Origin of the sequence: Pseudomonas sp. rhizo25, from assembly GCF_031931935.1 — a bacterium.
Taxonomy (GTDB): Bacteria; Pseudomonadota; Gammaproteobacteria; order Pseudomonadales; family Pseudomonadaceae; genus Aquipseudomonas; species Aquipseudomonas synxantha.
This window is the reverse complement of sequence record NZ_JAUJXA010000021.1, coordinates 1-57,671: the sequence shown is the minus strand read 5'-3', so window position 1 is coordinate 57,671 and position 57,671 is coordinate 1. Positions and strand designations below refer to the sequence as shown.

Annotated in this window: 45 protein-coding genes (1 of these 45 running past the window's edge); 29 read left to right on the top strand and 16 right to left on the bottom strand. The window is 61.3% G+C overall.

Going from position 1 to position 57,671, the window contains the following annotated elements; translation table 11 throughout:
* From QZR30_RS25880 to QZR30_RS25870, 3 genes are all read right to left on the bottom strand, one after another.
* Nucleotides 1-482, bottom strand: the 5' portion of a protein-coding gene (locus QZR30_RS25880) for an alpha/beta fold hydrolase (protein ID WP_274358349.1). 337 nt of this gene lie to the left of the window's left edge; only the first 482 of its 819 coding nucleotides appear in the window; it begins with the start codon at nt 480-482; the stop codon falls past the left edge of the window.
* Nucleotides 483-579: 97 nt separating this feature from the next.
* Entirely contained in the window at nt 580-1,971 is a 1,392-nt protein-coding gene (locus QZR30_RS25875) for an alginate export family protein (RefSeq protein WP_274358350.1), read from the bottom strand.
* Nucleotides 1,968-2,864 carry a VOC family protein gene (locus QZR30_RS25870; protein WP_311904540.1) on the bottom strand — a complete coding sequence of 299 codons (897 nt, stop codon included), beginning with the start codon at nt 2,862-2,864 and terminating at the stop codon, nt 1,968-1,970. The genes QZR30_RS25875 and QZR30_RS25870 overlap by 4 nt, the downstream gene beginning before the upstream one ends.
* 142 nt (nt 2,865-3,006) lie before the next feature.
* Between QZR30_RS25870 and QZR30_RS25865 the strand changes: the two genes are divergently transcribed.
* Nucleotides 3,007-4,074, top strand: a complete 1,068-nt coding sequence (locus QZR30_RS25865; protein ID WP_046072191.1) for an NAD(P)-dependent alcohol dehydrogenase — start codon at nt 3,007-3,009, stop codon at nt 4,072-4,074.
* 615 nt (nt 4,075-4,689) lie between these two features.
* On the opposite strand, the gene QZR30_RS25860 is transcribed toward QZR30_RS25865, so the two are convergent.
* On the bottom strand, nt 4,690-5,262 hold the full coding sequence (locus QZR30_RS25860; RefSeq protein ID WP_046072192.1) for a LuxR C-terminal-related transcriptional regulator: 573 nt from the start codon (nt 5,260-5,262) through the stop codon (nt 4,690-4,692).
* A gap of 129 nt (nt 5,263-5,391) precedes the next feature.
* Here QZR30_RS25860 and QZR30_RS25855 point away from each other — a divergent pair, with 129 nt between their 5' ends.
* From QZR30_RS25855 to QZR30_RS25820, 8 genes are all read left to right on the top strand, one after another.
* Nucleotides 5,392-6,570, top strand: a complete 1,179-nt coding sequence (locus QZR30_RS25855; RefSeq protein WP_043051716.1) for an acetyl-CoA acetyltransferase — start codon at nt 5,392-5,394, stop codon at nt 6,568-6,570.
* Between the two features lie 3 nt (nt 6,571-6,573).
* The gene (locus QZR30_RS25850) at nt 6,574-8,103 is read left to right on the top strand and encodes a class I adenylate-forming enzyme family protein (RefSeq protein ID WP_311904537.1); all 1,530 of its coding nucleotides are present in this window, start codon (nt 6,574-6,576) and stop codon (nt 8,101-8,103) included.
* Between the two features lie 33 nt (nt 8,104-8,136).
* A complete protein-coding gene (locus QZR30_RS25845; protein ID WP_046072194.1) occupies nt 8,137-9,456 on the top strand; it encodes an MFS transporter in 1,320 nt (439 codons plus the stop codon).
* A 171-nt stretch (nt 9,457-9,627) separates the two neighbouring features.
* Nucleotides 9,628-10,176 carry a histidine phosphatase family protein gene (locus QZR30_RS25840; protein WP_046072195.1) on the top strand — a complete coding sequence of 183 codons (549 nt, stop codon included), beginning with the start codon at nt 9,628-9,630 and terminating at the stop codon, nt 10,174-10,176.
* A 135-nt stretch (nt 10,177-10,311) separates the two neighbouring features.
* Nucleotides 10,312-11,799, top strand: a complete 1,488-nt coding sequence (locus tag QZR30_RS25835; protein WP_145916463.1) for a hypothetical protein — start codon at nt 10,312-10,314, stop codon at nt 11,797-11,799.
* On the top strand, nt 11,796-12,746 hold the full coding sequence (locus QZR30_RS25830; protein ID WP_311904536.1) for a hypothetical protein: 951 nt from the start codon (nt 11,796-11,798) through the stop codon (nt 12,744-12,746). The genes QZR30_RS25835 and QZR30_RS25830 overlap by 4 nt, the downstream gene beginning before the upstream one ends.
* Before the next feature lie 59 nt (nt 12,747-12,805).
* Nucleotides 12,806-13,561 (top strand): precorrin-6A synthase (deacetylating), encoded by a 756-nt coding sequence (gene cobF / locus QZR30_RS25825; protein WP_046072198.1) that lies wholly within the window; start codon nt 12,806-12,808, stop codon nt 13,559-13,561.
* Nucleotides 13,562-13,573: 12 nt separating this feature from the next.
* Nucleotides 13,574-14,293 (top strand): alpha/beta hydrolase, encoded by a 720-nt coding sequence (locus QZR30_RS25820; RefSeq protein WP_046072199.1) that lies wholly within the window; start codon nt 13,574-13,576, stop codon nt 14,291-14,293.
* Nucleotides 14,294-14,548: 255 nt separating this feature from the next.
* On the opposite strand, the gene QZR30_RS25815 is transcribed toward QZR30_RS25820, so the two are convergent.
* Together QZR30_RS25815 and QZR30_RS25810 are read right to left on the bottom strand one after the other, a co-directional pair.
* Nucleotides 14,549-15,103, bottom strand: coding sequence for a hypothetical protein (locus QZR30_RS25815; protein WP_068966981.1), 555 nt, complete (start codon nt 15,101-15,103; stop codon nt 14,549-14,551).
* A gap of 72 nt (nt 15,104-15,175) precedes the next feature.
* Nucleotides 15,176-16,984: a monovalent cation:proton antiporter-2 (CPA2) family protein gene (locus QZR30_RS25810; RefSeq protein WP_046072201.1), complete on the bottom strand. Its 1,809-nt coding sequence runs from the start codon at nt 16,982-16,984 to the stop codon at nt 15,176-15,178.
* Nucleotides 16,985-17,313: 329 nt separating this feature from the next.
* On the opposite strand from QZR30_RS25810, the gene QZR30_RS25805 reads away from it, so the two are divergent.
* The 5 genes from QZR30_RS25805 (at nt 17,314) to QZR30_RS25785 (ending at nt 32,509) form a co-directional block, all read left to right on the top strand.
* Nucleotides 17,314-28,446 (top strand): autotransporter-associated beta strand repeat-containing protein, encoded by an 11,133-nt coding sequence (locus tag QZR30_RS25805; RefSeq protein WP_311904534.1) that lies wholly within the window; start codon nt 17,314-17,316, stop codon nt 28,444-28,446.
* 188 nt (nt 28,447-28,634) lie between these two features.
* Entirely contained in the window at nt 28,635-29,000 is a 366-nt protein-coding gene (locus QZR30_RS25800; protein ID WP_046072202.1) for a type II toxin-antitoxin system RelE/ParE family toxin, read from the top strand.
* Nucleotides 28,993-29,298, top strand: coding sequence for an XRE family transcriptional regulator (locus QZR30_RS25795; protein ID WP_034120120.1), 306 nt, complete (start codon nt 28,993-28,995; stop codon nt 29,296-29,298). Before QZR30_RS25800 ends, QZR30_RS25795 begins: the two co-directional genes overlap by 8 nt.
* Nucleotides 29,299-29,593: 295 nt before the next feature.
* Entirely contained in the window at nt 29,594-31,147 is a 1,554-nt protein-coding gene (locus tag QZR30_RS25790; RefSeq protein WP_311904532.1) for a DUF726 domain-containing protein, read from the top strand.
* 42 nt (nt 31,148-31,189) lie between these two features.
* Complete coding sequence (locus tag QZR30_RS25785; protein WP_046072204.1) at nt 31,190-32,509, top strand: Nramp family divalent metal transporter; 1,320 nt, start codon at nt 31,190-31,192, stop codon at nt 32,507-32,509.
* A 27-nt stretch (nt 32,510-32,536) separates the two neighbouring features.
* On the opposite strand, the gene QZR30_RS25780 is transcribed toward QZR30_RS25785, so the two are convergent.
* The 3 genes from QZR30_RS25780 to QZR30_RS25770 form a co-directional block, all read right to left on the bottom strand.
* Nucleotides 32,537-32,914, bottom strand: a complete 378-nt coding sequence (locus QZR30_RS25780) for a type II toxin-antitoxin system VapC family toxin (RefSeq protein WP_043049514.1) — start codon at nt 32,912-32,914, stop codon at nt 32,537-32,539.
* The gene (locus QZR30_RS25775; RefSeq protein ID WP_173664484.1) at nt 32,911-33,270 is read right to left on the bottom strand and encodes a type II toxin-antitoxin system Phd/YefM family antitoxin; all 360 of its coding nucleotides are present in this window, start codon (nt 33,268-33,270) and stop codon (nt 32,911-32,913) included. Before QZR30_RS25775 ends, QZR30_RS25780 begins: the two co-directional genes overlap by 4 nt.
* A gap of 141 nt (nt 33,271-33,411) precedes the next feature.
* Nucleotides 33,412-34,344, bottom strand: coding sequence for a LysR family transcriptional regulator (locus tag QZR30_RS25770; protein ID WP_311904530.1), 933 nt, complete (start codon nt 34,342-34,344; stop codon nt 33,412-33,414).
* A gap of 117 nt (nt 34,345-34,461) precedes the next feature.
* On the opposite strand from QZR30_RS25770, the gene QZR30_RS25765 reads away from it, so the two are divergent.
* From QZR30_RS25765 to QZR30_RS25740, 6 genes are all read left to right on the top strand, one after another.
* Nucleotides 34,462-34,950 carry a DMT family transporter gene (locus QZR30_RS25765; protein ID WP_311904528.1) on the top strand — a complete coding sequence of 163 codons (489 nt, stop codon included), beginning with the start codon at nt 34,462-34,464 and terminating at the stop codon, nt 34,948-34,950.
* A gap of 4 nt (nt 34,951-34,954) precedes the next feature.
* Nucleotides 34,955-35,410 carry a DMT family transporter gene (locus QZR30_RS25760; RefSeq protein ID WP_043049517.1) on the top strand — a complete coding sequence of 152 codons (456 nt, stop codon included), beginning with the start codon at nt 34,955-34,957 and terminating at the stop codon, nt 35,408-35,410.
* A gap of 89 nt (nt 35,411-35,499) precedes the next feature.
* Nucleotides 35,500-35,670 (top strand): metallothionein, encoded by a 171-nt coding sequence (locus QZR30_RS25755; RefSeq protein ID WP_311904527.1) that lies wholly within the window; start codon nt 35,500-35,502, stop codon nt 35,668-35,670.
* Between the two features lie 116 nt (nt 35,671-35,786).
* On the top strand, nt 35,787-36,563 hold the full coding sequence (locus QZR30_RS25750) for an AraC family transcriptional regulator (protein WP_124400354.1): 777 nt from the start codon (nt 35,787-35,789) through the stop codon (nt 36,561-36,563).
* A 69-nt stretch (nt 36,564-36,632) separates the two neighbouring features.
* Nucleotides 36,633-36,806: a DUF1427 family protein gene (locus tag QZR30_RS25745; protein WP_080944757.1), complete on the top strand. Its 174-nt coding sequence runs from the start codon at nt 36,633-36,635 to the stop codon at nt 36,804-36,806.
* Nucleotides 36,807-36,834: 28 nt separating this feature from the next.
* Nucleotides 36,835-37,794, top strand: a complete 960-nt coding sequence (locus QZR30_RS25740; RefSeq protein WP_311904526.1) for a quinone oxidoreductase family protein — start codon at nt 36,835-36,837, stop codon at nt 37,792-37,794.
* 63 nt (nt 37,795-37,857) lie between these two features.
* Here QZR30_RS25740 and QZR30_RS25735 read toward each other — a convergent pair whose 3' ends face one another.
* From QZR30_RS25735 to QZR30_RS25725, 3 genes are all read right to left on the bottom strand, one after another.
* Nucleotides 37,858-38,889 carry a purine-nucleoside phosphorylase gene (locus QZR30_RS25735; protein ID WP_046072210.1) on the bottom strand — a complete coding sequence of 344 codons (1,032 nt, stop codon included), beginning with the start codon at nt 38,887-38,889 and terminating at the stop codon, nt 37,858-37,860.
* 14 nt (nt 38,890-38,903) lie between these two features.
* Entirely contained in the window at nt 38,904-39,854 is a 951-nt protein-coding gene (locus QZR30_RS25730; RefSeq protein WP_046072211.1) for a nucleoside-specific channel-forming protein Tsx, read from the bottom strand.
* 172 nt (nt 39,855-40,026) lie between these two features.
* Nucleotides 40,027-40,950, bottom strand: a complete 924-nt coding sequence (locus QZR30_RS25725; RefSeq protein ID WP_311904524.1) for an AraC family transcriptional regulator — start codon at nt 40,948-40,950, stop codon at nt 40,027-40,029.
* A 211-nt stretch (nt 40,951-41,161) separates the two neighbouring features.
* On the opposite strand from QZR30_RS25725, the gene QZR30_RS25720 reads away from it, so the two are divergent.
* Both QZR30_RS25720 and QZR30_RS25715 read left to right on the top strand, forming a co-directional pair.
* Nucleotides 41,162-42,478, top strand: coding sequence for an ABC transporter substrate-binding protein (locus tag QZR30_RS25720; RefSeq protein ID WP_046072213.1), 1,317 nt, complete (start codon nt 41,162-41,164; stop codon nt 42,476-42,478).
* Nucleotides 42,479-42,490: 12 nt separating this feature from the next.
* The gene (locus QZR30_RS25715; protein ID WP_046072214.1) at nt 42,491-43,264 is read left to right on the top strand and encodes an L-iditol 2-dehydrogenase; all 774 of its coding nucleotides are present in this window, start codon (nt 42,491-42,493) and stop codon (nt 43,262-43,264) included.
* Between the two features lie 39 nt (nt 43,265-43,303).
* Here the strand turns inward: QZR30_RS25715 and QZR30_RS25710 are convergent, their stop codons facing one another.
* Entirely contained in the window at nt 43,304-43,996 is a 693-nt protein-coding gene (locus tag QZR30_RS25710) for an NUDIX hydrolase (RefSeq protein ID WP_068966993.1), read from the bottom strand.
* 145 nt (nt 43,997-44,141) lie between these two features.
* Here QZR30_RS25710 and QZR30_RS25705 point away from each other — a divergent pair, with 145 nt between their 5' ends.
* The 5 genes from QZR30_RS25705 (at nt 44,142) to QZR30_RS25685 (ending at nt 48,929) form a co-directional block, all read left to right on the top strand.
* Nucleotides 44,142-44,789: a nicotinamidase gene (locus tag QZR30_RS25705; RefSeq protein ID WP_311904523.1), complete on the top strand. Its 648-nt coding sequence runs from the start codon at nt 44,142-44,144 to the stop codon at nt 44,787-44,789.
* Between the two features lie 11 nt (nt 44,790-44,800).
* Complete coding sequence (gene pncB / locus QZR30_RS25700) at nt 44,801-46,018, top strand: nicotinate phosphoribosyltransferase (protein ID WP_056846804.1); 1,218 nt, start codon at nt 44,801-44,803, stop codon at nt 46,016-46,018.
* A 1-nt stretch (nt 46,019) separates the two neighbouring features.
* The gene (gene nadE / locus QZR30_RS25695; protein ID WP_056846805.1) at nt 46,020-46,829 is read left to right on the top strand and encodes an ammonia-dependent NAD(+) synthetase; all 810 of its coding nucleotides are present in this window, start codon (nt 46,020-46,022) and stop codon (nt 46,827-46,829) included.
* Nucleotides 46,830-46,978: 149 nt separating this feature from the next.
* Nucleotides 46,979-47,551 carry a DUF2239 family protein gene (locus QZR30_RS25690; RefSeq protein WP_056846806.1) on the top strand — a complete coding sequence of 191 codons (573 nt, stop codon included), beginning with the start codon at nt 46,979-46,981 and terminating at the stop codon, nt 47,549-47,551.
* A gap of 22 nt (nt 47,552-47,573) precedes the next feature.
* Nucleotides 47,574-48,929, top strand: coding sequence for an MATE family efflux transporter (locus tag QZR30_RS25685; protein ID WP_311904522.1), 1,356 nt, complete (start codon nt 47,574-47,576; stop codon nt 48,927-48,929).
* Here the strand turns inward: QZR30_RS25685 and QZR30_RS25680 are convergent.
* Nucleotides 48,913-49,500, bottom strand: coding sequence for a TetR/AcrR family transcriptional regulator (locus QZR30_RS25680; protein ID WP_274358362.1), 588 nt, complete (start codon nt 49,498-49,500; stop codon nt 48,913-48,915). The genes QZR30_RS25685 and QZR30_RS25680 overlap by 17 nt on opposite strands.
* A 132-nt stretch (nt 49,501-49,632) precedes the next feature.
* Between QZR30_RS25680 and QZR30_RS25675 the strand changes: the two genes are divergently transcribed.
* Complete coding sequence (locus QZR30_RS25675; protein ID WP_311904521.1) at nt 49,633-50,805, top strand: MFS transporter; 1,173 nt, start codon at nt 49,633-49,635, stop codon at nt 50,803-50,805.
* On the opposite strand, the gene QZR30_RS25670 is transcribed toward QZR30_RS25675, so the two are convergent.
* Both QZR30_RS25670 and QZR30_RS25665 read right to left on the bottom strand, forming a co-directional pair.
* Nucleotides 50,806-51,171, bottom strand: coding sequence for a type II toxin-antitoxin system HicB family antitoxin (locus QZR30_RS25670; protein ID WP_046072223.1), 366 nt, complete (start codon nt 51,169-51,171; stop codon nt 50,806-50,808).
* A complete protein-coding gene (locus QZR30_RS25665; protein WP_311904520.1) occupies nt 51,168-51,419 on the bottom strand; it encodes a type II toxin-antitoxin system HicA family toxin in 252 nt (83 codons plus the stop codon). Before QZR30_RS25665 ends, QZR30_RS25670 begins: the two co-directional genes overlap by 4 nt.
* A gap of 210 nt (nt 51,420-51,629) precedes the next feature.
* Here QZR30_RS25665 and QZR30_RS25660 point away from each other — a divergent pair.
* A partial coding sequence (locus QZR30_RS25660) for a non-ribosomal peptide synthetase (RefSeq protein WP_311904519.1) occupies nt 51,630-57,671 on the top strand: 6,042 nt, incomplete at its 3' end.

The window sequence follows — 57,671 nt, the reverse complement described above, 5'->3', positions numbered from 1 at the left end:
GTGTTGAAATCGCTGATGAATTGCGCGCGATCTTTCAACAGGCCCGCCTTGATGCCATCGAATACGTCAGCGGGGACGCCCTGGGGGTAATCAGGCTTCTGACCAAAGATCGGCGTCACCGCCCCCAACAGCACCAGGCCGGCGACACGGGCACTGCCATGGCGGGCGATATAGCGCGCCACATCACCGCCACCCATGGAAAAGCCCACCATGGTCACGTCCTGCAGGTCCAGGTGTTCGATCAACTGGGCGATATCATCGGCGAAGGTGTCATAGTCATTACCGGTCCAGGGCTGGTCCGAGCGGCCGAAACCACGGCGGTCGAACGCGATGGTGCGAAAGCCGCGGCTGCTCAGGTATTCCATCTGGTATTCCCACATGTCGGCATCCAGCGGCCAGCCGTGGCTGAACAGCACGGGCTTGCCGCTGCCCCAGTCCTTGAAGTAGATCTGGGTACCGTCTTTGGCAACGAATGTGCTCATCTGAATCTCCTTGCTTGAGTGATAAGAGCAGTGAAAAATCCGCGTTACTATTGCCGTAAACCCAACCACAGGCTTGTACGGGTGTGCTTGCATGGGCTTACCAACTGAACTTGAGCTCCATGCCCAGGTAGCTGCTGTCGTGTCCGCCGGCATCGCGCAGGGTTTGGCCGACGGCATAGTGCACAGCTTCGACTGCGCCACTGAGGTTGGACGTAAAAGCGTAGTCGGTGCGCAGTTGACCGTAGGCGCCAGTCCAGCGTTCACCCTGGCCAGCGGTGCCGGCGACGGCCAGGTTCGGCTGGGTGTAGACCGCGTCCGCGGTGGTCTGCCGCCAGAGCAGGCCGATGGCGGTTTGCACGCTGAGCTTGGCGATGGGCTTGACGGTGATCGACGGCTTGACGTGGATCAGGTTGCTGTAGCCCGTATAACCGGCCAGGGAAAAATAGTAGCCATTGGGGAACAGCGGGTTGAAGGTGCCGACGCGACCGTCACCGCTCTTGCGGTCACCGGAGGCGACATCCAGTTGCAGGCCGATACGTGGTTTCCATGCCAGTGTGTCGAAGGTGTAGCCAGTGCGGCTGCCGCCCGCCCAGGCGCGGATGGTCTTGCTGCCCACCGAGCCCCTTTGCAGCATGGCTTCGATATCCCAGTCGAACCCTTGGGCCGCGCCACCCAGGCGTGCGTCGAGCAGCTGGCGGGTCTCGTCGCCGTCGGCGTCCTGATAGTGCGCGGCCCTGCGTTCGTAGACGCCGTAATAGGCTGACAGCTCATTGCTGCCGCCCACCAGACGCTCGACCCGCAGCATGTGAAAGCGCGCATCACGGTTGGATTTGTCATCGAAATGCCGGCCATCCTGGTACTGCACCGGTTGGCTGGCAATCCCGATAAAACGCCATTGTGGCGTTTCCCAATCGGCCCACAAAGCATCGAAGGACTGCCGCACATTCGGGCCGTCCCGTGACGAGATGAAGCGCTGCAAGTCGAAGGCAAAATCCTGGCGGCCAGCCCGTGCCTTGAACGTGCCGGCGCTGAAGGTCTTTACGTACTCGGCAAAGGCCAGGCGCAGGTCGACACGGTTCTGGTCGGCACCGCCGATCGTGGTCTTGTCATAAGCCCGCACATCCTCCAGCTGGGTGAACAGCCGCCAATGCTCGTCCAGGTGCAAGTCGGCATGCACCTGGAAACGCTGGATCAGGTAGCGGTCACGCTGCAAATCGCGCACGCCGAACCCGCTGGCGTCGTTCATCTCGAAGCGTTCGCGCAACGTCGCACCCAAAGACAGATAGGTGAACGGGTTGGCGGCGGACAGCGGGATGTACTTGAGGTTGTCCAATGGTTGCGTGCGCAGTGCCGGATCCTTGAGCACGGACCAGTCCTCCTGCCAACGATTGGCCTTGATCGCCGGACGGGTCGGTTGCGCGTCGGCGTGGGCGCTGCCGGCAAGCAGCGGCCACAGCACGGCCAGGCCCCAGCCTGTACGGCGAATCATTTTGCCGCGGTGAGCTGGTGGATTTCCGCGACGTAGCCGCCGGGGAATTCCACCAACGCGCTGCGACGGCGTTTGCTGTCGAAGCTCGGCACCAGCACTTTGGCCCCTGAGCCGGTGGCCTTGGCCAGCGTGGCGGTCAGGTCGGCCACCTGGTAACCGGTGGTTTCATGGCCAAAGGGGTAGGGCAGTTGGCCGTTGGTGACCAACACCGCCATGCGCCCAAATGGCGACTCGATGTCGACGCGTCGGTACATACCGCTGGCCTGGCCGACGTCGACCCCGGGCGCCTGCTTGTCATCGGCAATGACTTTGCCATGGGAGAAACCGACGAAGGCCTTGATAAAGCGGTCGGCACGGTCTGCGCTGAGGTACACGCGGTTTTCCGGCACCGTCTGGAAGGCGGCGTAATCCGGAGTCTTGGTGTGCCAGTAGAGTTGCATGTTCACGCCGCCTGGCCACTGCACCACGGCATCGCGACCGATGGGGTCGGGAAAGTCGCTGACGATCACCGCGGCACCGTTTTCCCGGGCGGCCTTGAGCGCTACGTCCATGTCCTTGACCAGGTAGCCATTGCGTTCCTGACCAAACGGATGGGGGATGGGCGTGGTGAAACCGAACAGCGACACCGTACCGGCCGGGGTCTGCAGCAATTGCGAGGTGGTGCTGCTTGGCACTGGCAGTACATTGACCACTACCTGGGGCGTACTCTTGCCGCCGAACGTGGCCAGGAAGCTCTGGGCAAAACGCTCCACATCCGCCGGTGCCACATACACATGGCTGGTGTCATATTGCGGCGCTACGGCGACCATCGGCGTAGCCGCCCAGGCGCTGCCCATCATGGCCCCAGCCAGCAACGTCACTGCCAGGGATACCGCCCTCACTTGCCTACTCATGCCTAGTCTCCAGCGCTGTCAAGAAAGTCAAAAGCTTAGGGGCTCAGGCAGTGACGCCGATTGTATGGGCGTGCTTGGTTGAACGGTTCAGCGTCTAAGCGGGTCAACTGCTTCTCAACGTCAGATCACACAGGTGAACGAAATGGCCAAGACTTACAGCTACGCCGCCCAGAACGCCAAGGACACCCTCAAGCCCTACACCTTCGAGCGCCGTGCGCCGGGGGCTGACGATGTACAGATCGACATTCTCTATTGCGGGGTATGCCACTCCGACCTGCACACCGTGCGCAACGAATGGCACAACACCCTTTACCCTTCGGTGCCCGGGCATGAAATTGTTGGCCGGGTGACGGCGGTGGGCGCCAATGTGAAAAAATTCAAGGTCGGCGACCTGGCCGGTGTCGGCTGCATGGTCGACAGCTGTCAGCAGTGCGCATCCTGCGCGGAGGGCGAGGAGCAGTACTGCGAGAACGGCTTTACCGGTACCTATAACGGCCCGGTGTTCGGCGGTGAAAACACTTTCGGCGGCTACTCGGACAATATCGTGGTCAAGGAGCAGTTCGTACTGCGCATCTCCCACGACGCCTCGAACCTGGCAGCCGTGGCGCCGTTGTTATGCGCGGGCATCACCACTTACTCGCCGCTGCACCACTGGAAGGTCGGCCCCGGCCAGAAAGTCGGTGTGGTCGGCCTTGGCGGGCTGGGCCACATGGCGGTCAAGATTGCCCACGCCATGGGCGCCCACGTGACGCTGTTCACCACCTCCCCGAACAAACGCGAAGACGGCCTGCGCCTGGGTGCCGACCAGGTGGTGGTGTCCAAAAACGCGGATGAAATGGCCAAGGTCGCCAATAGCCTGGATTTCATCCTCAACACCGTCGCTGCACCCCATGACCTGGATGCCTTCCTCAACCTGCTCAAGCGCGACGGCACCATGACCCTGGTCGGCGCCCCCGACAGCCCGCACCCGTCGCCTACGGTGTTCAACCTGATCTTCAAGCGCCGCAGCCTGGCCGGCTCGCTGATCGGTGGCATCCAGGAAACCCAGGAGATGCTGGATTTCTGTGCCAAGCACGGGATTGTCTCGGATGTGGAAATGATCGATATCCAGGGCATCAACGAAGCCTATGAGCGCATGCTCAAGGGCGATGTGAAATATCGTTTTGTAATCGATATGGACAGCTTGAAGCGAGAAAACCACGCAGCCTGAAACGCCGCGGATCCAGTGTAGGAGGGGCGGTGCCCCAATGACCATGGGTATTTACACAACTTTGGTTACGCCGCTGGACCTGTGGGAGGGGGCTTGCTCCCGATAGCGGCCTCACAGCCGACGAGGATGTTGGACCCTGTACATATCCATTATGTAGGTAACGGCCGCCATCGGTTCCGCTCTTACAGCGGCTCACTTTTGGAAGGACCGGAATGCCGGCCCAGCCAAAAGTAAGCATAAGGTCCTCGCCCCACCACTCGGCACCTCGCCCAGGCTCGGTGTGCCCGTAATCCGACTTGGATTTGGGGGGCGGCCGCCACGCGCCATCCATGGCGCGGGGCGGCTAAACCGGCATACCTGCCGGTTTACCCCCCAAATCCCTGTCGAATTCCGGCCAGCGTGGTTTGACGGGGCGCCTGAGATCAAAAGCAGATCAAGATCAAGAGCGGCTCGCTTCGCATCATGGTTACTGATGGTGGCTGCGTGAGTTGTGTAGATATTCATGAGCCGATGAGGGAGTGTCAGATGAACATATCTGAGGCTGTCCCAGCGTCATCGGGAGCAAGCCCCCTCCCACATTTTGACCGAGTAGGCTAAACAGCTCGCAGTTGGGTATCACGCCACCATAATGATCTTCGACACCAACTCCACCACGGTCTTGGCCTGCAGCTTCTTCATCAACCGCGCCCGATGCACCTCCACCGTTCGATGGGAGATCGCCAGGCGCAGGGCGATTTCCTTGGACTTGAAGCCATTGACGATGTGCATGGCGATCTCGCGCTCCCGCGGTGTGAGGTCGCCGGTGCCCTGGTGCAGGCGGTCCAGGCGTTCGAAGTGCCAGATCATCAGTTTGAACGGGTCTTTGGGGGTGAGGGTGTAGCCGTGGGACTTGGCCCAGAAGACTTCGCCGTTATGATGCTGCATGAAGCGCTCATCGGAGTAAAAGCCGTTGTCGCTGTCGAGCAGCCAGTCATGGCTGCGCTTGCCGATGGCGTGGTAGTCGGCCTGGGACGGGTAGATCAGCAGTGTCAACTGATTGACCAGCGCGTCGCGTGTATAGCCGAACAGTTTCAGGAAGGCGTCGTTGCAGTCGAGTATCACACGATTGCTCGTGACGATCTGCGGGGCAGGAGACAGCTTGAACGCCAGGCGTTCGAGGTCTTGGAATTGTTGTGCTAGCGCGTTCATGGGCGTCCTGCCTCGTTGTTCAATACCCTGGCGCGCTACTTACCTATGTAAGTAGTTACACGAATTGGCGCGCGACCGGGGGTGGGTCATTGTAGGTAAAGTCCGGATCAAGAACAGAAGAAATTGATTATGCCTGCTGATTGCGTCTCCATTGTTGCCGCTGGTCACTCCCGTTTCGGTCGCCTGGAAGGCACCACGCTGGAAGACTTGATCGTCCAGGTCACCCGTGAAGCCCTGAGCGACGCCGCGATTGACGCGTCGCAAATCGACGCGCTGTTCCTCGGCCATTTCAATTCGGGGCTGGTGCCCGATGGGTTTGCTGCCTCGTTGCTGTTGCAGGCCGACCCCGGGCTGCGCTTCAAACCCGCCACCCGCTGCGAAAACGCCTGCGCGTCCGGCTCGGCGGCGATCCAGGCGGGGGTCAATGCGATTCTCTCCGGCAGCGCCGAACTGGTGCTGGTGGTGGGCGCCGAAAAGATGACCCACACCAGCACCGCCGCCGTCACCCAGGCCCTCGCCGGTGCCGGCTACCAGAATGACCCGGCCGAAGCCGGCCTGAGTTTCCCGCAGCTGTTTGGCCGCGCTGCGCAGCAATACGCCGAGCGCTACCACTGCCCGCTGGGCTCGATGGCGGCCATCGCCACCAAGAATCACTCCAACGCCATGGCCAACCCGCTGGCACAGATGCATCGGGAAATGAATTTCGAGCACTGCAACAACGTGTCCCAGAGCAACCCGTTCGTGGCCGATTCCCTGCGCCTGACCGACTGCTCGCTGATCAGCGACGGCGCCGCCGCGATCATCCTGGCGTCGCCCAAGCGTGCGCGGGCGTTTCGCCGCGATGTGCAGATCCGGGCGATGACCCAGGTCAACGACACCTTGCCCATCGCCCAGCGCGATATCCTGGCGTTTGAGGGCCCGCAGCGGGCGATCCATTCAGCCCTGCGCGGGGCGAATGTGACCTTGGCCGACCTGAGCTTCGCCGAGGTTCATGACTGCTTCACCATCGCCGAGTTGCTGATCTACGAAGCCATGGGCCTGGCGCCCAAGGGCGAGGGGCATCGCGTGCTCGACAGCGGCGTGGTGCGCGCCGGCGGGCGCTTGCCGGTGAATCTTTCCGGTGGGCTCAAGGCCAAGGGGCATCCCGTCGGTGCCACGGGGGTCTCCATGCATGCCTTGGCGTTCCGGCAATTGACCGGCGAGCCGATTGGCCTGGCGGCGCCCAACCCGGAATTTGGCCTAGTGTTCAACATGGGCGGCATGGCGGTGGCCAACTATGCCTCGGTCCTGCAGGCACGCCGGAGCTGAGCCATGAACATTGCCAACTGGCTGCACGATACCCAGCGTCGTACCCCCCAACGCCCGGCGCTGTTCGACGGCCCCGTGCAGGTGGCCGACTACGCCACCTTCGCCGCCCATGTGCGTCAACGCGCTGCGCACTTGGTGGACCAGCACGGCCTGGTGCCGGGAGATGCGGTGGCGCTGCTGATGAAAAACAGCTGTGACTACCTGGAATTGCTCTACGCCATCTGGTGGATGGGCGCCGTGGCGGTGCCGATCAACGCCAAGCTGCACCCCAGCGAAGCGGCGTGGATCGCGGACAACGCCGAGGCGCGGTTGATCTTTACCGATGGCGGCGGGGTGTTTTCATCGCGGGATTTGGCCCCGCGCTGCAAAGAACTGGACGGCCACCTGCGGCCGCCAGACCGTGGCTGGCCGACCCTGGAGCACCCGGTGCCGCGCCAGGATCAGGATCTCGCCTGGCTGTTCTATACGTCCGGCACCACCGGGCGCTCTAAAGGGGTGATGCTGTCCCATGGCAACCTGGTCGCGATGTCGCTGTGCTACGCCACGGATGTCGATGCGGTCAACGCTGACGATGCGGCGGTGTATGCCGCACCGATGTCCCACGGTGCAGGGCTGTACAACTTTATCCATGTGCGCTGCGGCGCACGGCATGTGGTGCCGGCCTCCCACGGCTTCGACGCCGCCGAGCTGTTCGGGTTGGCAGAGCAGGTGGGCCAGGTGTCGCTGTTTACCGCGCCGACCATGGTCAAGCGCATGGTCGAGCAGGCCCGACGCCAGGATTATCACGGCGCCGGCATCAAGACCATCGTCTATGGCGGTGGGCCGATGTACCTGGCGGACCTGCGTGAAGCCGTCGACACCTTCGGCTCGCGCCTGGTGCAGATCTATGGCCAGGGCGAGAGCCCGATGACCATCAGCGTATTGCCCCGTGCAGTGATCGCCGAACGCCAGCGCCCTGACTGGGACAGCCTCGCCGCCTCGGTGGGCCATGCGCAAGCCTGTGTGGAAATCCGCATCCTCGATACCGAGCACCAGCCACTGCCCACGGGTGAACGCGGCGAAATCGCCGTACGTGGCGCCACGGTCATGCAAGGCTACTGGCGCAACCCGCAGGCCACGCGCCAGACACTGGTGGACGGCTGGCTGCTGACCGGCGATATCGGCTACCTCGACGCGGCCGGCTACCTGACCCTGACGGATCGTTCCAAGGACGTGATCATCAGCGGCGGCAGCAATGTATACCCCCGTGAAGTTGAGGAAGTGCTGGCCCAGCATCCCGACGTATTTGAAGTGTGCGTAGTGGGAGAACAGGACGCGCAATGGGGCGAGTCGGTAGTGGCCTTCATAGTCACCCGTAGCGGCCAGCCCCTCGACGAAAGCGAACTCACCGCCTGGTTCCTGGCGCGCATGGCCTCGTTCAAAAAACCGAAAAAGTACGTGTGGCGTAGCGAGCTGCCGAAGAACAGCTACGGCAAGATTCTCAAGACCGACTTGCGGCAGTGGTTGAAAGCAGCGAGTATCGCCGCGCTTTGACATGGATCGACAATCAGACAAGGAGTCCCCTCGATGGGCAATCCCGCACAAGACACTGTCCGCAAGCGCCGCCGTGCGTTTCTGGGTGCTACCTCCGGCCACTTGATCGAGTGGTACGACTACGGCGTCTACGGTTTTCTCGCCGTCTATATCGGTCAGGCGTTCTTCGTCTCCGATGACCCCACCACCAGCCTGTTGGCCAGCTTCGCTGCGTTTGCCCTGAGCTTTTTTATCCGCCCCTTGGGCGGGCTGTTCTTCGGCCCGCTGGCGGACAAGATCGGCCGGCGCAAAACCCTGATCATGGCGCTGGTGATGATGACCGGCTCCACGGTGATGCTCGGCCTGTTGCCGACCTACGCCAGCCTGGGCATTGCCGCGCCGATCCTGCTGATCCTCGTGCGCTGCGTACAAGGCTTCTCGGCCGGGGGTGAGATCGGCACCGTCACCAGCTTTATCTCCGAATACGCCGGACCTGGCCGCCGCGGCTTCGCCACCTGCTGGTTGATGGTCACCGCCGTGCTTGGCCTGTTGCTGGGCGGCGCCGTGGCCAACGGCATGACCTGGGTGCTGGGCGCAGACGTCATGCAGGAATGGGCTTGGCGCATCCCGTTCCTGATCGCCGCCCCCCTGGGCTTTATTTCCATGTACATCCGCCTCAAGCTCGAAGACAGCCCCGAGTTTTTAGCCCTGCAACGCGCCGGGCAAACCTCGCGAGCGCCACTGCGGGACGTGTGGCAGTACAAGCGTGCGATTGCCCTGGTGTTCTTTATCATCACCCTGCACAGCTCGATCTTTTACCTGGTGCTGACCTTCGCCTCGACCTACATGGCCAAGATCCTCAAGTTCGACAGCGGTACGACCTTGCTCTACGTGTTCGTCGCCAGCTTTTCGGCGGCCTTCGTGATGCCGTTTGGCGGGGCATTCACCGATAAGTACGGGCGCAAGCCGTTTCTGATGGTGATCGGTACGTTGGCGACCCTGGCGATGTTCTGGCTGTTCAAGTCGGCCCCCACCGCCACGCCTGCGTCGTTCTTTGCGCCGCTGATGGCGGTGGCGATTTTGTTCGGGCTGTATGCATCGTCGACCTATGCGTTGATGAGCGAGCTGCTGCCGACGCGGATTCGCTCCACCGGAATTGCGGTGGCGTATAACGTACCGGTGGCGGTATTTGGCGGCAGTGCGCCGTTGATTTCCACCTGGTTGATCAAGGTAACGGGGGATATTACCTCGCCGTGGTATTTCTACGTGGCAACCGGGGTGGTGTCGTTGGTGGCGCTGGTGGTGTTGCGCAAGGAGGACTTCGTCGCCAGCGGTCTGCCGGTTGCAGTGCCGGCGGATGCGGCATTGGCCTGATGCCAAAATGTGGGAGGGGGCTTGCTCCCGATGGCGGTGAGTCAGTCACGGATGCACTTACTGACACGTCCTCATCGGGAGCAAGCCCCCTCGCACATTTTGAGCTGCATACGTCTGCTTAATGGTTAATAGTGGGCATGCTGTAACCTACCGAAAACCGAGTGAGTTGCGATGCTGGCTACCCGTCTGACCCTGATCTGCCACGCCGTCACCCCCCTGCAAAAACAGGGGCGTTTTCCCGACGACGAATCCGTGGCCATGGACTGGCAGAGTGCGGCGTTATCCCTGGCAGGACGCTATAAAAAACAACCCCGCCTGCTGTGCGCCCCCGAGGCCAGAGCACGCCAGACAGCCAGCTTGTTCGGCGATAATGCCGAGGTTGAAATGGCGCTGCGCGATGCTGATTTCGGCTTATGGAAAGGCCAGGACATCAGCCAACTCGATAGCCAAGAGTTGACGGCCTGGACCACCGACAGCACCAGCGCACCCCACGGCGGCGAGTCGGTGGAACAGGTTTGCGCCCGGGTGGGCCAATGGCTCAAATCCCTCGAAACCCATCCCGGCCACGTAGTCGCCGTGACCCACCCGTTCATCATCCGCGCTGCGATGCTGTACTTGTTGCAGTTTCCGGTTTCGATGTTCTACCGGATAGATGTTGAGCCATTATCGTCGGTGGAGTTACGGTTCAATGGGTGTTGGCGGTTGCGGTTAATGGCGTGAAACACGCATGCCTTACCGCTCGGTACAGGCATGTGGCAAAATGGCATTACTTGTCGGTGCCAGTGCCCGGTCCACGACACACGACTTTTTGGATTGGCCTAATGATTGACGGGTTGCGTAAGGGATTCTATGCAGATGAACAAGTTGATTGCGGTCAAGACAGGTACGAATAAATTTGAATTCGAAAATGAAGAGAGCCTGAAATGGAATGGCTTTTTCGATGTGGATACGATTCGGTTGATTCTGGGTAATAACGGCTCTGGAAAAACCGCCTTGTTGTGTGACATGGCAGCGTATATTTCATCGCCTGTCTCTACCCCTCGAAGAGCCGTTTATGATGATCGGGAAACATCGTCGGAGAAACTGTCTGACGAAGAGCTTGAACGTATTGGTGTGATTTACTTTTCTCCTGTTCCCTACCGCCGCAGGCTACCGTTTCGTAACCGATTCTTCGATGCTTCGCCTCGGTTTGGAAAGGTAGAAGACTCTGCGCGAGTCGAGCAGTTCTACCAAGTGGCCAGCGATCTGGAACTGAACACAAGCTTGAGGGCAGAAGTATGTTATGAGTTTGAGCTGTTCAAGACCGTGTTGGCTCCCGCGCTTGTCGTCATGAGCAAGCTTGCCGGTTTTCAAACAGCGCACAAGCCGGTGATTACCTTTTTATCTGAATACGCGAAAATTCTAAAAAAGCGCCAGTTTTTCAGCTCGGATTACTATGAAAATGAGCGCTCGAATATCCAGATTGAGCGTTCGCTCGATACCTGTGTGCTTAGGTTGGAGCGTTTTGTTCTGTCGAAGCTTCCCCGCGCCAGAAGCGAAAAAATAGTCATGCTCGCTGCCTTAACGTCAGTCGCAAAGAAAATTCCTGATCATGATCGTATTGGGCGATTTTTCTTTAATTTTTTCGAGCTCGCCAGCGATGTTCGTTACGAACGGGATGAGGAAGTATTCGATTTACTGATGACGACTCAGGGCGCCACGCTTAAGTCTATAAAGGATGGAGCGAAGGGTGATATTCGCAAACACCCCCGATCCTATTCATTTGCTATAAGTTCGGCAGCAGAAATCAAAAAAATAAAAATGTCGACCGCTGCAGTCGAAGTGCGTTGGACAGATCAAAGCTCGGGTGTAAGAGCCTTGGTTGACCAGTTTTTTTTGCTTCGCCAAGGTTTTGTAACCATGGCCGCGAAAAAATTAAACCACGTCATGGTGCTTATCGATGAGGGCGATGCCTATCTTCATCTGGAATGGCAGCGCCGTTATATTTATTTGCTGAATAAATTCCTGGCAGGGGTGAAATCCGAGTTCCACATGGAGATCGTGCAGGTAGTGGTTGCCACGCACTCCCCGGTGATAACAGGTGATTTTCCAGCGTGTATGGTCACTAACCTGGATCAGAAGGTCACGCCTCAGAATACGTTCGCGGCTCCATTGGAAGACATTATCCTGAACTCTTTTGGAACTGCTGCCATTGGTGAGTTTGCGGCGGAAAAGATAAATGCACTCAATGAGCGTCTTGAACAGGGCGTTTCTTCGGCATTGGATAAACTATTGCTTGAGAGCATTGGCGATATTGGCATCAAGGACGCGCTATATCGTGCTCCGGAGAGGCGATATTTATGATTATTAATATTGCGCGGGTGTGGGAGGATATCGCGGTCAGGCACAGGTTATTCATGCAATGGAAGCTGCAACGGCTGACTGATGTCTTAAGGGAATTCGTCGGGCCGGGCATGATTCAGCATCGTCTTGTCGAGTTTTTGGATAAACACCGGGGCGCCATATGTGGGTGTGACCCCGTGCCGCTGCCGGGTGTGATTGTTGCCTTCAACCAGACTTTTACTCGTAGGGCTGATATTGACTATGTAAATGGGTTTTTCAAAAAATATCTGTGCTACAAGGAGTTTTCAGCCAAAGAGAAGGTTGTCTTGTTAAAAAGATGGGATGCCTACGCGTTGCTTATATCCAATCGATCGAGAATTTGTCCTTACTGTCATATATCACCCATTGATACTTATGTCAGTCCTGATGGGTTGAAAGCGTACAGGCCAAATATTGATCACTATTACCCGCACGCCGAATTTCCTTTGCTGGCATTAACCATGGGGAATTTTATCCCCTGCTGCGAAAAGTGTAACGGGCCGCAAATGAAAGGCACTACCCGGTTTGACTTGACGCCTCACCTGCACCCCTTGGTGGATCCGGAGAACATATCTTTCAGGCTTACACATAAGGGCGGGAAGTTGGACTTGAATAAATTAAGACTTCAGGCCGACAGTACGTCCTATGAAATTGAGGTGATGGCAACCCATGGCACCTGCCAGAAGGTGGACAATTCAATCGCGACCTTTCGCTTAGTCCCTCGTTATCAGGTCTGCGTACCCGATGCGCTATATGTTGCGAAACTCTCCAGGCTAGGGGGCAGATACAGGATGTTGACCAAGATACTGACAAAATTGAATTTCTCTGACAAACACCCCCTGGGCTTTAATGAAGCGGACGACAGTTATAAAAACGTGATCGCAGGTAAACTCAAACTTGACATCGCCCGGCAGTTCAAGGTGATTTGACCCAGCAGGGCAACCCAGTAACATGGCAGCATTTTCACGCCCGGCACTGAGAGCACCCCATGAAACGCATCCTGATCATCGGCATTGGCGCCGGCAACCCTGACTACATCACGATGCAGGCCGTGAAGGCGCTGAACCGTACCGACGTGTTCTTCCTGATGGATAAGGGCCAGAGCAAGGACAAGCTGATCGACCTGCGCCGTGAAATCTGCGAGACCTACATCACCGAGCCCGGCTACCGTTTTGTCGAGGCCGACTGCCCTGAGCGCGTGCGCGGTGAGATCGACTACACCACTGCCGTGCAGGACCTGAACCGCGATAAGCAGCAGACTTTCGAACGCATGATCAACGAGGAAATGGCCGACGGTGAAGTGGGCGCATTCCTGGCCTGGGGCGATCCTGCACTCTACGACAGCACCATCCGCATTCTGCAGGCGATCCTTGCCAGTGGCCGTTGCGTGTTCGAATTCGAAGTGATCCCGGGCATCACCAGCGTGCAGGCCCTGGCAGCCCAGCATAAGGTGCCGCTGAATCGCATCGGCAAGTCCATCGAGATCACCACCGGGCGTCGCCTGGCAGCGGGGCAGGCGAGTGATGCCGATACCCTGGTGGTGATGCTCGACGCCGAAGACTCCTACCGCAGCGTCGCCGACCAGGACCTGGAGATCTACTGGGGCGCCTACCTGGGCACGCCGGACGAGATCCTGATCAGCGGCAAAGTCGGTGAAGTAGCGCAAGAGATCGAACGGGTACGCAAGGCTGCGCGCCTGGCCAATGGCTGGATCATGGACACTTATCTGTTGCGCAAACCCTGAGGACGCTTCCCCATGCTCAAACTGTTTGCCCTGGCGCTGACCCTGGTCGCAAGTGCCGCCCACGCCGACTCCACCTTGCACACCGACTTGCCGCTGGCGTACCTGGAACAGACCCAGGGCGATGCGCGCAACCAGCCGCTGGTGATTTTCCTGCACGGCTTTGGCAGTAACGAGGAAGATTTGTTTGGCATCAAGGACGCGTTGCCGTCCACCTGGACCTACCTGTCGGTACGCGCGCCGATGCCGGTGGAGCCGCAGGGTTATCGCTGGTTTACCAAGACGCCCGGTGACGGTGAGTACGACGGCGTGCCCGCAGACTTGCAGAGCAGCGCCAGGCTGATCAGGGAATTTGTTACGAAGGCCACGGCTAAATACCACACACAAAGCGACCGGGTGTTTCTGGTGGGGTTCAGCCAGGGCGCGATCATGTCTTACGAAGTGGCGTTGCGTGATCCGGAGTTGGTACGCGGTATGGCGGCGCTCAGCGGCAGTGTGCTGCCCATGCTCAAGTCTGCGCTCAAACCGGATGAATCCATGGGCAAACTGGCGATCTTTATCGGCCACGGCACGTTGGACCAGGCGCTGCCATATACGTCAGCCACTCGGGCCTATGAGGTGCTGGCGGGGCTGGGCTTGAAGCCGGAGTTTCATGGTTATCCGGGGATGAATCACACGATCAGCGAGGCGGAAGTGCAGGATCTGAAAGCCTGGCTAGAGAAAAACTTGAAGTGAAATGCGGTTAAAAATGTGGGAATCCCCACCACATCTTCGATGTGACGCTGTCGCGCAGCAACCTGGGCCGCCTCCAAAATATCCGGCGTTAAGACTGAATTTTAACTATTTAAAATCAGTAGCTTACTTGAAGTTTGATAAGAGGGGGGCTTGCCCCCGATGGCGGTGCGTCAGTTATAGATGTATCAACTGACACTCCCTCATCGGGAGCAAGCTGCCTCCCACATTTGATTTGTGTTGTCTGGGAAAATTGGGTTACTTACCGCCAGTAATCTGCTTCACCAACTGCGCATGCCCCTTCACATCATCAGCCCGGGAAATCGCCTGGATCACCAACAATTGGTTGCCGGAACCGCCGAGGATAGTGGAGTTCAAGGTCTTGCCGCCGCCCTGGGTAGCAGTGCTGTCCACCTGGCGCAGACCGAGGCCCTTGTAGGTGAGTTTCTTCTCGCCCTGTTTCTTGAAGTCAGGCAGGGCGGCGCTCTGGTCCTTGACGAAATCGGCCACCGCGCCATCGAGGAACTGTGGATCGTTATCCTTGATGGCCGCGCCGTCTTTGCGCACGGTTTCGGCGACGATCACCACGCTTTTCGTGGTCGGGTTGGCGTACAGGGTGCCTCGGGTATCGGCGGTGCCGTCATCGGCCTTGCCAGAGGGCAGGGCATCGGCACTGTAGGCCTTGGGCAGGTCGAAAGTGAACTTGCCACCCAGGGTGGAGATCGTCTGCGTGTCTGGCTTGGGGGCCGCGAATACGCTGCCGGCGCTCAGCGCCAGGCTCAGCAGTAGTGCGGACTTGGTGAAAGTGGCCATGAAGCACTCCAGGGATGAACGAAATTGCGATCTATTCTGTCAGAAAATTCGTAACTTCGTTCATCTCCAGCCTCAGACCTTGCCAGACTCTTCCTCAAGCCTGTCCATCTCGAACAGTCGCGCCAGCTCCGCCCGGGCCTCCTGGGCGGTTTGCATGACTTTGGCCGCGTCGTCGTACACCGCGTGTTGGGCGGCGAGCACTTGCTGGTCGTGATTCTTGAAGCGGTTGATGCGTGCGTCAGCCTGAGCCTGGGTCAAGCCCAGGCCGACCAGGGTGCGGCGGCTCATTTCCAGGCTTGAATAGAAGGTTTCGCGCACCGGTGAGGCGTCCAGGTCTACCAGCCGGTGTACGTGCTGGCGGTTACGGGCGCGGGCGATGATCTTCATATGCGGATAGAGGTTGCGCACCAGTTCGGCAGTCTTGATGTTGATCTCCGGGTCGTCCATGGCGATGACAAAAAATTCCGCCTGGTCGACCTTGGCCGCATGCAGGATTTCCGGGCGCTGGGGGTCGCCGTAGAACACCGGCATGCCACCAAAGCTGCGGGTCAGCTCGATGGTTTCCACCGAGGTGTCGAGGGCGATGAACGAAATGTTCTGCGCACGCAGGATCCGCGCCACGATCTGGCCCATCCGGCCCATGCCGGCGATGACCACGCGGGGGGCGTCGCTCTCGATGGCGCGGTATTCCTCCGGCACTTCCACCGGCTTGACCTTGGGCTTGAACAGCTTCGGGCACACCAGCAGCAACAGCGGGGTCACGGCCATGGACAAGGTGATGGTCAGCACCAGCACGTCGTAGAGGTGCGGTTCGAACAAGCCCTGGTCGCGGCCGATCTTGAACACCACGAAGGCAAACTCACCGCCCGCCGCCAGCACCACACCGAGGCGCAAGGCGCTTTCGCGGTTGAGGTCGCCCACCATTCGCCCCACGGCATACAACAGGGGCAGTTTCAGACCGATCAACAGCAAGGTCAGGCCGATCACTACCAGCGGCGTGCTGAACAGCAGGCTGAGGTTGGCACCCATGCCCACGCTGATAAAAAACAGTCCCAGCAGCAGGCCCTTGAATGGCTCAATCTGGGATTCCAGTTCGTGGCGGTATTCCGAGTCGGCCAGCAGCAGGCCGGCGAGGAAGGCACCCAGGGCCATGGATACGCCGACCAACTCCATCAGCCACGCGGTACCGATCACCACCAGCAGCGCGGTGGCGGTGGAGACTTCGCGCAGGCCGGTCTTGGCGACGATGCGAAACACCGGGCGCAGCAGGTAGCGTCCGCCGATGATCACCACGGCAATGCTGCCCAGCACTTGCAACACATGTTGCAGGCCCTGGGCCTCGGTAGTCGGGTGATCGCTGCCGGCCAGCAACGGCACCAGGGCGATCAGCGGGATGGCGGCAATGTCCTGGAACAGCAAAATGGCAAAGGCCAAACGCCCGTGGGGTTGGTTGAGTTCCTTGCGCTCGGCCAGGCTTTGCAGGCCAAAGGCGGTGGACGACAGCGCAAGGCCGAGGCCCAGCACGATGGCGCTGTTCAGTGACTGGCCAAACAGCCACAACGCCACTGCGCCCATGACCATCCCGGTGAGCAGCACCTGGGCCAGGCCGACGCCGAACACCGCCTTGCGCATTACCCACAGGCGCTTGGGCGACAGCTCCAGGCCGATGATGAACAGCAGTAACACCACGCCCAGTTCCGAAAACTGCGCCACGCTTTGTGGGTTGCCGATCAGCCCCAGCACCGAGGGCCCGATGATCACACCGGCGAACAGATAGCCGAGCACCGCGCCCAATTGCAGGCGCTTGGCCAGCGGCACGGTCAATACGGCGGCGAACAGGAACACCACGGCCGCTTGTAACAGGTTGCCTTCATGGGGCATTGCGAACTCCATTGTTTACTTGGATCAACAGCTGACCGCTCCTACGGGGGGACGGAAACAGGGTGCTATTAAAACTCTTTTTCACATTTTGAAACTTGTATTTCTGTCGCGACAGTCAATGGATGTTGGGTGTCATCCCGTTCTTACGCCGGGTTTACGAAAGTATTAATACCATTTAATTCAATGGCTTTCGGGTAGCTCTACTAACGTTTCGAAAACTGGATCAGTAGTCACCACGGTCAGGTTTTTCGAATTCGATGCGTGTGGAGCGTCAACCCAGGGTTTTCACGCATTCATGGACGAAACGCTTGGACCACAAGGAGTACAACGTGGATAGAAGACTTGCGGCTGCCGTTACACCTCGTATCTCTGCGCTCTCTCTTGCCGTTCGCCTGGGGATGGCGGGGCTGGTCATAGGCCTGGCCAGTCCTGATGTGCTGGCCGCCTGTACCCCAGCAAGCCCGGCGCCCGGCGCGACGGTTACCTGTACCGGTGTGCCGTCGTTGCCACTGTTCCTCAATACCTTCAGCAGTGCAGTTAACAACCTCACGCTCAACGTCAACGCCGGCGCGCAGCTCAACGCGACTCTGGGCGGTAAAGCGTTGACCCTGACTGGCAACGACACGACGTTGAACAACGCCGGCACCATTGACCCGGCACTCCTCGGGTTGGTTTCAGTGCTGAGCGGTGGCGTGGTGATCGGCAACACGGCCGCCAGTGCGTTGAACATCACCAACACCGCCAGCGGAATCATGCGCGGCACCGGTGCGCTGCTCGGGCTTAACCTGGCTTCGCTCGATGGCATGGCCCTGAACGCCACCAACGGCGCAGGCGGCGTTACCACGATCGTCAACAACGGCACCATCGGCTCTTCGTCCTTGCTCGGCTTGAGCCTGTTCACCTCCGACACGCCGGTGGTGGCGGTGCAAGGCGGCGGGCAAGTCAACATGACCAACAACGGCACCCTGACCGGGCGCGTAGCCTTTGAAAGCTCTGCTACCGGCAACACCTTCCTCAACACCGGCACCCTCTCCGGCGGTGTGTTGATGGGGGCCGCCAGTACCAACACCTTCACCGCCGTCACCGGTTCGAGCGTGACGGCCGGCGGTGGTATCGGCTTGAGTCTGGGCGGGTTGATTGGCGTGAATCTCACATTCGCACCCACCGGCCAGGTGGATGGCGGCGCCCTGGGCAGCAACACCTTGATCCTGCAGAACACCCTCGGCGCCGGCGGTGGTATTACCGGCACCGGCACCGCGTCGAGCGCCAATTATGTCAACTTCAACAACCTGACCATCAACAGCGGCACCTGGACTTTGCAAGGGCCACTGGTCAGCGGCAGCACCACGCTCAATGGCGGCCTCTCGCAATTCAATAACAACGCCACGTTCGGCAGTGGTGTGCTGACCGTCAACGGCGGGACCATCGAGGCCACTGGCAATGGCCTGACCCTGAGCAACTTGCTGACCCTGGGCACTGGCGGGTTGACAGTGCAGGGTGCCTCGACCGGGCTGACCTTGAGCGGTGTGCTCTCGGGAATCGGCGGCTTGACCAAGGCCGGCAGCGGCCAACTGATCCTCAGCGGTGCCAATACCTACACCGGCGCGACGACCCTGGGCGGCGGCTCGGTGCAACTGGGCAATGACCTGGCGTTGAGCACTGGCGCGGTGACCGTCAGCGCGGCCACCACCTTGCAGGCCCCGGGTACCATCAACCTGGGCAACACGCTGGCCTTGAACGGCAACCTGACCACTGACGTGGCTGGCGCACTGACCTTGGGCGGTGCGGTGTCCGGCGCCAGTGGCATCATCCACAGCAGCACGGGCAGCCTGACCCTCAATGGCGACAACAGCGGCTACAGCGGCACCACCAGCCTGGGCGCCGGCACCTTGGTGCTGGGCAGTAACACTGCGCTGGGCAGCGGTGGATTGAGTGTGACCGGCGCTGCCAACCTTGACGCTGGCGGCGCGTCGTTACTCACCAATAATGTGGACCTGGGCGCCAACCTGACGCTGACCGGTACCAACCCGCTGACCCTGGGCGGCGTGATGTCCGGCGCCGGCACCTTGATCAAAACCGGTGCAAGCCTGTTGACCCTGACCGGTAACAACACCCGTACCGGGACTACCGCGCTGAATGCCGGTGGGCTGGTGGTGGGTTCCGCTACTGCGCTTGGCACGGGTGCATTGAATGCGGCGGCGGGGACGACGCTGGATGCCAGCACCGCGGTCACTCTGGCCAACGCCGTCAATCTGGCGGGCAACCTGGGCATCGGCGGCACGGCCGACCTTGCTCTGGGCGGTACGGTCAATGGCGCCGGCAGCCTGACCAAGGATGGCGCGGCCAACCTGATCCTCAACGGCACCAATGGCTTCCTCGGCGGCACCACCCTGAATGCCGGCACCCTGACCGTCGGCAGCAACTCGGCCCTCGGCCTTGGCAACCTGATCGTCGGCGGTGCGGCGACCCTGGACAGCAATGCAAGCGTCAGCCTGGGCAACAACATAGCCCTCAATGCGGGGCTGAGTGTGGGCGGCAGCAATGGGCTGACGTTGGGCGGCGTCGTCAGCGGCACCGGTGCACTGGTCAAGGAGGGCGGGGCCAACCTGACCCTCAATGGCAATAACAGCTTCAGCGGCGGTACCACACTGAATGCCGGCACCCTGACCCTGGGCGATGCCAATGGCCTGGGCAGTGGTGCGTTGACGGTCGGCGGAGCAGCCACCCTGGATAACAGCGCGGCCTTCGGCATCGGCAACGCCATTGCGTTGAACGCCGACTTGAGCATCGCCGGCAACAACGACCTGGCCCTGAACGGTGTGATCAGCGGCGCGGGTGCGCTGATCAAAAATGGCCTGGCTGATCTGGCACTGTCCGGCAGCAACACCTTCACCGGGGCCGTGGATATTCTGTCCGGCAGCGTCACGCTGTTGAGTGCCGATGCCCTGGCCGGCAGTACGGGTGCCAACGTGGCAGCCGGTGCCGCGCTGAACCTGAATGTCGATTCCAGCCTGGCCGGCCTCACTGGTACGGGCGACGTGGCGGTAGGTGGCGGTTTTAACCTCAGCGTGGGTGGCCTGAGCACCAGCAGTACCTTTGACGGTGGCCTTAGCGGCACAGGTGGCTTGATCAAGGTCGGCACCGGCACCCTGGACCTCACCGGTATCAACGGCATTACCGGTAACACGACGATCAACGCGGGCACCCTGAACCTCAGCGGTTCCCTGGGCAGCGCTGTGGTCGACGTCAATAGCGGTGGCACCCTCACCGGCAGCGGTTCGCTGTTGGGGGCGGTGAATATCAACAGTGGTGGGCAACTGGCGCTGAGCAGTGGCACGACCTTGTCGGCCGGCAGCTTGAATATGAATGCCGGCGCCAATATGAATGTGGCCCTCGGCGCGCCTTCGCTGACCTCGCTGCTGAATGTCGGCGGCAATGTGAACCTGGGCGGCAACCTCAATGTTAGCGATGCCGGTGGCTTCGGTGCCGGTGTGTATCGGTTGATCAACTACACCGGTGGCCTGACCGGCGCGTTGAACGTCAACAGCGTGCCATTGGGCTATGGCCTGGGCGACTTGTTGGTACAAACCGCGGTCAGCAATCAGGTCAACCTGGTGGTGTCGGCGCCGAACATTCGGTTCTGGGACGGAAGCAACAACGTGGCCAACGGCAGTGTTGACGGTGGCAGCGGCACCTGGACGGCGGGCGGTACTAACTGGACCTCGGCCGACGGCATCCTCAACCAGACCTGGGGCGGCGGATTCGCGGTGTTCCAGGGGACGGCGGGGACTGTCAGCGTTGATGGCGTGCAAACCCTCACCGGCCTGCAATTCGTCACTGATGGCTACGCCCTGGCCAATGGCACTGGCGGCCAATTGAACACCGGCAGTGGCAACTTCGCGGTGCGCGTCGACCCGTTGGCTACTGCGACCCTGGGCGTTGATATCACCGGCGCGGGCGCCCTGGATAAACTCGATACCGGCACCCTGGTGCTCAATGGCACCAACGGCTACACCGGCGGCACCTTGCTCAATGGCGGCACACTGGTAGTCGGTGGCAATAGTGCGTTGGGCACAGGCACCCTGACTGCTGCGGCGGGCACCACACTCGACAGCAATACCGCGGCAACGCTTGGCAATGCCATCACCCTTAACGGCAACCTGAACCTGGCGGGTAGCAACGCCCTGACGCTCAACGGCGTGATTGGCGGCGCGGGTGGCTTGATCAAAAATGGCGCGGCCAGCGTGACCCTCGGCGGCAGCAATACCTTCCTTGGCCCGGTGGCCCTGAACGCAGGTGGGCTGGTCCTGGCGGCGAATACAGCGTTGGGCAGCGGCACCCTGAATGCGGCAGGCGGTACCACCCTGGATGCAAGCACTGCACTGACCGTCAACAATGCAATCAACCTGGCCGGCAACCTGGGCATCGGCGGCACGGCCGACCTGGCCTTGGCGGGCGCGATCAATGGCGCCGGCAGACTGACCAAAGAAGGCGCGGCCAATCTCACCCTCGCTGGCGCTAATGCCTTTCTCGGTGGCACCTCCCTGAATGCCGGTACGCTGACCCTGGGCAATGCGACGGCTTTGGGATTGGGCGACCTCACCGTTGGCGGTGCAGCGACCCTGGATAACAACACCGCGCTGACCGTCGGCAATAATGCCGTGTTGAACGCGGCGCTGACGGTGGCCGGCAGCAATGACCTGACCCTGGGGGGCCTGCTCACCGGCACCGGCGCGCTGGTCAAGGACGGTGCAGCCAACCTGACGCTCAATGGCATCAACACCTATCAAGGCGGCACCAGCCTGAATGCCGGCACCTTGACCCTGGGCACGGCCGCAGCCTTGGGCACCGGCGCCTTGACGGTCGGCGGCGCAGCGACATTGGCCAACACTACACCGCTGGTGCTGGCTAACGCGGTCAACCTCAATGCCAACCTGAACGTGGGTGGGGGCAATAACAACCTGACCCTCGCGGGTGTGCTGGCAGGCAGTGGGAACCTGGTCAAAACCGGCACGGCTGATTTGAGCGTGACCGGCAACAACACCTTCAACGGCTTGTTTGATGTGCAATCGGGCAGCCTTACTACCTTGGGCAGCGGGGCATTGGGTGTCGGCGCCGGCGTCAACCTGGCGAGCGGCACATCCCTGAACCTGGGCGGCACCGCCAGCCTGGGCGCACTCACCGGCACAGGTCTGGCGACAGTAGGTGCGGGCAACACGTTGAGCGTCGGGGCCAATAACCTCGACAGTTCGTTCGATGGCGTATTGGCAGGCCTCGGCAACTTTGCCAAAGAAGGCACCGGCGCCTTGACCCTCGGCGGCCTCAGCGCGTTGACCGGGGATACGCTGGTCAACGCCGGCAGCCTGCTCGTCAACGGCTCATTGGCCAGCGCCAATGTAGGCGTGGGTAGCGGCGCGACCCTGGGCGGTACCGGCACCTTGCTGGGTAATGTGAGCATCGCCGATGGCGGCCACCTGGCCGTCAACTCGGGCACTACTTTGACCACCGGTTCGTTGTTGCTCAACGCCAACTCCAACCTGGACGCGGGCCTCGGCGCGCCATCCACTGGCGGTACGGCACTGGTACAGGTCAACGGTAACCTGACCCTGGATGGCACGCTGAATGTCAGTGATATCGGTGGCTTCGGTGCAGGTATCTACCGCCTGATCGACTACACCGGCGGCCTGACCAACAACGGCCTGCTGCTGGGCAGCCTGCCGGTGAATATCCCGGCCGCTGACCTGGACCTGCAAACCGCCATCGGCAACCAGATCAACCTGCTGGTCGACGGCAGTACCAACGTGCAGTTCTGGGACGGCAGCCAAACCAGCGGCAACGGCGCCATCGAAGGCGGCAGCGGCACTTGGAGCGCAGGCGGCAGCAACTGGACCGGCGTCAATGGCGCGTTCGATACAGGCTGGGCGCCGAACAGCTTTGCAGTGTTCCAAGGCACTGCAGGCACGGTTACCGTTGACGGTGCGCAAGGCGTTACTGGCCTGCAATTCGTCACCGATGGCTACAACCTGGCCGGCGGCGCGGCGGGTGCCTTGACCCTGTTCAATGGCGTCGGTGGCAACACCGCCGTGCGAGTCGATCCTGGCGTCACCGCCACCCTGGGCGTCACGCTTAACGGCGGCGGCACCCTGGCCAAGCTGGATACCGGCACCCTGGTGCTCAACGGTGCCAACAGCTACACCGGCGGCACCGCACTCAATGGCGGCACCTTGATAGTGGGCAATGACAGTGCCCTGGGCAGCGGCTTGCTGACCACCGCCAACGGCACCACCCTGGACAGCAATGCCGCGGTCAGCCTGGCCAACGCTGTGGACGTCAACGGCACCTTGACTGTCGGTGGCAGCAATGCCTTGACCTTGGCCGGTAGCGTGGCGGGCACCGGTAGCCTGATCAAGAACGGCATCGCCAGCTTGACCCTCAGCGGCAACAACACCTACACAGGCTCCACCACACTGAACGTGGGCGGGCTGATCCTCGCATCCAGCACCGCACTCGGCAGCGGCGCCTTGAACGCAGCCGCCGGCACTACCCTGGACAGCAGCACCGCAGTGGCCTTGGCCAACACGGTGAACCTGGCCGGTAACCTGGGCATTCTGGGCAGCGCCGACCTGAGCCTGAACGGCTTGGTCAGTGGCGCCGGCAGCCTGACCAAAACCGGTGTGGGCAACCTGACCCTCAATGGCGCCAATGCCTACCTCGGCGGTACGGCTCTCAATGCCGGTACGCTGACCCTCGGCAACGCCACGGCCCTGGGCTCTGGCGCCTTGACCGTTGGCGGTGCGGCGAGCCTGACCAACAGCGCGCCGCTGGTGCTGGCCAATGCGGTCAGCCTCAATGGCGACCTCACCGTCGCTGGCAACAACAACCTGACCCTGGCCGGTGTACTCGCCGGCAATGCGGCGCTGATCAAGAATGGCGCGGCAGACTTATTGCTGACTGGCAACAACAGCTTCGGCGGCCCACTCACCGTGGCGGCCGGCAGCGTGACCACGCTGGGCAATGGCGCACTGGGCAATACTTCCGGCGTCACCGTTGGCACAGGCGCGAGCCTCAACCTGGGCGGCAATGCCAGCCTCAACAGCCTGGCCGGCAACGGTGCGGTGCAAGTGGCTGGCGGCAGTACGCTGGCAGTGGGTGGCAGCAACCTGGACAACACCTTCGGCGGCTCGCTGGGCGGTGCCGGCAGCCTGGATAAAAACGGCAGCGGCGTGCTCAACCTGACCGGCACCAACGGCATCACCGGCGCGGCCAACGTCAACGGCGGCACCTTGAATGTCACAGGTTCCCTGGCCAGCGGCACGGTGGCAGTGAACAACGGTGCGACCCTGGCCGGCAGCGGTGCCCTTGCCGGTGCCGTTACCGTGGCCGACGGTGGCCATATCGGCCTGAACGCCGGCAGCACACTGTCGGTGGGCTCGCTGGTGCTGGGTGGCAATGCCAACCTCGATGTCGGTCTCGGCGCTCCAGTCGTGGGTGGCGGCAGCGGGCTGCTGAATGTCGGCGGCGACCTGACCCTGGACGGCCACCTCAACGTCACCGATATCGGCGGCTTTGGCAGCGGTGTCTACAACCTCATCAACTATGGCGGGGCACTCACCGATAACGGCCTGACGCTCGGCACGCTGCCGGGCAGCGTGATCCCGGGCGACCTGCAAGTGCAGACCGCCATCAGCAACAAGGTCAACCTGCTGGTGACTGCGCCTAACACCACCGTGCAGTTCTGGGACGGTAATAGCCTGATCGGCAATGGTGCCATCGACGGGGGTAACGGTGCCTGGACCGCAGGCACCACTAACTGGACCAATGTCGACGGCACGCTCAACCAAAACTGGAACAACAGCTTCGCGGTGTTCCAAGGGGCGGCGGGCACTGTGACGGTAGACGGCACGCAAAACCTCACCGGCATGCAGTTCGTCACCGATGGCTATAACCTGGCCTCCGGCGCGGCGGGTGTGCTCAACCTGGTCAATGGCGGCACCGGCAACACCGCGGTACGCGTCGACCCGAACGTCACCGCGACCCTGGGCGTGACCCTCAACGGCGCCGGCACCCTGGCCAAGCTCGACAGCGGCTCTCTGGTGCTCAACGGCGCCAACGGCTACACCGGTGGTACCGCGCTGAATGGCGGTACGCTGGTGGTTGGTAACAACAACGCCCTGGGCACCGGCGCATTGTCGGCGGCCGCTGGCACCACGCTGGACAGCAACGCGGCGGTCACCCTGGCCAACGCGGCGGTACTCAACGGTGCCCTGGCGGTGGGCGGCAGCAATGCGCTGACCCTCAATGGTGGCATCAGCGGCAGCGGCAGCCTGGTTAAAAACGGCGCTGCGACGCTGACCCTCAACGGCACCAACAGTTACAGCGGCGGCACCGGCCTGAACGCCGGTCAATTGGTGCTCGGCAATAACGCCGCCCTGGGCAGTGGTGCACTGACGGTAGGCGGCGCCGCGCAACTGGATGGCGGCACTGACCTGCAACTGGCCAATGCCATCAATCTGGGCGGCCCGCTGAGCCTGGCCGGCAGCCACGACCTGGCCCTCAACGGCGTGGTCAGCGGCAGCGGCAGCCTGGTGAAAAACGGTAGTGGCGCCTTGTTGCTCACCGCTGCCAACACTTACAGCGGCGGCACTACCCTCAATGGCGGCAGCACCACCGGCAGCACCAACAGCCTGCAAGGCGCCATCGTCAACAATGCAGCATTGACCTTCGAGCAAGCCACTGACGGCACCTACACCGGTAACCTCACCGGCACTGGCGTGTTGAACAAAACCGGCACCGGCGCATTGCTGCTGACCGGCAACAACACGTTTACCGGCACGACCAACGTCAACACCGGTAGTCTGTTGGTCAACGGCACCTTGAGCAGTGCTGCGGTGCAAGTTGCCAGCGGTGCGACCCTCGGTGGCAGCGGCACGCTGGGCGGTACGGTGAACATGGCGGACGGTTCGGTACTCAAGGCCGGTGCAGCGACGCCACTGTCGCTGGGCGCGCTGGCCTTGTCGTCGGGCACCACCCTGGACTTTGCCCTCGGCGCGCCGGGTGCATCGAGCACGGCGGTGAATGTCGGCGGCAACCTGACCCTGGACGGTACGCTCAACGTCAGCGATGCGGGCAGCTTTGGCCTTGGGGTATACCAACTGTTCCGCTACGGCGGCAGCCTGACCGATAACGGCCTCACCTTAGGTACCTTGCCCGTCGCCTTGAGCAATGTGAGCCTGCAGACCGCTCTGGCCAACCAACTCAACCTGGTGGTGCAGACCGCCCCCGGGCAGATCCAGTTCTGGAACGGCGGCACCACCAACCCGGATGGCAGCATTGACGGCGGCAGCGGCACCTGGGGCCCAGGCACCAACTGGACCGATCCGACCGGCACCCAGGGCCAGGTCACCACTAATCAGTTCGCCGTATTTGGCGGGCAGGGCGGCACCGTGACAGTGGTCGGCAACCAAGGCTTCACCGGCCTGCAGTTCCTCGACGCCGGCTACACATTGGCGGCGGGGGAAGGCGGCAGCTTGAGCCCCACCAATGCGGCGGATGGCAGCCTGGCTGCGGTGCGGGTCAACTCCGGCGTGACCACCCAGATCGATGCACCGCTGGTGGGCACAGGCGGGATCAACAAGCTCGACGCCGGCACCTTGCTGCTGACCGGCGCCAATACTTACACCGGTGGTACCACGGTCAGCGGCGGTACCCTGGCGGGTACCACCACCAGCCTGCGTGGCAGGATCCTCAACAATGCGCGGCTGCTGTTTGTCCAGCGCACCAACGGACAGTTCAGCGGCACCTTGAGCGGTACCGGTGCACTGGTCAAACAAGGCGCAGGCGCGCTGTTGTTGACCGGCAACCAGCCCTTCAGCGGCACCGTGGCGGTGGACGAAGGCGTGTTGCAGGTGGGTAACGCGGCCAATCCTGGCGCAGTGCTTGGCGGCCAAGTCAGCGTGGCCAGCGGTGCGGGCCTCACCGGTAATGGCAGTGTCGGTTCGCTGGTCAACAACGGCTCGGTGACGCCTGACGGCGGCAAGTTGAGCGTGGCTGGCAACTTCACCAACGCCAGCACCGGGGCGCTGAACCTGGTGATCACCCCATCCACCACCGGCTCCCTGGCCGTGGGCGGCACTGCCAACCTGGGCGGCACCTTGAATGTGATCAACCTGGAACCCTATGCTGGCGCGACCACCTACACACTGCTGACAGCAGGTGCGGTCAACGGCACCTTCGCCACCACTAACCTGGAGAACCTGGCGTTTCTCAATACCGCCTTGAACTACAGCCCGACCCAGGTGGCCCTGGCGGTCAGCCGTAACAACGTCAGCTACGCCAGCGTGGCGGCCACCGATAACCAGCGCGGCGTGGCGGCGGCGTTGGGCAGCGGGGCGGCAGTCGGTGGTGCGGCAGTGCAGAACGCACTGCTTAACGCTGACGTGGCAGGCGCACGTGCAGCCTTCGACAGCTTGTCCGGCGAGATCCACGCCAGCACCGCCAGTGCGATGCTCGAAGATTCGCGTTACGTACGTGACGCGGTCAATGAGCGCCTGCGTCAACCCGGTTGCTACCGCGAGGACGACCCACGCAATGCCCTGGCGCCAAGCGAAAACCGCCTGACCAGCGCCGGTTGCCATGGCGAGATGGTCGGTTGGATGCGCGTACTCGGCACCTGGGGTCACTTGGGCGGCGACAGCAACACCGCCAAGCTGGATCGCAACCTCAGTGGCTTCCTGCTCGGCACCGACAAGCAAGTGGATGACGCCTGGCGCGTAGGCGTGGCTGCCGGCTACACCCGCAGCGACCTGGATGCCAAGCGCCGCAACTCCAGCGCCGACGTCGACAGCTACCACCTGATGGCGTACACCGTCTACCAGCAGGAAGCCTTCGCCGCACGCATGGGCGTGGCATATAGCTGGCATGACATCGAAAGCAAACGCAACGTGGCGGTCGGCGGTGAGGGCCAACGCCTGAAAGCCGACTACAAGGCACGCAGTGCGCAGGTGTTCGGTGAAGTCGGCTACACCATCCAAACCGCCAGCGTGGCCCTGGAACCGTTCGCTGGCCTGGCGTATGTCAACTACGACAGCGACACCATCAAGGAAAAAGGCGGTTCGGCAGCCCTGCGCGGCGATGCTGACCAGGACATCACCTACTCGACCTTGGGCGTACGCATCGGCCAGACCATCACCTTGGGCAACGGCTCGAAACTCACCCCACGGGGCAGCATCGGCTGGCGCCATGCGTTCGGCGATACCAAGCCTGACGCCGACCTGAGCTTTATCAACGGCGGTGGCTCGTTCAGCACCCAGGGCGTGCCGATTGCCAAGGACAGCGCGGTGGTGGAAGCGGGCCTGGACTACCAGATCAGCCAGAACGGCAAGCTGGGTCTGGGCTATTCGGGTCAGCTCTCGCGCAATGACAAGGACCATGCGGTAACGGTCAGTTTCTCCCTCGGTTTTTGATCAAGGCCGAGTTTTTTGAACCGCCCGAAAGGGCGGTTTTTTTTGATTCCTGAGTGCGCAGAGTTTATTGCTCAACCGTCAGGCTGAAGAATGCGCACACAATTTATTCCGGAGCGCGGTTGGCTGGCTAACCAACGTCGACCTAAAGTTATGCCCTTGAGTTTATATTCCTTGGGTGGCATATTTGCATGGTCTGGGACATTGAATACACGGATGAATTCGGGGACTGTTGGGATGGCTTGGATGCAAAGGAGCAATCTTCGGTGGCTGCCAGTGTTGATTTGCTGGGGCTGTTCGGGCCGGGGCTGCGCTTTCCCCATAGCAGCGATATCAAGGGCGCTCGACACGGCAACCTGCGAGAGCTGCGGGTACAGCATGCAGGACGACCTTACAGAGTGTTGTACGCCTTTGACTTCCGGCGTTGTGCGGTGCTGCTCATAGGTGGCGATAAAACTGCACAGCACCGTTGGTACCACGGGTACGTACCCTTGGCAGAGAAGTTGTACGACGTACATTTAGAAACATTGCGTAAAGAGGGCCGTGACCATGGCTAAGAAATTCGCGGAACTGAAAGCTCGCATGACGCCCGAGTCGCGCGCCGATGCCGAGCAGATACTTCAGCAACATTTGAAAGAAATGCCGCTGCATGAGCTACGCAAGGCCCAGCAGTTGAGCCAGGCAAGCCTGGCGAAGGCATTGAACATCAATCAGGCTGCAGTTTCGAAGATGGAACGGCGTACTGACATGTACATCAGTACGTTGCGTGACTATATTCGTGCGATGGGCGGTGAGTTGGAAATCATCGCTACCTTCCCAGATGGCCAGGTCAAGATTGACAACTTTGCTTGCTGATACTGATACAGCTACCGTATGCCCGGCCAAGCCGGGCTTTTTGCTATCTGCTTTGTAGTGGGACAGTCAAAGTTCCAGATTCCTGACATGACTATCTATCGTCGTGCACGATCACTCTTGCAGCGCATTTACCGCGATGTTCCACCGTAATCTGGAAGACTCCCCAACGCCCTGCCTGGGCAGGTCCAAGGCGGCACTCTTGTTCTGATAGGACCGAACGCTGGTCAGGATTCACCTTCTTTTTCGGCTCGGTTTGTTACTATCGCCCTCCCTTGCCACCAGGAGTCACCGGCCCATGCAACACCAGTGGGATGAAATGCACCGCACCCGCAAGCCAACGTTTGTCCTGTGTGGCGAGCCCCAGGGGGATGTGCTCAATCTCTATGTTCACGGTTACTCGGCCTTCTTCAACCGCCAGCAACTGGGCAATTTCAAGGCACAACTGGCAGGTATCGAAGGCTCGACCAACCTGATGTTGTTCTGGCCGGCGGGGCATTTCCTGGAAAACCTGTTTGCACCGTTCAAGGATGTGATCACCTCGATGCTCGGCGGTGGCGGCCTGGGCGCGGCCACGGTAGGCGTGGGCAAGGCGATTGCGTATTTTCTTGACCATTACAAAAGTGTCGAGGCGCGGGTCGATGAAGTGGCCAAGACCTTGTTGCCCGAACTGGCCGGTTACCTGCACGCTGAGTCTCTGCCGGTGCGGCGCATCAATCTGATCGGCCATTCCCTGGGTGCACGTATCCTGGTCAAGAGTCTGCTGGCCAGCCCCGAGATTGCCCGTGAACTGCCGTTGAATAACCTGTTGCTGATGGGCGGGGCGATCTGTACGTCGAGCCCTTGGGATGACGTGTCGGCGCCGCTCAAGGGCCGGCTGATCAATTGTCATTCGAGCAAGGACTGGGCCTTGGCGATGAAGCCGGATACCGAGCGCTGTATCGGCCGTTATGCCATTGACGTAACGCCCGCATTGAAGACCAAGGTCACCAATGTGCACCTGGCCAGCTTCGATCATGCCGCCTACTGGCCGCAATTGAAGACGGTGGTGCAATACACCGACCTGCTGCAGGAGCGGCGCGGTTTGATCCGCGCCGACCTGCGCAGCAGTGAAGTGCGTTTTGCCGAGGAGGATGGGGACCTGTACCCGGCGCTGGTGCAGGCGCGGCCGGAAGAGTTGAAGTTTCTTGCCGAGCTGATGGCGCAAAAACGCAGTGCCTCCATTGATGCCAGCGTGCGCGAACCGCTGAAGCTGGCCATCGAGTTGCAGCGCATGGGTGGCGACAGCTTTATGAACCTGGCCCGTGGCCATGGCGTGGGCTATCGGCAGATTGCCGAAGATGTGGCGCAACGCTTGGGCATCAAGTTCGACGCTGCGCTTGAAAGCGTGGCGCTGGCGGATATCGAAGGGCAGGTCGCAGAAAAGCTCATCGAGCAGTACAAGGACAAACTCAGCCGCGCCGACCGCCAGGCGTTCGACGCCGAACTCAAGGCTGCGGCGCAAAAAGAGCAGGGGCTGTTCACCCGCTTCGATGTGGGCCGCTCGGCCACCACCGCCTTGAGCGGCACCGCGCTGGCAGGGCTGACCGGGTTTATCCTGCGCCGGGGTGCGGCCACCGCGATTCCGCTGGTGGGCCAGGCGCTGGCCGCGGCGATGCTGCTGGTCAGCGGTGTCCGGGCGTTTTCCGGCCCGGCGTATTCGATCACCACCTTGGCGGTGTTGGTGATTGGCGTGATTCGCCAGCGCATGGAGCGCGAAGCGCTGAACCAGGAGCTGGACCTGGTGGTGCAAGTGGTGGAGGCGTTCGACTTGCCGCGGGATACAGTGATGCGCACGGTCGCGTCCGACTGATAAGCTGCTGCCCAAGTCTTGTGTATTTGCCTGGAATACCGTGTGAAATTCAGCCTGCCTAAAATCGCTACCGCCCCGTTCTGCCCGCCGGAAGTGGCCGGCTCCGTCATTGTTGACCCCAAGGCATCGTTTTTCAAACGGATGCTGATGTTCGCCGGCCCCGGCCTGTTGATTTCCATCGGCTACATGGACCCTGGCAACTGGGCGACCGCCATCGAAGCCGGCTCGCGCTATGGCTACAGCCTGTTGTTTGTGGTGCTGCTGGCCAGCCTGGCGGGCATGGCGGTGCAATGCCTGTGCTCGCGGCTGGGTATCGCCACCGGCAAAGACCTGGCGCAACTGTGCCGTGAGCGCTACAGCAAGCGCTCTTCGCGTACCCAGTGGCTGTTGGCGGAAATCTCCATCATCGCCACAGACCTTGCCGAAGTGCTCGGCTGCGCCCTGGCGTTTCACCTGTTGCTTGGCGTGTCGCTGACCACCGGCATCGTCATCACCGCCTTTGATACGCTGTTGATCCTGGCCCTGCAAAACCGTGGTTTTCGCCGCCTGGAAGCGATCATGCTGGCGCTGGTGGCGACCATCGGCGTGTGTTTCTTTATCGAGCTGGTGCTGATCAAACCCTATTGGCCCGATGTGCTCAGCGGTTTCACCCCGTCATTGTCGGCCATCAGCGACGCTGCGCCGCTGTACCTGGCCATCGGTATCCTCGGTGCCACGGTCATGCCCCATAACCTCTACCTGCACACCTCCATCGTGCAAACCCGCCTGGTCGGCAAGGACCTGGCGAGCAAGCAGGACGCGGTCAAGCTGGCGCGTATCGACACCATCGGCTCCCTGGCCCTGGCCTTGCTGGTCAACGCGGCGATCCTGGTGCTGGCTGCGGCGGCGTTCTACAAGACCGGTCATACCGATGTGGTGGAAATCCAGGACGCCTACCACCTGCTCGACCCGCTTGTAGGCGGCGCCTTCGCCAGCATCCTGTTCGGTATCGCCTTGCTGGCCTCGGGGCAGAGCTCGACCTTTACCGGGACGATTGCCGGGCAAGTGATCATGGAGGGCTACCTGAACCTGCGCATACCCTGCTGGCAACGACGCCTGATTACCCGCGGGCTGGCGCTGATCCCGGCGTTCCTCGGCGTGTGGTTGATGGGTGACGATGCGATCGGCAAGCTGCTGATCCTCAGCCAGGTGGTACTGAGCCTGCAGTTGCCCTTTGCGCTGTACCCGCTGATCCGCATGACCGGCGACAAACAATTGATGGGGCCGTTCGTTAACAGGCTGCCCACGCGGCTGTTGGCGTGGTTTCTGTTCGCGGTGATCAGCGGCGCGAATGCGTGGTTGATTGGGCAGTGGTTGTTTTGATTGGACATAGCGCTACTGGGGCATGACCTAAACCAACATCGCTAAGGATGTGTATTGGGCAACCTGCGGATCGGCTGTTAGTAGCTTCATTGGTTCACTCATCGCGGTTGCAATAATCAGCCGATCGAAAGGGTCCTTGTGATGATGTTCGAGATCCTTGACCGCAATGGCGTGCTCCGAGGTGATGGGGAGTTCGACGAAACCGCTTTCCAGGCAATACTCACGGATTTCATCCAGGTCTACGGCAAGCTTTCCAACGCCAACCTTGATTGCCATTTCCCAGAATGTTGCCGCACTGACGTAGACGTCTGCGGCATTTTCAATCAGCTTACGGGTTTTGCCAGATAGTCTGGGGTCATCGTTGAGTGCCCACAGCAGGATATGGGTATCCAGCAGCAGTCTCATGAAGGACTGCCCTCAAACGCATCTGACAAATCGCTGGGCAGCGGTGCGTCGAAGTCATCAGGGATGACCAGCTTACCCTTCATTGCGCCAATTCGCCGGCCCTTGGGTTTACCGATGGGGACAAGCTGGGCCATTGCACGGCCATGCTTGGCAATGGTGATGACTTTGCCGGCGGCGGCTTCATCGACCAGCTTGGACAGATTGTTTTTTGCCTCACCCAACGCAACGGTAATCATGTGGTCTTCCCCGTGTTTTGGCCAAATATAGCCAAAACTACGGGCGCTATCAAAGACGGCTCGACCACTGGTCAAGGCCGCTCGTTCGGCACGTGATGGCTTGTAATACACGACATCCATGGCATCTCTCCAAAAAAGAATTCGCCAAAGTCTGCCCCAACGCACCGTGCCCAAAAATACTTGCCCGCAAAATCAGAACGGACCTACTTTTCCTACGAGGAAATTTCCCTCACCAGTGGCGTCTCTGGAGCGCAATAGGCCTCATCGATCCCAATACGGCACCGTCCCAAAACACTCCACGAAATAATCAATCACCGTACGCACCTTCAACGACAGCCTCCGGCTGCCTGGCCACAACGCAGCAATCTGCTGAGGCTCCAGGGTCGTTGCGACTTCATAGTCGGTCAGTACGTCCTGCAAGGTGCCGGCGCGCAGGCTTTCGCCAATCAACCAGGAAGGAAACACCACCAGCCCCAGGCCCTGTTCGGCGGCGTGGGTCAGGGTGTCGGCGTGGTTGCCGGTAATCGGGCCCTTGACGCTGTAGGGTGTCCAGTCGCCCTGGCCGTGGCGGAAGAACCAGCGCTGCTGGCCGGTGATGCCTTTATAGGCCAGGCATTGGTGGTGGGCCAGTTCGTCGGGGTGGCGCGGCGTGCCGTGTTGCGCCAGGTAGGCGGGGCTGGCGGCGATGCGAAAGCGCTGGGGCGCGAAGATGCGTGCCTGCATGCCGGAGTCATTGAGCACGCCAATGCGGAACAACAGGTCGGTGCCATCTTGCAGCGGGTCGACGAAGGTGTCGGTTTGCTGGATATCCAGTTGCAGCTTTGGGTAGCGTCGGCACAACGCGCCCAGCCAGGGAGACAGGTGGCGCTGGCCGAATACCATCGGCGCGTTGATCCGGACCAGCCCGCTGGGCTCGTTGTCCTGTTCTTGCAGGGCCTGGTTCGCCATTTCCAACTGTTCCAATACCAGGCGCGCGTGCCGCCCGAGCAGGCGTCCGGCTTCGGTGGGGCTCACGGCGCGGGTATGGCGATACAGTAATTGCTGGCCGAGGGCCTGTTCCATTAGTTGGATCTGCCGTGAAATGGAGGAGGGCGCCAGGCCCTCGCGGCGGGCCACTTCGGAAAAACTGCCATGGTCCAGCACGGCCACGAACAGGCGCAGCGCCTTGAAGCTCAGTTCATTCAAGCCCTGCATCATGCCTCCAGGCTGTGCGTATTGCGCAAAGGTGTTGTCCGTATACTCCCATTTATCGCACAGGGCGGCCACCGGATAATGCGCGCCATGTTTCTTTTCTTGATACGCAGGTGATGTATGCAGGCACGCACTATCGAGGGCATGGCGCAGGCCAGGCCGAATAAAAACCTCCTACGGCTGCTGTTGTTGCCGTTGGTGATCCTGGCGGGCATGGGGCTGTCAGTGGAGGCCGGATTGCTTGGGCCGTTGGGCGCGCAGGTCGGGCATTTGTGGGCGACCTTGAGCATCTTCGGCGTCGGCACGGCGATCCTGCTTCTGCTGCTGCTGTTCAGCGGCGCGCAGCAGGGCCCGGCATTTACCCAGCTGCCGCGCTGGCAATTGATCGGCGGGTTTTTGGGGCCGATGTATGTGGTAGTGCTCACACTCGCCACGCCGCACATCGGTATCGCCATGACCATGATTGCGATCCTGTCGGGCCAGGTGGGCAAGAGTGTGTTGATCGACCACTTCGGCTGGTTCGGCACGGCACGCAAGCGCGTCAATGGCGAACGCTGGATTGCGCTGGCGTTGATTGTGGCGGCATTGGTCCTGATTGCACGAGGGTAAGACGATGAATCTGATTCTGTTATTGGTGGTGGTGATTGCGGCAGGGGCGGTGTTGAGTGTGCAGGCTGCGATCAATGGGCGCCTGGGCCAGACGGTTGGGGTGTTGCGCAGCAGCCTGCTGACCTTTGCCGTTGGCGCGCTCATCACGGCATTGTTGATATTTTTCTTCGAGCCGGCCCAGGCCGTCAGCCTGCTGGACGTGCCGAAATGGCAATTGACCGGCGCTTTGTTCGGCGTGGTGTACATGCTGGTGATGGTCGGCGCGGTGCCGGTGGTTGGCACGGCTGTCGCCACGGTGGCGGTGATTGTCGGGCAGTTGGGGATGGGCATGTTGATCGACAACTTCGGCTGGCTGGGCAACCCAGCCATTGAATTATCAGGGAGCCGCATCGTGGCGATGCTCTGCCTGGCCCTGGCACTGGTGTTCATGTATCGCAGTAATACCCGCGCGGCCGACTGATGGCGCTGAACCTTGGCGTCGTGTACGCAGTCACTGCTTAAGGTGCGGTGTTCGCCGCATCGCGACGACCATGAAAAAGGAGTCTGACCATGCCAGATCAAACCTGTGCTTGCCCACACTGCAAATGCGTACTGGGCAGCGATGCGATCAAGAAGGACGGTAAAGGTTATTGCTGCCAGGGCTGTGCCGAGCACCATGCCCACGGTGAGCCTTGCGCCGCCGCGACGGGCTGCGAGTGCGCCAAGTCGGCTCACACCTGAGGTGTTCGACCTGCAGGCCCGGGCAACCCGGTGCCTGCAGGGTGAGTTAAAACAGTTCGCTTGTCGGCGGTGAGTCTTTACCATGCTCACCTGTCTTCGATTAATGTGTACCCGCCATGGCCCTGGCTGCGCCTCCCGACCTCAGTAATCACGCCGTCCCTGTGCAGCCGTTGGCGCGCACCTATCCGCGTGGGTTGTACGTGGAGCCCCATAGCCACGAATGGGGCCAACTGCTCTATGCCATGAGCGGTGTGATGTGGGTCGAGACGCCCCGCGAAGCCCTGGTGGTGCCGCCCCAGCGCGCCGTGTGGTTGCCGCCGGGGGTGGAGCACGGGATCCGTGTGGTCTCCGATTTGCAAATGCGCAATATCTACCTGCGTCCGGCATTGGCGGCGACGCTGGACAGCCAGGTGCAGGTCATCGAAGTAGGCCGGTTGTTGCGTGAATTGATCGTGACGTTGGTCGAACAAGGCGATCACGGCGATGCCGGCTACTACGAGGCGGTCGTCGGCCTGGCTCTGCTGGAGCTGCAACGCGCACGTCGCTCGCCAATCCGCATCGCCATGCCGGTGGCGGCTGATCGGCGGCTGATCAAGGCATGCCAGACGGTCATGGCTGCGCCCTCCCTGGAAATCCCCATCGAGCAGCACGCCGAGGCTGCGGGCGCCAGCGTGCGCACCCTGGCGCGACTGTTCCAGAACCACCTGGGCATGGGCTTTGCCGAGTGGCGGCGCCAGGTGCAGTTGGCGATGGCAGCCGCGGAGCTGGTCCAGGGCCAGTCGGTGAGCGGCATTGCCCGCGGCCTGGGTTATTCGCCGAGCAGTTTCAGCGACATGTTCCGCAGGGAACTGGGGGTATCGCCTTCGCAGTACGCGGGTTGGCCGAAATCCTGAAGCACTTGGCCGATGCCGACCTCAGGCGCGCTTTAAGCTGAGCCCATCAATCAACTGGGTCTAGCCTCCATGAACTATCTGATTTCCCTGGCCATCGGCCTGTTTGTCGGCGTGATCTACGGCGCGCTGGACTTTCGCTCGCCCGCGCCGCCAGCCATTGCCCTGGTGGGCCTGACGGGCATATTGCTCGGCGAAAAGCTCTGGCCCATGGGGCGGCAGATGTTCAGCGGTTGGTTGTCCTGATGCCTTTTCTTTTCGACGGATGCCTTTGATGAAAGCACTGCAATTTAGCGCCACTGGCGACCTCGCCAACCTGCACCTGGTCGATGTCGCCATGCCCGTGCCGGGCGCCGATGAAGTACTGGTCCAGGTAAAAGCCGCGGGCTTAAACCCCAGCGACGTAAAAAATGTACTCGGCCGTTTTCCCTACACCACGTTGCCACGCATTCCCGGGCGTGACTTTGCCGGCGTGGTGGTGGAAGGCCCGCAAGCGCTGCTCGGCCAGGAGGTCTGGGGCACCGGTCGTGACCTGGGTTTTTGTGCTGACGGCTCCCATGCTCAATACCTTCGGCTGTCAGCCACAGGTGTGGCGCATAAGCCCAGTCACCTGAGCTTTGCCCAAGCCGCCAGCCTGGGTGTGCCGTATACCACCGCCTGGGATGCCCTGGAGCGTAGCGGTGTCGGTAAGGGCACGCGCTTGCTGGTGATTGGCGCCAATGGTGCCGTCGGCAGTGCGGCGTTGGCGCTGGCCAGGATTCGCGGCGCCCAGGTATTGGCGGCGGTGCGCAAGGCTGATCAGGTCGAGGCATTGCGGGCGCAAGGGGTTGACACGATTGGCCTGGGCAAGCCGGAAGCACTCGGTGCCCAGGTGCATGCGGTGTTCGAGGGCGGCGCCGAGGTGATCTTCGACACCACCGGTTTCTGGCTTCCCCCCGCGGTGGCGGGGTTGGCGCCTTTCGGGCGTATCGCGATTATTGCCGCACCGGTCGACGGTCATGTGCAACTGCCGGCCCTGGCGCTGTACCGCAAGGGTGGGGCGGTGGTGGGGGTCAATTCGTTGCTCTATAGCTGTGAGCAATGTGCGGTGATGCTGGAGGCGTTCGGGCGGTTCTTCGATGAAGGCTTGTTGCCGGCGCCGACCGGCTTGCGTGAGGTGGCGTTGGCTGATGGCGTTGAATGCTATGGGCAAGTGAACAGCGGTAGCCCGGATAAAATCATCTTTCTGCCGTAAACCGTATCAAATGTGGGAGGGGGCAAGTCGAATCGTCGCACCGCCCCTCCCACATTCAGATCTTTACTTGGTCTCAGGTACGCCTTTTTCCCACGTCGACCAATCCTTAACAATCGCCTGGACCAACGGATTGCCTGTGCGATACAGGTTTTCCAGCGCCGGTACAAAGCCGCCCTGGTCCGCATACTTGAGCAGGTTGTCTACCTCGCTGTAACCCGGGTAAGGCCGGTCAAAGTCGGAGCCCGCGCGTACCACGGCCAGGCGCTGGATATCCACCAAGCCTTCACGGCTGGCACGCAGCAGCGCTTCATAGGTGGAGTTGTCTTCCTGCTGGGTGGTGCAGTACTCGCCTTTATTGTCGGTGAGCAACTTGGTCCAGACTTCTGCTCGCTCGCTCAAGCGTGTGCCGGAAAACCAGGTGTTGCCCGCCAGGGTGTCGCAGCGCGTGACTTGCGGCGGCTGGTTGGCCGGGGCGGCAGGGTAGTGTTTGCGCCAGGCGGCCGACTCCTTGCTTTCCGTCAGCTCCACCCGGTGCGACAAGGCAAAGGCCTTGGCTTGCAGCTTGGGGTTGAGCTCGAACACTTCGGTCTTGTAGTCCAGTGGTGGTTTTTCGTTGGGCCCCTTGGTGTTGATGCCGATATAACCGGTCGGCCAATCCTTGGGCGCATCCCGGGAATCAAGCTCCCACTGGGTGCCAAACTCCACCAGGTAATGAGCCCAGGCTGCGGTGCCGATGGTGCCGTGCTTGGGGCTGATGCCGGCGATCCCGGCGATCAGGAAGTAACTCTGGCGCAGGTCGAACTTGGGTGACAGGGCCAGGGCCAGGGTCGACGCGGCAGCATTGGTCTGGCCCATGCCGGTCACCAGCAGGCACACGTCCTGGGTATTGCAGCGAATCACCGGATAGTCGGCAGACAAGCCCGGCACGCGCACTTCTTGCTTGAGCTCCAGGCGGTCGATCCAGGTTTGCGCCTCGGGGGCGAACATCGCGATCAACATCACCTTGGGCTTGATCGGCGCCGGGTTGTCCGCCAGCACCACGTGGGGCAGCAGGGCCAGGCCGACGGCCAGCGAGACACGGGTAAGTGCTTTCATCTATAGCTCCTTGATCAGAATTGGTAGCCCACGCCGGCGTAGTAACCCCAGCCGTCGGAGCGAGCGCGGAAGTTGCCTTCGCCGAAATTCAGCTCGCTGCCGTCCTCCCAGTTACCGCCGTTATGAAAGTAACGCCCCACCAAGGTAAAACGCAGGTGAGTGAATGAGTACAGCAGCACGTTGGTGGCCACCAGGGAATTGGCGGTGCGCGCCGGGTTGTCCTTGTGCAGGTCGGAACCGAAATCGTAGTTGGTGAAGCCGATATAAGTGAGCGAAGCACCATTGTCGAACTTGCCGATGGGCACGATGTACTTCATTTGCGCACGGTAGCCGTCCCAGGAATATTCATTGCTGGCGCCGTAGTTTTCCCACTGGTAGCGCCCGTAGAAGTTGGCCGACAGGTTGACCCGCGAGTGGGTCTCGATATCGGTGCCCAGGCCGCTGTACAGGGTGTTGGCGCGGTTTTCCTTATTGCTGCCATGGTCGTAGATCCAGTCAAAGGCCACATACCACTCCTTGAACGGGCCAATCGCCAGGCTGCGGCCTGCGAGGTAGTCGATGGAGATCCGCGGCTCATGCTCCATGAACACCGGCGAGCCATGGTCCCACACGCCTTTGTCATTGCTGTTACCGATGGTAAGGATCTTCGGTACGTCGATATAGCCGTACAACTCAAAGGGCCCTTTGCGCCCGAAGTATTCGTATTCCAGGTAGACGTCGTCCTGGGGCTTGGGGCCGAAGCTGATGTCTTTGCTGCCGATCAGGGTCAGGTCCTGATTGAACCATTCCGAGAGATAAGCGCCTTTTTTCGCCGGCGGGTTGGCCTCAGGGCTGAGGGCTTCGCCCTGTGCTGAGTCATCGACGGGCTTTTCCTGCGCCAAAATGGGTGCACTGAGTACTCCCGTAACGGCGGCCAGTAGCAAGGAAACACCAAAGCAAGCGCGGGGCCTTGAGGTGGGGTGCATTGAAAATCCTTATTCGTACGCGGTTGGAGCCCGATTTGGCGGGTAGGTGTGAACTTGGTGCGCAAGTTCGTTCCGCAAACGTTTGCACAGGCTGTACCAACTTTCTTCAATGGCTTGAACTGTTTAAAAAAATCGCGAATTAGCCGACGATATGGTCAGAAAACCAACAGGCTCAGACCTTGGTGATGGGGTTGAATAGATGCAGTGCGGTCTGCCGCCGATATTCGCTCGGCGTCTGGTGCATTTCGATGCGAAAGTGGCGGTTGAAATTGGACAGGTTGGCGTAGCCCACTTCAAAGCAGATATCCGCCACCGACATCTGGCTTTGCAGCAACAACCGGCAGGCACGCTGTATACGGAACTTGCGCATCAGGTCGATAAAGCCGTGGCCGGTATTGCGCTTGAAAAAGCGCGAGAAGCCCGGTTCGCTCATCTCCAATTGCCGGGCAATGTCCGACAGGCGCACATCCCCCGTCAGTTCGCGCATCAGATAATCGAAGGCTTGGTTGATGCGTTCGGCACTGCGCGCATCCAGGGTCGGCGCATAGCATGGGCTGGCCAGGGCCTTGGCCTGTGAGGGCGGGGCATGTTTGAGACTATCGAGCAGTTGCAGGAACAGGATCAGGCGTTGCAGGCCATGGGCACCGCCGATGGCTTCCATCAGCCTGGCAGCGTTAACCGCCGCCTCACCGGTGAATTCGACGCCACGTCCCGCCTGTTCAAACAGCGGCTGTAAATCGCCAAGTTCCGGCAGGGCCTTGCGCAGGGCGAGGAGGGCGGCGCCGTCGAATTGCAGCACCACATCGCGGCCACTCAGGTATTCGCCGGGGGCCAGGTCGCCGATCCAATCGTGGGGCAGGTCCGGGCCGATCAGCGCGACATGCCCGGCGCTGAATGCGCCGATATAGTCGCCCGCCACCAACTTGCCGCTGCCTTGGCGGATCAGGTGGATTTCAAATTCGGGGTGATGGTTCCAGCGCGCCAGCTCATAGGGATAGTCATGTTCGAACCAGCGAAAGCAATGCTGCGGTTCGGGCAGGATCACTTCCAGTTCGGCAGGGCGGTGCTCAAACAGTTTGGCGCGACTGACGGGCATGCTGATGCCTCTTGTAGGTATGCAATGGCCTTAAAAATACGCGCACTGGCAATCAGCGCGCTACTCCCGGTTTAACCTGGCACTGATACTTTTTTGATCCTGGGCCCGAGGTTAAAAAAGTATCAGGCGCTGATTCGCCAGGCGTTTGTGAGGGCCAGGCCAAGCTGCTGTAATCGGGGCTCGACAACAAAAACAACAGGTGGAAACCGCCATGCTCAAGCTACCGCAAGCACTGTTCCTGCTGACCGGCCTGGCCCTGGCCATACCCAGCCATGCCGCTGAAACCGTGACCATCGCCACGGTCAACAACAGCGACATGATCCGTATGCAACGTCTATCCAAGGTGTTCGAAACGCAGCACCCGGATATCCAGCTCAAGTGGGTGGTGCTGGAAGAAAATGTGCTGCGCCAGCGCCTCACCACCGATATCGCCACCCAGGGCGGGCAGTTCGACGTGCTCACCATCGGCACCTACGAAACCCCGTTGTGGGGCGCCAAGCACTGGCTGGAGCCGCTGACCCAACTACCGGCCGACTATGACATCGAGGATATCTTCCCCTCGGTTCGCCAGGGCCTGTCGGTCAACAATACCCTGTATGCCTTGCCGTTCTATGGCGAAAGCACCGTCACCTACTACCGCACCGACCTGTTCAAGCAAGCCGGCCTGAGCATGCCATCACACCCGACCTGGACAGAACTGGGTGAATTCGCTGCCAAACTCACCGCCAAAGACAAAGACCAGTACGGCCTGTGCCTGCGTGGCAAGGCCGGTTGGGGCGAAAACATCGCGTTGCTCAGCACCATGGCCAATGCGTTCGGCGCACGCTGGTTCGATGAGCAGTGGAAACCCGAGCTGACCAGCCCTGAATGGGCTGCGGCCGCCAACTTCTACGTCAACACCCTCAAGCAATACGGCCCGCCAGGCGCGTCCAGCAATGGTTTCAATGAAACCCTGGCGCTGTTCAACAGCGGCAAGTGTGCGATCTGGGTGGACGCCAGCGTCGCCGGCTCCTTCACCACCGACACCAGCCAGAGCAAAGTCGCCGACCGCGTAGGTTTCGCCGCCGCCCCCACCGAAGTCACCGACAAGGGCTCGTCCTGGCTCTATGCCTGGTCCCTGGCGATCCCGGCCACCTCCAAGCACAAGGATGCCGCCAAGGCGTTTATCAGTTGGGCGACATCCAAGGCCTACATCCAGCTGGTCGCCGAGAAAGAAGGTGTCACCAACGTACCGCCGGGCACCCGCCAGTCCACCTACAGCGCGGCGTACCTGCAGGCCGCACCGTTTGCCCAGGTAACCCTGGAGATGATGAAGCACGCCGACCCCGCACATCCTTCGGCCAAACCCGTGCCGTACGTAGGCATCCAGTACGTGACCATCCCCGAGTTCCAGGCCATCGGCACCTCTGTCGGCAAGCTGTTCTCGGCGGCGCTCACCGGCGGTATGTCGGTTGAGCAGGCATTGCAGCAGGCGCAGGCCAGCACCGAACGCGAGATGAAACGCGCCGGCTACCCGAAATCACTTTGACAGGACACCCCGATGAAACGACTCGAAGGTAAAAGCGCGCTGATCACCGGATCGGCGCGGGGCATTGGCCGCGCGTTTGCCCAGGCCTATATCGCCGAAGGCGCCACTGTTGCCATTGCCGACATCAACCTGCAACGAGCCCAGGCCACTGCCGCCGAACTGGGGCCCCAGGCCTACGCGGTGGTGATGGACGTCACCGACCAAGCCTCCATCGACATCGCAATCGCCACGGTAGTGGCCCATGCCGGCAAGCTGGATATCCTGATCAACAATGCGGCACTGTTCGACCTGGCGCCCATTGTCGACATCACCCGTGACAGCTTTGAGCGGCTGTTCTCGATCAACGTTGCCGGCACCCTGTTCACCTTGCAGGCCGCCGCCCGGCAGATGATCCGCCAGGGGCATGGCGGCAAGATCATCAACATGGCCAGCCAGGCGGGGCGGCGTGGCGAGCCGTTGGTGGCGGTCTATTGTGCGACCAAGGCAGCGGTGATCAGCCTGACGCAATCGGCGGGGCTGAACCTGATCAAGCAGGGTATCAACGTCAATGCCATCGCCCCGGGTGTGGTGGACGGCGAGCACTGGGATGGGGTAGATGCACTGTTCGCCAGGCATGAAGGTTTGGCGCCGGGCGAGAAGAAAAAGCGGGTAGGGGACGAGGTGCCGTTTGGGCGGATGGGTACGGCCGAAGACCTGACCGGCATGGCGATCTTCCTGGCTTCGAAGGAGGCCGACTATGTGGTGGCCCAGACCTACAACGTCGATGGCGGTAACTGGATGAACTAAAGCCCCGCGGATTTACCCATCGCCGTTCTTGCAAGAACGTCAGTCAGCAAAGCTTCGATCAAAGAAGTAAACCGCCCCAGGCTTCAAGTTTTCCACCGTCGCCTGGGGGCGGCCACCTTCGCCGTTCTTCTTGCGCCCCGTCTCACGCAGATACCCCGCCTCCATGAGTTTCAACAGGCGCTGGCGAATACTGGTCTTCAATACCGGCCGCGCCAGCACCAGGGAAAAGATCGTAGTCGCTTCCGGCGCGCTGAATTCATGGCCCAGGAACATCAGCGGCAAGCTGCTGTACAGCGACTTGGACAACAGCCGCTCGTGCACGGCCGCCACAATGCTGTTGTGATCGAATGGCAGCTTGATACTGCCATCGGCCACCGCCTCCAGTGAAAACCAGCCCTGCTGCTCACCAAGCTTCACTGCATCCGCCACGATTGCCAGGTAGTAAGTCGACGACGACCAGCAGCGCGGGTCGCGAAACGCATCGCCCACCGTGCCCACCTGTTCGCTCCAGGCCAGGTCCAGGCCGACCTTGTCACTGGCGCGCAGGCGTTCCACTGCATCCTTGAGGCTCAGGTCTTGCACGTCGCCGTTTACCACCACACCCGGCAGTGCCCAATGCCCGGCGAACGGCTCGGCTTCGCGTTTATTCAGCAGCAGCTTCAATTCGCCAGCGGCGCGGCAGTAGCACAGTACGCAGAGATCGACGGTGTGCAGGTAGGCGCTAAGTGGCATGACAGGTCCTCATCAACGGTGGCCGGCATAGTCTAACGGATCGAACAGATATGTCATGAACTGACGTCCGCCTAAATAAACAAATGTTTCTTGCTATGAAAGTACATGACGTGTACTTTTGTTTCCAGGCCACCGGAGAATCACCATGACCCTTGCTAAAACCGCCATCGCTTCATTCGACGTCGACGCCCAGAAAAGCTTCACGCCGCTGTGCCCCAATGAATTGCCGGTGGCCGGTGGCGACCGCATCGGCGCCGAGCTCAACTACATGGCCAGCCTCGCCGGCCATCGCATCGGCAGCAAGGACGCCCACACGCCCCACGCGCCCTGGGTCGTCGCGCAGCACAGCGAGATGCTGCAACCCACCGGCCTGGCCCACGCCGATGTCACCTGGGTCAGCCACTGTGTGCCGGGCACCGAGGGCTTCACCTTGCTCGACGAGTTGCCCAGCCCCTATGACTACGACTACTTCATCTGGAAAGGCGTCGAACCCGACCTGCACCCCTACGGCGCCTGCTACCACGACCTGCACGACAAGCTGTCCACCGGAGTGATCGAGTACCTCAAGGCCCAGGGCGTCGCCCGCGTGATCGTCGGCGGGCTGGCCCTGGACTACTGCGTCAAGACCACCGCACTGCAACTGCTCAAGGCTGGCCTGCAAGTCGTCCTGCACCTGCCGGCCTGCCGCAGCATCAGTGAGGAGGGTGGTGTACAGGCTGTGAACGAGTTGCTCAAGGCCGGTGCTGTCATCAGCAGTACCCGCGAAGAACTGGCCGAGATGGCCGCGCGTTAAGGAGACCCACCATGGAAAGTGCCTACGACAAGCAATCCCCAGTGATCCAGGGCCTGCTCGATACCGACTACTACACCTTCACCATGATGCAGGCGGTGTTGCACCAGCACCCCAATGTCGATGTGGAATACAACTTCATCGTGCGCTCCAGGGAAAAACTCGGACACCTGATCCCGCAGCTGCGCGACGAGCTGGAAAAACTCGCCGGCCTGCACATGCGCGAAGGTGAGCTGCGCTTTTTGTTCAACCCGCGTTTTCGCGAATACCTCACCCCGGACTACGAGCGCTTCCTCGGCCTGTTCCGCTTCAATCTGCGCTATATCCACGTCAGTGAGGTCGACGGCCAGCTCAACATTCGCGTAATCGGCCCGATGCTGCACTGCATCATGTTCGAACAACCGGTCCTGGCCCTGGTCAGCGAATTGCGCAACCGTGACAAATACCCCGACGTCACCCTGGAGGACGTCACCCGCAAGCTCTACCAGAAATTCGACTGGCTGGAAAAAAACCTCAGCCGCGATGAATTGGCCGACCTGCGCGTGTCTGACTTCTCTACCCGCCGGCGCCTGTCGTTCAAGGCCCAGCGCGAAGTGGTGGACATCATGCGTCGCGACTTTCCCGGCCAGTTTGTCGGCACCAGTAACGCGCACCTGGCCTACGAGTTCGACCTGCCGCTGATCGGGACCATGGCCCACCAATGGCTGATGGTGCACCAGCAGTTGGGGCGCCTGCGTGAAAGCCAGAATGCCGCGCTGGAAAATTGGGTGCGCGAGTACCGTGGCCGCCTGGGTATTGCCCTGACCGACTGCATCAGCACGGATTTTTTCCTCAAGGACTTCGACCTGTACTTCGCCAAGCTCTACGACGGCCTGCGCCAGGATTCCGGTGACCCCATCGCCTGGGCCGACAAGGTGCTGGCCAGATACAAGGAACTCGGCATCGACCCCATGACCAAAGACCTTATGTTCTCCGATGGCTTGAACTTCGAAAAATGCCTGCCGATCCTGCGCCACATCCGTGGCAAGGCCAGGTTCGGCTTTGGCATGGGCACCAGCCTGGCGTGTGATGTGCAAGGTGTGGAGCCGCTGAGCATCGTGATGAAACTGGTGCGGGTACACGGCGAACCGGTGGTGAAGTTCTCCGATGACCCGATCAAGAACGTTTGCGAAGACGCCTCGTTTTTGCAGTACGCGGCGCAGGTATTCAATGTCGGCAATGTGGAGGTGTGACATGCAGGACCGTATCGCACAGGAACTGAATATCAATCGGCAGCTGGTGAAGGGGGGCGAAGCCAAGGAAATCCAACGTCGCATCGACTTCATCAAGCGCACCTTGCGCAGTTCGGGCTGCAAAGCCCTGGTGCTGGGCATCAGTGGCGGCGTCGACTCGCTGGTCGCCGGCCGTCTGTGCCAGCTGGCGGTCGAGCAACTGCGCTCGCAGGATTACGCCGCGCGGTTTATCGCCATGCGCCTGCCCTACAAGAGCCAGGCTGACGAGCACGATGCTACCGCGTCCCTGGACTTTATACGCCCGGACCAGATCGATACCCTAAACATCGCTGCCAGTGTCGATGGCCTGATGAGCAGCCTGCCTGCCGGCGAAGTCGATGCCGAACGCGTGGACTTCATCAAAGGCAACGTCAAGGCGCGCACGCGGATGATTGCGCAATATGCCGTCGCCAACCTGCAAAACGGCCTGGTGGTCGGTACCGACCAAGGCGCTGAAGCGCTGATGGGCTTCTTCACCAAATTCGGCGATGGCGCCTGCGACCTGGCACCGCTGTCCGGCCTGACCAAAACCCAGGTACGCCTGCTCGGCACCGCACTGGGCGCCCCCGACAACCTGGTCAAAAAAGCCCCGACCGCCGACCTCGAAGAATTGGCGCCGGGCAAGCTGGACGAAGTCGCCTACGGCTGTACCTATGACGACATCGACGCGTACCTGATGGGTGAGCCTGTGAGTGAGCACGTAAGAACGATTGTAGAGAGCGCCTACAGCAAGACCGCGCACAAGCGTGCGCTGCCCATCGTGCCCCTTTAGGCAAAGATGTCTACGCAGCCTGGATCTGCAGGAGGGGCTTGCCCTGAAGCCGGTCAGTCAAGAGGTAGCGCTTGCAAAAGATTCTTGCAAGTCGGCCAATTCAGCCTAATATAACCCGGGTAAAACAAATAATATCCGGGTAATAAGCCATGCCTACGCACAACATTTCTCTATGCACCGCTTTCGCAGGCCATCAACGCATCGCCGCCGGCACTTATACCGATGTGGCCGAGGCCCTTGCCGCTCAAGCGTTGCCCGCCGGTAGCTTCCTGGTCTTCGATGACACCGCCGGCACACAGGTCGATTACCCGTGGCCAGCGGGTTACGCGCCGCAGCCTGCGGCCCCGGTCGAGAGCGACGACGAGCCACCCGCAACGCCCTCGGTGGGGCGTCCGAAATTGGGCGTGGTCGCCCGCGAAGTCACCTTGCTGCCACGCCATTGGGAGTGGCTTGGCCAGCAGCGCGGCGGTGCGTCGGCTGCCTTGCGCCGGTTGGTGGATGAAGCGCGCACGGCCCATGCCAGCGTTGATCAACTGCGCCAGGCCAAGGAAGCCAGCTATCGCTTCATGAGCGCGATTGGCGGTAATTTGCCGGGTTTTGAAGACGCCTCGCGCGCGCTGTTTGCCCAGGACAGGGCCGCCTTCTCGCATAGCATCGCGCACTGGCCTGCGGACGTGCAGACGTACCTGGGCTGGCTGTCGCGCAATGCCTTCCCAGCCTAATCACTCCGGGACTCTAACCATCATGGAAGTTACTCAGCAACGGCCGTTGTGGCAGATCTACCTGATCTTTCTGGCACCCATGGTGCTGTCCAATTTTCTGCAGAGCTTTTCCGGCACCCTCAACGGCATCTATGTTGGGCAAATGCTCGGCACCCAGGCGCTGGCGGCGGTGTCGGGCATGTTCCCCATCGTGTTTTTCTTTATCGCCCTGGTGATCGGCCTGGGGGCGGGCGCTTCGGTGTTGATCGGCCAGGCGTGGGGCGCCCAGGAGACGGGGCTGGTCAAAGTGATTACCGGCGCCACCCTCACGTTGGGCGCGCTGGTGGGCCTGATCGCCGCGGTACTGGGCAGCCTGTTTGCGCGTCCGGCCTTGCAGGCATTGGGTACGCCGCTGGATGTGCTCGACGATGCGGTGGGTTACGCCCAGATGATGATGTTGATCATGCCGTTGTTGCTGGTGTTCATCCTCTATACCCAATTGCTGCGCGGAGTCAGCGACACGATTTCGCCGCTGCTGGCGTTGATGGTCTCGACCCTGGTGGGCTTGCTGCTGACCCCGGCGCTGATCCGTGGCTGGATCGGCCTGCCGCCCATGGGCATCCAGAGTGCGGTGTACGCGGGTTTGGTGGGTAATGCCTTGGCGATGCTGTTCCTGGTCCTGCGCCTGCGGCATAAAAACCATGTGATGGCGCCGGATCGTGAATTGCTCGCGGCCTTGCGCCTGGACCGGGTGATCCTCGGCAAGGTCCTGCGCATCGGCTTGCCGACGGGCTTGCAGATGGTGGTGTTGTCGTTGTCTGAATTGGTCATCCTCGCCCTGGTCAACGGCCACGGTTCACAGGCCACGGCGGCCTATGGCGCGGTGACGCAGATCGTCAACTACGTGCAATTCCCGGCGCTGTCGATCGCCATCACTGCATCGATCCTCGGTGCCCAGGCGATTGGCGCCGGGCGCCTGGAGCGCATCGGGCCGATCCTGCGCACCGGGCTGGTGATCAACCTGTGCCTTACCGGTGCCCTGATCGTGCTCGGCTACGGTTTGTCGCACTGGCTGCTGGGGCTGTTCATCACCGACGACAGCGCACGGGTCAGGGCCGAACACCTGCTGCACATCATGCTCTGGAGCATCCTGGTGTTCGGGTTCCAGGCGGTGATTGGCGGCATCATGCGCGCCAGTGGTGTGGTGCTGATGCCGGTGGCGATCTCGATTTTTTGCGTGCTCTGCGTGGAACTGCCGATGGCTTACCTGTTCAACGCCCACTTCGGGTTGGAAGGGGTGTGGATGGCCTTCCCGGTGACCTACCTGGCGATGCTGGTGTTGCAGACCGCGTACTACCGGCTGGTGTGGCGGCATAAGCAGATCAAGCGCTTGGTTTGAGGCTCAGCCCGCGCAAAAGTAGCTCCAGGCTTTGCAAGGCTTCTTCCAGGCGTGTGCCCGGGTGGTCATCCCGGGCAATCCACAACGCGGTATTGACCAGGCTGCCGTTGATCATCTGCGCCAGTGCTTGGCTGGGGGCCTGAGGAATCAACCCGGCCTGCATCAAGGCCTCCAGCAATTGGCGCAATGATTCGACGCAATGTTGTTGGGGGCCGGTATCACCCAGCACCGCCGGCGCATCCTGCAACACGATGCGTTGGATTTCAGGGTCCTGGGCCATGCGCAGATAAGCCCGGCAGCGTTCGCAAAAACCGCTCCAGGGTTCTGCGGCCTGCTCCGAGATGCGCTGCAAGCGCTCGTCCATCTCGCTGTCGAGCTGGGCGACCACGGCCGCCAGCAAGCCTTTTTTATCACCAAAGTGATGGTACAACGCACCGCGTGTGAGCCCGGCCTGGGCGGTGAAGTCATCCATCGAGGTATTGGCATAGCCTTGGGTGGCGAAGGCTCGGCGCGCGCTGGCCAACAGGCGGGCGCGGGTGGCTTCGATCATTTCGGCACGGGCTTGGCTCATCATGATCTCTTGGTGGAGTGATTGACATACGCTGCGTATGCGAAGCATGATTCGTTACATACGCACCGTATGTATTTTGCCCTGATCGCTTCAGATAGCAAGCCCGGGGCTCCAAGCAAGAGGTCAAGCAGGATGGCAAACCCCTACGCCGAATTATTCCAGGTCCCCGGTGCCCGGGCCTTTGTGCTCGCCGGCATGCTGGCGCGCATGCCGATATCGATGACCGGCATCGGCTTGATCACCATGCTGTCCCAGGTGCATGGCGGCTATGGCCTGGCCGGTTCGGTGGCGGCAGTGTTTGCCCTGGCTACGGCGTTTTGTGCGCCGCAAGTTTCACGTTGGGTGGACCGCTACGGCCAGGGCAAGGTATTGCCGATTGCCGCTTTGATCGGCGGCGGGGCGTTGTTGATGGTGCTGCTGTATACGCGCTTGCAGGCGCCGAATTGGACGCTGTTCCTGTTTGCCGCGCTGGCCGGTTGCATGCCGAACATGTCCGCCATGGTGCGGGCGCGCTGGACCGAGCTGTACCGCGGCCAGCCCAGGCTGCAGACCGCATTTGCCCTGGAGTCGGTGCTGGATGAGGTGTGCTTCATCATTGGCCCGCCCATTTCCGTGGGCCTGAGCGTGGTGCTGTTTCCTGAAGCCGGCCCCTTGGTGGCGGCGGTATTGCTGGCCATAGGTGTGACCACCTTTGTATTGCAGCGGCAAACCGAGCCACCGGTCCACGCGCATCACGATGCGCACGGTCGCTGGCTGATCGCTTCGCCCTCGGTGCTGATCCTGATGATCCTGCTGCTGGCCATGGGTGTGATCGTCGGCGTGGTGGATGTGGTCAGCGTGGCGTTCGCCCAGCATCAGGGTCAGCCGGCGGCGGCGAGTATCGTGCTGTCGGTGTATGCCATCGGTTCATGCCTGGCCGGGCTGGCCTTTGGTGCCCTCAAGCTCAAGGCACCGTTGCCCCGGCAGTTCCTGTACTGCGGCGTGGCCACGGCGGTGACGACCTTGCCTTTATTACTGGTGAGCAATATTCCGGGCCTGGCCGCGGCGATTTTTATCTCCGGCCTGTTCTTCGCGCCCACCTTGATCGTGTCCATGGCCATGGTCGAGCAGATCGTCGCGCCCAGCCGCCTCACCGAAGGCATGACCTGGCTGATCACCGGCCTGAGCATCGGTGTGGCCATCGGCGCCGCCAGCTCCGGTTGGATGATCGATCATTTTGGAGCCGCCAGCGGATTCTGGGTGGCGTTGGCGGCGGGGGCAGTGGTGTTGGGCTCGGCGGTGTTGGGTTACCGACGGTTGGGCTAGTCAGCCTATCGCCGGGCATGGCTCTGGATAGTGATGTTGTAGAAACTCGCTCAACGCTTGGCGCGTCAGATCATTCAACGTCACTTTCTTACGGGTTGCTGCCAGGGCTGCTGCCAAGTGCAGGTCATGCCCGACGCGCACGTTGAATGAACCTTTGCAAGGCTTCTCCGGCGTTTGCCCGAGGGCCTGGCAGGTCGCGAGGTAATCGTCCACCGCTTCACGGAAGGCGGCTTCCAGTTCTGCGACGGTTTTACCTTCGTAGCTCACTAATGCCTTGATGAACAGGACCTTGCCAAACAGGCAGTTGTCTTCAAGGCTGGCTTCGATAGAGCCGATATAGCCATTGTGTTTCAGTTGGTTGTTCACTGAATCAGTTCTCCTGATTTCAATTGTTCGATGATCTGGCGACGAATGTAGTGCTTCAGTTCGTTGCCGGGGTGAGGCCTGTGCAACGTGATCATTGCACTGGGGTCGCCGATGTCGAATTTGACCCGGCTTCCGGCCCCTTCAATCTGTGTGTATCCGAGCCGTCGTAACAGTGTGACGAGCTCGGGCCAGGTAAATGCCATGTGCTCATTGAGCGGTTTGGCGAGCAGCTTTTCATTTTTGGACACGGCGTTCCCTGCGTGTAACTAAATGTAGTTGCAAAAAGTGGTGTTCGTCAATGCTAGCTTGGCTTCGCGTGCCTTGCCTGGAATTGATGTAACCCTTGTTGACAGCTCGCTCGACGCCACCCATCCCCGCGCTAATTTTTCCCCTTCCGGTTCGTTTTATAGGGACGACGTGCCTTTGTGCTTCCCGCCTATTGCCCCGGATTCGAAGAAATGAATGCTGAAGACTCCTTGAAACTTGCTCGCCGGTTTATCGGGTTGCCTCTGGAAAAACGCCAGCTGTTCCTGCAAGCCTTGCAAAAAGAAGGCGTGGAGTTTTCCCGGTTTCCGATTCCGGCAGGGGTAGAGGCGCAGGACCGCCAAGCGCTGTCCTACGCACAGCAGCGCATGTGGTTTCTCTGGCAATTGGACCCGGCCAGCGGCGCCTACAATCTGCCCGGCGCGGTGCGCTTGATCGGCGCGCTGAACCTGCCAGCGATGGAGCAAGCATTCGCCAGCCTGGTGGCGCGTCACGAAACCTTGCGCACCGTGTTCCAACGCCAGGCTGATGAGCATCTGGTGCAGGTGGCGATAGAACCGTCGCTTGCGGTCGAGCAACTGGACGTCAGCGCCTTGCCCGCCGCCGAGCGCGAGCAGGCCGTCAACGATGCCGCTACCCGCCAATCCTTGTTGCCATTCGATTTGGAACACGGCCCGCTGCTGCGCGTGCAATTACTCAAACTCGACGATCAGGAACACGTGCTGCTGCTGACGCTGCACCATATCGTCTCCGACGGTTGGTCGATGAATGTGCTGATCGACGAGTTCATCCGTTGCTATGACGCCCATGAGCGCAACGAAACGCCGCAGCTGCCCGAGCTGCCGATCCAGTACAGCGACTACGCCCTTTGGCAGCGACGCTGGCTGGAAGCGGGGGAGCAGGCGCGTCAGTTGGAATACTGGCAGGCACGCCTGGGCGACGAGCATCCGGTATTGGAGCTGCCCACCGATCATCCGCGCCCGGCGATGCCCAGCTATCAAGGCACGCGGTATAACTTCGCGATTGATCCGGCGCTGGCTGCGCAACTGCGCAGTTGCGCGCAAAAACACAACGTCACCCTGTTCATGCTGTTGCTCGGTGTCTTCAATGTGCTGCTGCATCGCTACAGCGGCCAGGGCGATATCCGTGTCGGCGTGCCGATTGCCAATCGCAACCGCACCGAAGTCGAAGGGCTGATCGGTTTCTTCGTCAACACCCAGGTGCTGCGCACCGAACTGAGCGGGCAAACTCGCGTTGCCGAGCTGTTGCAAGGCATCAAGGAGCACGCCCTGGGTGCCCAGGCCCATCAAGAGTTGCCCTTCGAGCGCCTGGTGGAAGCGCTGAAACTCGAGCGCAGCCTGAGCCACACACCGCTGTTCCAGGTGATGTACAACCACCAGCCGGTCGTTGCCGACATCGCTTCGTTCAGTTCCGCGTCCGGCCTGGAGCTGGCCCTGGTGGAATGGCAAGGCCGCACCACGCAGTTCGACCTGACCCTTGACACCTATGAAAAATCCGGCACCCTGCACGCCGCGCTGACCTACGCCAATGACCTGTTTGACGCGCCGACCATCGAGCGCATGGCCCGACACTGGATCAGCCTGTTGCAGGCGATGGTGTTGGATGGCGCACAGCGTATCGGCGAATTGCCGATGCTTGATGCCCAAGAACAGCACCGGCTGGTTCACACCTGGAACCAGACTGCCGAGCCATACCCAACCGAACGCGCAATTCATCACCTGATCGAAGACCAGGTTCAGCGCACCCCGAATGCGCCGGCACTGGTGTTCGGTACGACCACCTTGACCTACGCCCGGCTCGACGCCCGCGCCAACCAGTTGGCCCATGCCCTGGGCGAGCAGGGCGTAGGTCCCGACGTGCTGGTGGGAATCTGTGTCGAGCGTTCCGTCGAAATGGTCATCGGCCTGCTGGCAATCCTCAAGGCCGGTGGCGCCTATGTGCCCCTCGATCCCGAGTATCCCCAGGAACGCCTGGCCTACATGATCGAAGACAGCGGCATTCACTTGCTGCTCAGCCAGCAAAGCCTGTTGGCCTTGCTGCCCGCTGCCGGTATCCAGGTGATTGCCCTGGATCAGCCGGCGCTGTGGCTCGACGGTTACAGCCGCGAAGCGCCCGCCGTGGCGGTCCATGCCCTCAACCTCGCCTATGTGATCTACACCTCCGGCTCCACCGGCAAGCCCAAGGGCGCTGGCAACAGCCACCGTGCGTTGGTCAACCGTTTGAGTTGGATGCAACAGGCCTATGATCTGGATGCCGGTGACGCGGTGTTGCAGAAAACCCCGTTCAGCTTCGACGTCTCGGTGTGGGAATTCTTCTGGCCGCTGATGACCGGTGCGCGCCTGGTGGTTGCCGCACCTGGCGAACACCGTGAACCGGCGCGCCTGATCGAAACCATCGGCCGGCACGCCATCACCACCTTGCACTTTGTGCCGTCGATGCTGCAGGCGTTTATCCACGAGCCGGGCGTGCAGGCGTGCACCCGCCTCAAGCGCATTGTGTGCAGCGGCGAAGCCTTGCCCCTGGATGCGCAACTGCAGGTGTTCGCCAAGTTGCCGGGTGCGGCGCTGTACAACCTCTATGGTCCGACCGAAGCGGCCATCGACGTCACCCACTGGACCTGCATCGACGAAGGCGCAGACAGCGTGCCCATCGGCCGCCCGATCGCCAACCTCGGCACCTATGTGCTGGACGCGCAACTCAACCCGGTACCGGCCGGTGTTGCCGGCGAGCTCTACCTGGGCGGCACCGGCCTGGCGCGCAGTTACCACCAGCGCCCGGCGTTGACCGCCGAGCGCTTTGTGCCTAGCCCGTTCGTGACCGGCGAGCGCCTGTATCGCACCGGTGACCGCGTGCGCCAGCGCGCCGATGGCGTGATCGAATACCTGGGCCGCCTCGATCATCAGGTCAAGCTGCGCGGCTTGCGTATCGAGCTGGGCGAAATCGAAACGCGCCTGATGCAGCACCCGCAGGTGCGTGAAGCGGTGGTGTTGGTGCAGGGCGGCAAGCAGTTGGTCGCGTATCTGGTGCTGGAAGACGAAGAACCGACCGATCTCAAGGCCTGGCTCCTCAGCAGCTTGCCGGAATACATGGTGCCGACGCACTTCATCACACTGGCCAAGCTGCCGGTGACCGCCAATGGCAAGCTCGACCGCAAGGCATTGCCCGTACCGGACGCGACGCTGCAACAGGCATTTGTCGCGCCGGAAAATGCCTTGCAGAAGGCCTTGGCGGCGATCTGGAGCGATGTGCTCGGCGTTGAGCAAGTCGGCCAGGATGACAACTTTTTCGAACTGGGCGGCGACTCCATCGTCTCCATGCAGTTGGTCAGCCGGGCACGCCAGGCCGACATCAACCTCAGCCCCAAGGACGTGTTCCAGCACCAGACCCTACGTAGCCTGGCGCAAGTCGCAAGCCTGCGCCTGCATACCACGATCGACCAGGGTGCTGCCCAGGGCCAGGCGATCCTCAGCCCGGTGCAGCACTGGTTCTTCGCCCAGGACATCCCCCAGCGCCAGCACTGGAACCAGTCGTTGTTGCTGATGCCGCGCGAGCCAATCGTGGCGGCTTTCCTGAACGGCGCGTTGCAGCAACTGGTCAACCACCATGACGGCTTGCGCCTACGTTACCAGGCGAACGGTGAGGGGTGGCAACAGCACTACAGCGAGCCTGTGGGTGAGTCCGTGCTGTGGCAGCGCCAGGTAGACAGCCACGAAGCCCTGGCTGAGCTGTGTGATGAGGCCCAGCGCAGCCTCAACCTGCAAGACGGCCCGTTGTTGCGCGCACTGTTGGTGCAGATGCCCGATCACAGCCAGCGCTTGCTGTTGGTGATCCATCACCTGGTGGTGGACGGAGTTTCCTGGCGCATCTTGTTGGACGATTTGCAGCAGTTGTACGTCGGCTTGCGCGAGGGGGCAGCGCCAGCACTGGCGGGCAAGACCACCTCCTATCAAACCTGGACGGCCCGGCTGCAAGACGCCGTTCCACGCTTTCTACCCCAGATGGAAGGCTGGCAAGCGCAGCTTGGGCAGGCGTCGACCGCGGATTTGCCCTGCGATAACCCCCAGGGTGCCTTGCATCAATACCTGGAGGAAAAGGTCAGTTGCACCCTGGATGCCGAGACCACTCGCCAACTCTTGACCCTCGCGCCGGCCGCCTATCGCACCCAGGTCAACGACCTGCTGCTTACCGCACTGGCGCGTGTGGTGTGCCGCTGGAGCGGGCAGTCCAGCGCGTTGATTCAGTTGGAAGGCCATGGGCGTGAAGACCTGTTTGACGGCGTGGACCTGACCCGCACCGTCGGCTGGTTCACCAGCCTGTTTCCCGTCAACCTCACTCCGGCACACGCGCTGTCGGACTCGATCAAGACGCTCAAGGAACAACTGCGTGCGGTGCCGGACAAAGGCGTTGGCTACGGCGTGTTGCGCTACCTGGCCCCGCCATCCGTGGTCGCGGCCCTGGCGGCGCTGCCCCAGCCGCGCATCACGTTCAACTACCTTGGACAGTTCGACCGCCAGTTCGACGAAGGCGCGCTGTTCGTGCCTTCCGCCGAAGGCAACGGTCTGGCCCAGGACCCGCTTGCGCCGCTGGCCAACTGGCTGACGGTCGAGGGGCAGGTATACGGCGGCGAACTGTCCCTGCAATGGGGCTTCAGCCGTGAGATGTTTTCGTGCGCGACGATCCAGCGACTGGCTGACGACTATGCCGCCGAGCTCAAGGCGGTGATTGCCCATTGCTGCGGGCTTGAAGCCGGGCAGGCGACGCCGTCGGATTTCCCCTTGGCCGGCATCAGCCAGTCCCAGCTGGATGCGCTGGCGCAGATAGGCGCCGAGGCCGAAGACCTGTACCCCTTGTCGCCGATGCAGCAGGGCATGCTGTTTCACAGCCTTTACGAGCAGGACGCCGGCGATTACATCAACCAGATGCGCGTCAATGTGCAGGGGCTGGACGTCGCACGTTTTCGTGCCGCCTGGCAGGCCACCGTCGACGCCCAGGACATCCTGCGCACCGGCTTCATCTGGCCTGGCGACTGGCCGCAGGCGCAGCAAATGGTGCATCGCCAGGTGCAGTTGCCGTTCAGCGTGCTCGACTGGCGCAGCCACGAGGCGCTTCCGGCAGCCCTTGACGCATTGGCCCAGGCGCAATCGCAGCAACCTTTCGACCTGGCCCGGCCACCGCTGTTGCGCCTGGTCCTGGTGCAACTGACGGACAGCGACTGGCACCTGATTTACACCCATCACCACATCCTGATGGACGGGTGGAGCAACTCACAGTTGCTCGGCGAAGTGTTGCAGCGCTACAGCGGCCAGAAACCGCCGGCCGCAGTGGGCCGCTATCGCGATTACATTGCCTGGCTGCAAGAGCAGGACAGTGCCGCCAGCGAAGCATTCTGGAAGGCCCAGCTATTGCCCCTGGAACAGCCGACCCGCCTGGCCCAGGCGCAGGTGCCGGCGCCGGCGGGGCCAGCCTATGGCGAACACTATTGCGTGGTGGACGCCACCCAGACCCTGCGCCTGCATGAATTTGCCCGTCAGCAGAAAGTCACGCTCAATACCCTGGTACAAGCCGCCTGGCTGTTGCTGCTGCAACGCTACAGCGCACAAGCCACAGTTGCGTTTGGTGCCACGGTAGCGGGGCGCCCGGCGCATTTGCCCGGGGTCGAGCAACAGATTGGCCTGTTCATCAACACCCTGCCGGTGGTGGCGACCCCGCAGGCCGAGCAAAGCCTCGGCAGTTGGCTGCAAAGCGTACAGGCGCTGAATCTGAGCCTGCGCGAACACGAACACGCACCGCTTTACGAGATCCAGCGTTGGGCCGGTCGCGGTGGCGAGGCACTGTTCGACACCATTCTGGTCTTCGAAAACTACCCGGTCTCTGAAGTGCTGCAACGCGGGGCACCCGACGGCCTGCAATTCGAGGCCTTGCACACCCATGAGCAGACCAGTTACCCGCTGACCCTGACGGTCAATCTGGGCGATACCCTGACCTTGCATTACAGCTATGCCCATGGGCACTTTTCAACGGCGGCGGTGCAGCGTCTTGGTACGCACTTGAGCAACCTGCTCCAGCATATGCTCGATGCGGCCGAACTACCGTTGGCGGAACTCAGCCTGCTGGACGCCCAGGAGCACCAGTCACTGGTGCACGACTGGAGCAGCGCCACTCTCGATTACCCCAGTGAGCAGCGGGTTCACCAACTGTTCGAAGCCCAGGTAGCG

What these genes read in the sequence shown, in the direction of transcription:
- QZR30_RS25875 (WP_274358350.1), bottom strand. Translation starts at nt 1,971, where the DNA reads ATGATTCGCCGTACAGGCTGGGGCCTGGCCGTGCTGTGGCCGCTGCTT.
- QZR30_RS25870 (WP_311904540.1), bottom strand. Translation starts at nt 2,864, where the DNA reads ATGAGTAGGCAAGTGAGGGCGGTATCCCTGGCAGTGACGTTGCTGGCT.
- QZR30_RS25865 (WP_046072191.1), top strand. Translation starts at nt 3,007, where the DNA reads ATGGCCAAGACTTACAGCTACGCCGCCCAGAACGCCAAGGACACCCTC.
- QZR30_RS25860 (WP_046072192.1), bottom strand. Translation starts at nt 5,262, where the DNA reads ATGAACGCGCTAGCACAACAATTCCAAGACCTCGAACGCCTGGCGTTC.
- QZR30_RS25855 (WP_043051716.1), top strand. Translation starts at nt 5,392, where the DNA reads ATGCCTGCTGATTGCGTCTCCATTGTTGCCGCTGGTCACTCCCGTTTC.
- QZR30_RS25850 (WP_311904537.1), top strand. Translation starts at nt 6,574, where the DNA reads ATGAACATTGCCAACTGGCTGCACGATACCCAGCGTCGTACCCCCCAA.
- QZR30_RS25845 (WP_046072194.1), top strand. Translation starts at nt 8,137, where the DNA reads ATGGGCAATCCCGCACAAGACACTGTCCGCAAGCGCCGCCGTGCGTTT.
- QZR30_RS25840 (WP_046072195.1), top strand. Translation starts at nt 9,628, where the DNA reads ATGCTGGCTACCCGTCTGACCCTGATCTGCCACGCCGTCACCCCCCTG.
- QZR30_RS25835 (WP_145916463.1), top strand. Translation starts at nt 10,312, where the DNA reads ATGAACAAGTTGATTGCGGTCAAGACAGGTACGAATAAATTTGAATTC.
- QZR30_RS25830 (WP_311904536.1), top strand. Translation starts at nt 11,796, where the DNA reads ATGATTATTAATATTGCGCGGGTGTGGGAGGATATCGCGGTCAGGCAC.
- cobF (WP_046072198.1), top strand. Translation starts at nt 12,806, where the DNA reads ATGAAACGCATCCTGATCATCGGCATTGGCGCCGGCAACCCTGACTAC.
- QZR30_RS25820 (WP_046072199.1), top strand. Translation starts at nt 13,574, where the DNA reads ATGCTCAAACTGTTTGCCCTGGCGCTGACCCTGGTCGCAAGTGCCGCC.
- QZR30_RS25815 (WP_068966981.1), bottom strand. Translation starts at nt 15,103, where the DNA reads ATGGCCACTTTCACCAAGTCCGCACTACTGCTGAGCCTGGCGCTGAGC.
- QZR30_RS25810 (WP_046072201.1), bottom strand. Translation starts at nt 16,984, where the DNA reads ATGCCCCATGAAGGCAACCTGTTACAAGCGGCCGTGGTGTTCCTGTTC.
- QZR30_RS25800 (WP_046072202.1), top strand. Translation starts at nt 28,635, where the DNA reads ATGGTCTGGGACATTGAATACACGGATGAATTCGGGGACTGTTGGGAT.
- QZR30_RS25795 (WP_034120120.1), top strand. Translation starts at nt 28,993, where the DNA reads ATGGCTAAGAAATTCGCGGAACTGAAAGCTCGCATGACGCCCGAGTCG.
- QZR30_RS25790 (WP_311904532.1), top strand. Translation starts at nt 29,594, where the DNA reads ATGCAACACCAGTGGGATGAAATGCACCGCACCCGCAAGCCAACGTTT.
- QZR30_RS25780 (WP_043049514.1), bottom strand. Translation starts at nt 32,914, where the DNA reads ATGAGACTGCTGCTGGATACCCATATCCTGCTGTGGGCACTCAACGAT.
- QZR30_RS25775 (WP_173664484.1), bottom strand. Translation starts at nt 33,270, where the DNA reads ATGGATGTCGTGTATTACAAGCCATCACGTGCCGAACGAGCGGCCTTG.
- QZR30_RS25770 (WP_311904530.1), bottom strand. Translation starts at nt 34,344, where the DNA reads ATGCAGGGCTTGAATGAACTGAGCTTCAAGGCGCTGCGCCTGTTCGTG.
- QZR30_RS25765 (WP_311904528.1), top strand. Translation starts at nt 34,462, where the DNA reads ATGCAGGCACGCACTATCGAGGGCATGGCGCAGGCCAGGCCGAATAAA.
- QZR30_RS25760 (WP_043049517.1), top strand. Translation starts at nt 34,955, where the DNA reads ATGAATCTGATTCTGTTATTGGTGGTGGTGATTGCGGCAGGGGCGGTG.
- QZR30_RS25755 (WP_311904527.1), top strand. Translation starts at nt 35,500, where the DNA reads ATGCCAGATCAAACCTGTGCTTGCCCACACTGCAAATGCGTACTGGGC.
- QZR30_RS25750 (WP_124400354.1), top strand. Translation starts at nt 35,787, where the DNA reads ATGGCCCTGGCTGCGCCTCCCGACCTCAGTAATCACGCCGTCCCTGTG.
- QZR30_RS25745 (WP_080944757.1), top strand. Translation starts at nt 36,633, where the DNA reads ATGAACTATCTGATTTCCCTGGCCATCGGCCTGTTTGTCGGCGTGATC.
- QZR30_RS25740 (WP_311904526.1), top strand. Translation starts at nt 36,835, where the DNA reads ATGAAAGCACTGCAATTTAGCGCCACTGGCGACCTCGCCAACCTGCAC.
- QZR30_RS25735 (WP_046072210.1), bottom strand. Translation starts at nt 38,889, where the DNA reads ATGAAAGCACTTACCCGTGTCTCGCTGGCCGTCGGCCTGGCCCTGCTG.
- QZR30_RS25730 (WP_046072211.1), bottom strand. Translation starts at nt 39,854, where the DNA reads ATGCACCCCACCTCAAGGCCCCGCGCTTGCTTTGGTGTTTCCTTGCTA.
- QZR30_RS25725 (WP_311904524.1), bottom strand. Translation starts at nt 40,950, where the DNA reads ATGCCCGTCAGTCGCGCCAAACTGTTTGAGCACCGCCCTGCCGAACTG.
- QZR30_RS25720 (WP_046072213.1), top strand. Translation starts at nt 41,162, where the DNA reads ATGCTCAAGCTACCGCAAGCACTGTTCCTGCTGACCGGCCTGGCCCTG.
- QZR30_RS25715 (WP_046072214.1), top strand. Translation starts at nt 42,491, where the DNA reads ATGAAACGACTCGAAGGTAAAAGCGCGCTGATCACCGGATCGGCGCGG.
- QZR30_RS25710 (WP_068966993.1), bottom strand. Translation starts at nt 43,996, where the DNA reads ATGCCACTTAGCGCCTACCTGCACACCGTCGATCTCTGCGTACTGTGC.
- QZR30_RS25705 (WP_311904523.1), top strand. Translation starts at nt 44,142, where the DNA reads ATGACCCTTGCTAAAACCGCCATCGCTTCATTCGACGTCGACGCCCAG.
- pncB (WP_056846804.1), top strand. Translation starts at nt 44,801, where the DNA reads ATGGAAAGTGCCTACGACAAGCAATCCCCAGTGATCCAGGGCCTGCTC.
- nadE (WP_056846805.1), top strand. Translation starts at nt 46,020, where the DNA reads ATGCAGGACCGTATCGCACAGGAACTGAATATCAATCGGCAGCTGGTG.
- QZR30_RS25690 (WP_056846806.1), top strand. Translation starts at nt 46,979, where the DNA reads ATGCCTACGCACAACATTTCTCTATGCACCGCTTTCGCAGGCCATCAA.
- QZR30_RS25685 (WP_311904522.1), top strand. Translation starts at nt 47,574, where the DNA reads ATGGAAGTTACTCAGCAACGGCCGTTGTGGCAGATCTACCTGATCTTT.
- QZR30_RS25680 (WP_274358362.1), bottom strand. Translation starts at nt 49,500, where the DNA reads ATGAGCCAAGCCCGTGCCGAAATGATCGAAGCCACCCGCGCCCGCCTG.
- QZR30_RS25675 (WP_311904521.1), top strand. Translation starts at nt 49,633, where the DNA reads ATGGCAAACCCCTACGCCGAATTATTCCAGGTCCCCGGTGCCCGGGCC.